This window comes from Bacillus sp. RC252, assembly GCF_044909215.1.
GTDB lineage: Bacteria > Bacillota > Bacilli > Bacillales > Bacillaceae_G > Bacillus_A > Bacillus_A mycoides.
Genome location: NZ_JBIYDV010000006.1, coordinates 1 through 55,857 on the forward strand (window position 1 = coordinate 1; position 55,857 = coordinate 55,857).

Below are 55,857 nucleotides of genomic sequence, written 5' to 3' on the forward strand. Positions count from 1 at the left end.
ATTCAAGAAAAATTAAACCACCTATCCCCTAAAGAATTTAGGGAACAGATGGTTTAGGTGTTTTGATATGTGTCCCGTTTTCGGGGTTCACTTCATTTCCTCGGTGTTTTTTTCTTAGCCAATAGCGTGTAATACGAACATGGCTAAGAATAAGCATGTAATAATATACATGGACGGTGCGACTTCTTTACGCTTTCCAAGTGCAACTTTCAAGATAGGATAAGCAATAAATCCGAACGCAATGCCATCAGCGATACTATATGTGAGCGGGATCATAACGATAATTAAAAACGCTGGAAATCCTTCTGAAAAGTCGTTCAGAGGAATTTGTTGAATGCTTGTAATCATCAGACCGCCAATAATAATTAAGATTGGTGCAATGGCGCTGTCAGGAATTATTTTGACAAACGGAAGCGCAAACAGTGATGCGAAGAATAACAACCCTGTAACGATAGACGTCAGACCTGTCTTTCCGCCTGCAGTAATACCTGCGGCACTCTCTACTGTTGAAACGGTAGGGCTTGTGCCAAATAGACCACATGTCATTGCTGAAATTGCATTTGCTTGGTAAGCACGTGGGAATTTACGATCATCTTCTAATAAACCATGTAAAAGTCCCATGTTCTCAAAAATAAGCACCATGCTTAAGGAGAATGTTGCAATCCAAAATGGCAAGGAAGAAAGTTTCCCAAATGACATAGCTCCAAACACATCGCCATAATTAGCGAATGAAAACGAACTATTTCCCATTTGACTCGTATCAACAAGACCAAACAGCCATGCAATACCAGTTCCAATTGCAATCGTCCATAAAAAGCTTCCACGTACGTTACGCGCAAATAGTACAAGTGCGACAATAAGAGTAAGTAGTGTGGCAAGAACGACAGGACTACTTAATTTTCCCATTGCAACAGCAGTATTAGGATGCGAAACGACTAAACCACCTTTTTGCAAGCCGATGAAAGCTAAAAACAACCCGATACCGACAGTGATCGCTTCCTTTAATGACTTTGGAATCGATACCGAAAGCACGCGAGCAATCGGTGTAAAAGCAGCAATTGCAAAAATAATACCGGCGATAAAAACAGCTGCCAATGCTTCTTGCCAAGTTAAACCGAGCGTATGCACAGCAGTGTACGTGAAGAATGCATTTACACCCATACCAGGGACAAGAATAGCAGGTGCATTTGCCCAAAATGCCATGAGTAGACATCCGACAAATGAACTAAAAACAGTTGCCAAAATTCCTGCCTCAAGAGGAATGCCGGCATCTGATAAGATTGACGCATTTACAATCATAATATAAACAATTGTGAAAAATGACGTGACTCCAGCTAAAACTTCTTGTTTTGGTGATGTTTGGTGTAAGTCTAATTTAAATGTTCTTTCAAGTATTCCTTTCATGTTAAACCTTCTTTTTCATATCCCTCTCCCACCCGTGATATCTCTTATGTAAGAGCTCACCGTCCTTTATTATATCAGAACATCATGTTTTTACAACAACGAAAATGATAACGGTTACTTATAAATGAGTTTATTTATAAATACGTAAAAATTGCCCGGATAGATGAAATGATTTCTAGTTCTCCTGATTGAATGGGCGGAGCTGCTTGCGCATGCAAAGTAGCATATGATGCGATCTCCCGTGGTAATTGGGCAGATTCTTCAACGAGTGAGAGGGGAACAGGATTAATATTTAAATTATAGGTACTCGCAATTGTACGAGCTTTGTCTACTGCTTGTTGCAGAGCTTGAATGAGAGCTTGCTCATAATATTTATTTGGATGAGATATTCGAAAACGTAATCCTTTTGCTACGTTTGCCCCATTTGTAACGGCTATATCATATACTTCCCCTGCTTTTTGCACATTTAAAACGGTAATTTCATACAAATGCTCCACACGGTAGCCTTGTAGTAATGCTTTATCATTTACATATTCGTATTGAGGAGTAATTGTATAAGAAATGGTTTCTATATCTTTATCGGCAATACCTAGCTGTTTGAGTGCATCAAGCAATTGTTTCGATTGCACTGCATTTTCTTCTTGCGCCTGTTTTACATTTTTACTATCTGTTCGAATGCCCAGTGTTAATATGACAACATTTGGTTTTGCCTTTATAATGCCTTCTCCTTGTACAGTAATAGTAGCTTCTTTACCAGTATTTGTCGTACGGATATTATGTAAATACGGATTCATTCCACTTTGCATTTATGCTCACCATCCTTTTTTATATGTATATGTGTGAACAAAAAAGAAAATCTTATGAAAAAAGTTACATAAATGAGAATGTTGAGGGAAGAAAGCATATACAATATAGGTATTTATAGATTATAATATGTGTAAATATGATAAAAAAGGGACGAGGCTAGTGAACGAAAATAGAGAAACACTGATTTTAGATTTATCTGCATCATTTCGAAAGATGATACGTTTATTACAAAATGATATTAATACACGTTTTTCAGAGCATATGCCATATAATGAATTCTCTGTATTACGTGCGTTATTTTTAAAAAGTCCACAGATGGCTTCGCAAATTGCGAGTGAAGTAAACGTAACCTCCAGTCATATTACAGCTGTAACAGATCGTCTCGTGCGAAAAGGGTTTGTTGAAAGAAAACGTTCAAATTCGGACCGTCGTATCGTATACTTAGAAATTACTGAAAACGGACGAGAAGTAACTGAAAAGCTTGAAGCTGTGCGTAAAGAATATTATAAAGAGAAATTTAAAGGTTGGAGCGACCAAGAGATAGAAATGGTTTTAGAACTATTTGGCCGCGTATTATAATAAATGAGGATAGGAAGCGAGAGCTTTCCTATCCTTTTTCTTTTGAATAAAAATATTTTGAAACTCCGATACTTTAATTAAACAGATCGGAGGAAAGATTATGAAATATATTGCTGCACTTACCATTTTACTTGGAAGTTTTTTCTGCTTTCATACATTCATGTACGCTGATACCCCTATCCAAGTGGTGCAAAAAGAAGTGAAGTACATTGAAAACGATAATACTGTCCTGTATTCGAAATTATGGGTTCGTTCTATGCAAAACGCAGTATTATTTCATCATAGCGATAATGTTCGTAATCAGGACACTTTGCGTAATGTAACAAGTTCATCGCTCGTTAAAGCGAAGCAATTACCATTTAAGAAAGCATCAATGTACATTCCAAGATTATCGCAATACGTATCAAAAGCAGGGAAAGAAAATATTCAAGTGCACTACATTGCGGTGCACTATAATGTAAAAAAAGAAAATGCGTATCAATTAAATGGTATGAACTATTTTCTGCAAGTATTTGTGAAAGAGCGCGGGGAATGGAAAATTGCTGAAAGTGTAGTCGCACCGACAGAGCAAATTGTACAAAATGGTGATGGGTTTGGGATGAAAGAAGAGAGGGGGTATGGAGATAGGAGAGAGAATGTGAAATAACCTCCTTTTGAAGGAGGTTATTTATTAAAAAATTACATTTTGTTATTTTAATCCCCAAGAAATCTTTTTCTTTAATAAGCGTGATAACACGATATAGCAAATTAGACCAATTACAACGAACCCAATATAATACCCAATAATGGATTGTATACCTCCTATTATGCGACCTCCAAATAGGGCGAAACAAGATGCAGTACATGCTATAAAAGGCTTGTAGAGCTTTGAGAATAAAAGCAACTTACCGTTTTGTTCATTAGGCGATTGTGTATATAAATAGGTACCTAAAGGTAATAAGATAAGTATATACACAATTGGAGTTAATAATTTCCAAGCAGAAGGTATTTTCGAAAAATTAGGTTCGTTTATGCGTTTTCCGTTTTTATCTGTATAAGCTGATTGTGGATCGTAATCAAATCTAATCTCTAAGTCCTCAATAGGTGAAAGTATACTTATATGTGATGAAATTGATACGTATTGATTTTCAATTTTATAAGTTTTCTCATGAGTTTCGTACAAGTGAACTGAAATAAAACCAGCCAAAAGTAAGGCCAATCCGTATGGTAAAATAAGCATAATACCAGTGAATATACTTTGAGAAAGTATATTAGCAGTTATTGTTCCCATGAATAATGTCAAAGTATAAATAGCAATTAATACAATGACTGTATAAAGAAAATAGGAATGAAATGGTGAGAATAACTGGTATTTATTATGAAAGGTCGTCTTTTTTAAAATTGCGAAAAGTCCCCAATTTATTGCATAGACAGCAATAATATTGAATACCCCTAATAACCATTTTGTAAGATATATATATCTTCGTTTAAAAGGCATTGACCATAAAGCATCCATGGTTTGGTTATGGCGCTCCCAACCAATTTGAACACATGCTAATGCAATAATTACAATTCCCTGTATAAATAAATGGTCTTCAGGACTAAGGAAATATTGATAATGATAATTAACTTTTTTCGTGATAGTTTGTGAAAAATGAAAGGATTTTGCAGCATCTAAATAATATTTATAAGATAGTGTATAGAAGCTAGTAATCCAAAAAAGCCAAATGAAATATTTTCCCTGTTTATAGCTTTGTAACCATAATGCTTTTTGAAACATAGGATCTCTCCTTTATAAAACTTTATAATTTGTAAGGCGTGATAGTGCAAAATAGCTGAGGGTTCCAAATAAAATTAGCCCAAAATAATAGCTAAATATCAAATCAAAATAGTGTAACATGCTCCCACCGATTAAAGCAAAATAGAAAGTTGTCCCGACAATCCATAGTTTTTGTTTCTTTTGAAATGAAAATACTTTCTTATTATTTTCATTAGGTGAATGCTTATATAAAATAACCCCCAGTAATAAGAAACATATTGTATATAGAATGGGTACTAGTAATATTTTAGGAGAACTATAGTCATAGAATACAGGTCCTTCCTTTTTAGTTGGTTGGTTCCTCATATCATAATTATATCGAATATGAAAATTTTTTATGGGAGCAAGAATTTCGGTTTGCTGGTTTAAATGATAGATTGCTTCATATTTATTTGAAGAATGTTCTGTATCCATATTTAAATGTGCATTATAAAAAGAGAAGAGCAAAGAAAAAATTCCAAACCCTTTAATTAAATATAGAACACAGAAGGTACCTTGAGAAATGATACTTCCTGTAAAAGTTCCGATACACAAAGCTGTAGTATAGAGAGCGATATAAGTAATTATTGCATAGGAAAAATATCTATGGAAAAAGTTGAATGATTGAAATTCAAAGTGAATTGTCGTTCTATATACAAGGTACATTAGAGCCCAGCATAGTAAAAGACATGTAACAATGTGAATAATGCCAAATAACCATTTTGAAAAAAAGATGGTGCTACGTTTAAAAGGCATTACCATTAAAGAATCACTCAACTTCAAATTGCTACGTTCCCATCCAATCATTAAGCAAGCTAGTGCAATGATAGAGAGAATAATGATGGAATTGTAATCTGAGAAGTAATAGTCGTAATAAAACTCTCCTGTTGGGTTATATTTATAGAAAAAATCCATCTGGGTTTGGGATGCCTTATAGTATTTATAAGGGAAAACATACATAGATACTAAAAACATTATTAGTACAGCATATTTCCCGCGCTTCCAATTCCACATCCACAACGCCTTATGAAACATACCCATCCTCCTCAAGTGTCGTAACGAAGACATCTTCAAGTGACATTGTTAATTCTTCAATGAGTATTGGTTGCTCTTTATAAAACTTTTCAAGCGTTGTAGCAACATTTCCTTCGATTAAAATCGTATATACTTTTCCTGTTTGGTTTAATATTTTAATATTGCTTAAGTTTTCTAGTTTTTGAGGTAGTGATCGTTCGTAAGCAACTTGGACTTTAGCAAATTGTGATTTTGCATCATCTAGTGATGTAATAGAATCTACTGTATGTCCTTTTAAAATAATGATTGTATCGGCAATTTTTTCAACTTCATCTAAATGGTGAGTGGAGATGAAAATTGTAATTTCTTTTTCTGCTACTTCTTCAACGAGAAATTGTAGAATCTGTCTTTTAACGATAGGATCAAGTCCGTTTGTCGGTTCATCTAAAATGACATATTCTGCTTTTGCAGCGAAAGCTAAAATGATCGCAAGCAGTGCTTTCATTCCTTTTGAGTAACTACGAATGCGTTTGTTTGGTAAATTAAAACGTTCTAATATTTCATAAAAATATTGTTCATCAAATGCTGTATAAACTGCTTTATAAAACTTTACGATTTCTTTTACAGTATATCCGTTCAGTGTGTTGGTAGAATCTGGAACGTATACAACTTTTTGTTTAATTTCAGGATGCTTATGAACATCTGTATCCTCATATGTAACAGTTCCTTCATCGGGGTCTAAAATGCCGACCATCGTTCGTAATAAAGTTGTTTTCCCCGCACCGTTTCTTCCGAGTAATCCGACGATACTACCCTTTTGTAATGTGAAAGAAACATCGTCTAAAATCGTTTGGTTATCAATTGTTTTCTTCAAGTTTGTCACTTTCAACATCTGTATTTCCTCCAATCTCTTTATAGTATGAATCTATCCAATCGTGAATTTTATCTTTCGTAATCCCAAGATAAGAGGCTTCTAGTAATAATTGATGAAATTGCTTTTCAACCATAGCGATTTTCCTTTCGTCTAATGTTGGGGTAATCGATTGGGCTACAAATGTTCCTTTTCCTCGTAATGTTTCAATAATCCCTTGTCGCTCTAATTCTTGATAGGCTTTACTTACTGTATTTGGATTTATAACGAGCAAAGAAGCAAGCTCACGTACAGAAGGAAGCTTATCACTTGGAGCTAACATATTTTTTAGTACGAGCTCTTTTATATTTTGAACAATTTGTTCCCATATCGGAGTGTTGCTTCTTGGATCAAGTTGAATATGCAAGAGCAATGTCTCCTTCCTGATGAGTATTAAGTGTACTACTACGTGTAATACACTTAATACAATATAGGCAATGAATTTATTTGTCAACTGAAAATAATAGAAAAATATGGTATTAAAAATGTATAAATTGGAAAAAATAAGTTTGATATAGAATGGAGGGTTAGTCATGAAGCGAGTTTTTGGAATACTTGTTTGTTTCATGTTATTGCTTTCTGGTACTTCAGTTAGTTTCGCACAATCTGAGAAAACGAAGCAGGAAAAAACAGAAGAAACCACGCCGAAGTTAGCGGAACAAGCGTCGTCAGCGATCGTAATTGAACAAGATACAGGTAAAGTTTTGTTTGATAAAAATCCGAATGAAAAGTTACCACCTGCTAGTATGACAAAGATTATGACAATGCTATTAATTATGGAACAAGTTGAAAAAGGAAAACTAAAACTAAACGATAAAGTTAGAGCGAGTGAACACGCAGCTTCAATGGGCGGATCACAAATTTTTCTAGAACCTGGGGAAGAGATGACTGTAAATGAAATGTTAAAGGGCATTGCAATTGCATCTGGAAATGATGCATCTGTTGCAGTAGCTGAGCATATCGCTGGTTCAGAAGAAGGTTTCGTAAATATGATGAACAAAAAAGCGAAAGATCTAGGATTGAAAAATACACATTTTCAAAATCCGACAGGTCTCCCGGCGAAAGATCATTATTCTACAGCGAATGATATGGCTATTATGGCGAAAGAGTTGATGAAGTATCCACTTATTCGAAAATACACAGGTAAATATGAAGACTATTTACGTGAAAATACGGATAAGAAGTTTTGGCTTGTTAATACGAATAAGCTAGTACGTTTTTATCCTGGAGTAGATGGAGTGAAAACAGGCTTTACGACAGAAGCGAAATATTGTTTAACGGCATCGGCTGAGAAAAATGGTATGCGTGTTATTTCAGTTGTAATGGGAGCACCTACATCAAAAGAGCGGAACAATCAAGTAACGAAGCTTCTTGATTATGCATTTGGACAATACATGACAAAGAAATTATATACACGTGGTGAGAAAATTAAGACTGTACAAGTAGGAAAAGGTAAGGAAGAAAAAGTAGATTTAGTTGCGTCAGACAATGTGTCTCTTCTTATGAAGAAGGGCGAAAATATGGACAAAGTTAAACAAGAAGTGATTGCTGAAAAGAAAGTGAAGGCACCGATTAAAAAAGGTGATGCACTTGGCACACTTGTTATTAAAAGAGATAAAGATGTTTTATTAAAACAAACAATTGTAGCGAAAGAAGATGTTGAGGCAGCGAGCTGGTGGGAGTTATTTAAAAGAAGTTTTGGGATGTTTTCAACATCAAAATAGCGGCGGGAATTTTGATGTTTTTCTGTTCGTATTTACTGAAATAATTGCTGAAAGGTTTCACTTTATGACGAAATAGTTCTTCTTTTGTCAGTAGGAAGGATTCTGATTTTATATCACGAAAATCTTATGTTAATGAGTAAAGTTTGAGCATAAGGAGGAAATCGTGTGAGTCTTTCCATGCATTTAGAAGTAAAACGTGACGTCTTATGTGTGAGGCTAGAGGGCGAGTTAGATCATCATACTGCTGAAGAGTTGCGAACGAAAGTTACAGATATGATTGAGACACATGGTGTTCATCATATTGTTTTGAGCCTAGAGAACTTAACGTTTATGGATAGTTCTGGTTTAGGCGTTATATTAGGCCGATATAAACATGTAAAGGGATTAGGTGGAGAGATGGTTGTCTGTGCAATTTCACCGCCCGTTAAACGTTTATTTGAAATGTCAGGTCTATTCAAAATTGTTCGTTTAGAAGAAAGTGAAGCGCATGCGCTCGCGACGTTGGGGGTGGCGTAGATGAGAAATGAAATGAACCTTCAATTTTCAGCGTTAAGTCAGAATGAATCATTCGCTCGTGTTACGGTAGCTGCTTTTATTGCGCAATTAGACCCGACGATGGAAGAACTAACAGAGATTAAAACAGTTGTGTCAGAAGCGGTTACAAATGCAATTATTCATGGGTATGAAGGAAATGCAGAAGGTGTTGTTTATATTTCAGTGATTTTGGAAGAAGCGATGGTGAAACTCACGATTCGAGATGAAGGGATTGGTATCTTTAACTTAGATGAAGCAAGACAACCCCTTTTTACAACTAAACCTGAATTAGAGCGTTCCGGAATGGGATTTACTATCATGGAAAATTTTATGGATGAAGTAGAAGTTATTTCAAACGAATCTTTCGGGACAACAATCCATTTGACAAAATACTTATCAAATAGTAACGCTCTATGCAATTAAGGAGAATAGCCAATGGACATAGAGGTCAGAAATGAGAAGAAGAAACCTCAGTTAAAGGACCACGAGCTAAAAGCGTTAATTCAAAAAAGTCAAGATGGAGATCAACAAGCGAGAGATACAATCGTTCAAAGTAATATGCGTCTCGTATGGTCGGTTGTACAGCGATTTCTTAATCGAGGATACGAACCAGACGATTTATTTCAAATTGGATGTATTGGGCTCTTAAAATCGGTAGATAAATTTGATTTATCTTTCGACGTGAAATTTTCAACATATGCAGTTCCAATGATTATCGGTGAAATACAACGATTTTTACGTGACGATGGATCAGTGAAAGTAAGTAGATCTTTAAAAGAAACAGGAAACAAAGTCCGAAAGATGAGAGACGAGCTTTCGAAAGAATTTGGAAGGGCTCCAACGATTAATGAGGTAGCACAGGCTCTTGAACTAACGCCGGAAGAAGTTGTTCTGGCGCAAGAAGCGAGTCGTGCTCCTTCGTCGATACATGAAACTGTGTATGAAAACGATGGAGATCCAATTACTATTTTAGATCAAATTGCAGATCAATCGGAAACGAAATGGTTTGATAAAATTGCTTTAAAAGAAGCAATTAGAGAATTGGATGAACGAGAAAGGCTAATTGTGTATTTGCGCTATTATAAAGACCAAACCCAATCAGAAGTAGCGGAGCGCATAGGCATTTCGCAAGTACAAGTTTCAAGACTTGAAAAGAAAATATTAAAACAGATGAAAGATCGAATAGATGAATAGCTATCTATTCGATTTTTTTTATTGTCACGAAAAGGAGAAGATTCCAACTACCGCTTAAATTTACAGAATTTATTGATAATTTAGTTAATTTAAACTATAATCCAAGTATGAACTTGTCACAAAGGGGGAAGGAAACATGGAAACGAGGCAACAATGGGGAACGAGGGCTGGATTTATTTTTGCAGCAATCGGTTCCGCTGTTGGACTAGGGAATATATGGCGTTTTCCTTATACAGCGTATGAAAACGGGGGAGGCGCATTCTTTTTACCGTACTTATTTGCATTATTAACGACTGGTATTTCATTGTTAGCTTTCGAGTTTACTCTTGGGCATCGTCATCGTGGTTCGGCGCCACTTACATTCTTCCGTATTCATCGACGTGCTGAATTTATTGGATGGTGGCAAATGTGTGTGACATTTATTGTTTCAACATATTACGCTGTAATCATTGCTTGGTCTATTTCATATACGTACTTTGCAATTACTGGAGCATGGGGGAAAGACACGCAATCATTTTTATTTAAAGAATATTTACATGTTGCAGATAAGCCAGGACAATTCGGGGGGCTCGTACCAGAAGTATTAATTCCGTTAGCTCTCGTTTGGATTATTGTGCTTGGTGTTGCGTTTAAAGGAGTTAAAAAAGGAATCGAAGTTGTTAACCGCATTTTTATTCCTTTACTAGTTGTTATGTTCCTTATTATCGTTGTTCGTGCAGTGACGATGGAAGGTGCGATGCAGGGGCTAGATGCATTCTTTAAACCAGATTGGAGTCGTATTTTTGATGGGAAAGTATGGCTTGCTGCTTACGGTCAAATTTTCTTTAGTTTATCTTTAGCATTCGGAATTATGATTACGTATTCTAGTTATTTACCGAAAAACTCAGATACAACAAATAATGCTTTTATTACAGGATTTGCAAATTCAGGATTTGAATTATTGGCAGGTATTGGTGTCTTTGCAGCTCTTGGATTTATGGCGAATAACATGGGGGTACCGGTTGATAAAGTAGCTAGTGCTGGTGTAGGACTTGCATTTGTAGTATTCCCGCAAATTATTAATGAGTTACCGATGTCGCCGTTATTTGGTGTATTATTCTTCTTATCTCTAACTGTTGCTGGAATTACATCACTCATTTCACTTGCAGAAGTATGCTTTGCCGCTGTATCTGAAAAATTCAGCTTGAGTCGTCAAAAGACGATTGGAATTATGGGAACGCTATTAGTATTAGTTTCTCTTGTTTTTGCAACACGTGGTGGACTTATGTTCCTAGATGTTGTTGATTACTTCGCTAACAATTTTGGATTGATTACAATTGCACTCGTTGAAGTAGTTACAATAGGACTAATCTTGCGCCGTTTACCAGTTTATCAAAATCATGCAAACTTTGTATCTGATATAAAGTTAGGAACGTTTTGGAGAGTGAGTTTACTCGTTATTACTCCACTTATGTTAGGGTATATGTTAATTGATGGTACAATCCAAAACATTAAAAAGAACTACGGAGGTTATCCAACAGAGTTTGTTGTAACGTATGGCTGGTCGATAGCGGCAGCGTTTCTTATAGTTGCACTAGTCATTAGTCTGAAGAAATGGAATGCACAAATACATTCAGACTCTGTCCAGCTTGAAAAAGAATGGAAGGACCGAGGTGTTTCATGATGAGTGGATCAGCGATTATGATGATGGTTATAGGTATGGTAGTCATTTGGGGAGGACTTGCATTAAGTATTGCAAATTTATTTAAGAAAAAGGCATAAGCTAAAAACATCTGTACCGAAATGGTACAGATGTTTTTTTTATGAAAAAATTGTATTAGAAAAAATTCCAATAACCATACTACAACTACGAGGAAGAGTGAAGGGGTGAATGAAAATTGGAACAAACGATTTATATTAAAATGCGCAATCGCTTAAAAGTGTCTCCTACGTATGAAGTAAAGCTGAGCGATGTTGCTCAACTTGCCGGAGATTCTTTTGTAGTTGAGTTGTTACAAAATGAAATAGTCTACAAAATAACAGCGCATGATAAAACACATGTTGTAATTGATGTTATGAAAGTGATTGAGATTATTCAACAAAAAGCGGCTCACATACAAATTAATTTACTTGGTTCTGGACAAACTCTTGTTGAAATTATATATGAAAAAAAGAAAGTGCATCCGGTTTTCTTCGGACTTGTATGGTTGTTACTTTTCATTGGAGCGGCCCTTGCGATCATTTATTTCCATGAAGATGTAAGTATGCAACAAGTACACCAACGGTTATATTACATGATTACTGGAGAATTTAAGGCGCAACCACTTTTATTTCAAATTCCTTATTCATTAGGTCTTGGATTAGGTATGGTCTTATTTTTTAATCATGTATTTCAAAAGAGAATTAATGAAGAGCCGAGCCCGTTAGAAGTTGAGATGTTTCAATATCAGCAGTCGCTTGATCAATATGTAATTGTTCATGAAAACAAGGATAATATGAAACAGATTGCTGATGATTGAGTGTGCATTTGTTGTATTAATTGGCTTAGCTGGAGGGATTGCAGTAGGTAGCGGATATGTCGCGTTTTTAGCTGTACTTGGTATAATCCCTCGTTTAGCTCAATTAACGAGAAGTGGAAAGCATATTCAATACTTTGAGTGGGCGGTCATTGCAGGTACTTTAACAGGGGCTTGGTGTAGTTTGAAAAATATTACATTTCAAACGTCACAATATTGGCTTGTTATATTAGGGATATTTTGTGGCACATTCATTGGAATGCTCGCTGCGGCGTTAACGGAAGTGTTAAACGTTTTACCTATTTTAGCGAAACGAGTAAGGGTAGAGGAGAAAATTATTGTTTTACTCGTTGCTCTTGTACTTGGGAAAGTAATAGGCTCGTTGTTTCACTGGATTTATTTCGTAAAGTAGGAGGCAATATATATGGCAGGGCGAAAATTGAAGGATGATTACATAAATAAAGTGAAGGAGTACCATCCAAAACCGAACTATTTCATAAATTGTGTGAAGGCATTTCTTGTTGGTGGACTCATTTGTACAGTCGGAGAAATATTGATGAAATTTTATATACATTATTTTCACTTTAGTGAACAAGAGGCAGGAAATCCGACAGTTGCAACGCTTGTTTTATTGTCGGCGATTTTAACAGGGTGTGGTGTATATGATAAAATCGGGCAGTTTTCTGGAGCGGGATCAGCAGTACCAGTTACTGGATTTGCGAATTCTATGGCGAGTGCCGCACTAGAGCATAGGAGTGAAGGGATTGTTCTAGGAATCGCTACTAACATGTTTAAGCTTGCAGGAAGTGTCATTGTATTTGGAGTCGTCGGTGCATACATTATCGGGTTAATAAGATATACATTTCAAATTTTAATGTCTTAAAGGAGGGGTGGGTATGAGATTGACAGGAAAACAAACGTGGGTATTTCAAAATGATATCTTCGTGAATGCAACTGGTACTGCTGTCGGTCCGAAAGAAGCTGAAGGCCCTCTTGGAAAGGATTTTGATATTTCATATTCTGACTTACATTGCGGAGAGGAAAACTGGGAACTTGCTGAACGAAGGTTAATGTCAGACTCAATTCAACAAGCGATGCAAAAAGGGAATATAAAAAAATCGCAAATTGATTTCTTTTTAGCGGGAGATTTATTAAACCAAACAGTGACAGCAAATTATGTTGCTCGTGAGTATGGTATTCCTTTTTTAGGGATGTTCAGCGCTTGTGCGACGTCAATGGAAACGTTGGCGATTGGATCAGCTTTTATAGATGGTGGATTTGCGAATCGTATTTTAGCTACAGTAAGTAGTCATAATGCGACGGCTGAAAGACAATTTCGTTCCCCAACAGAATACGGAGGACAAAAGCCAGGGACAGCAAACTCAACTGTTACCGGAGCAGGGTCAATATTAATTAGCAATGAGGAGAGTGCAATTAAAATAACAGCAGCAACAATTGGTAAAGTGCAAGATTTAGGAATTGCTAATCCTTTAGATATGGGATCAGCGATGGCACCAGCTGCTGCTCATACAATTCAACAACATTTTGAAGATTTGAGAAGAAGTGCAGCTGATTATGATCTTATTGTTACTGGTGATTTATCGGCTGTTGGGACACCAATTGCGAAACAACTTTTACTTGAGGAAGGGTATGATTTGGGGAATGTATACAATGATTGTGGATTAATGATTTACAATTCAAATCAAGAAGAAGTGTTTGCAGGGGGCAGTGGTTGTGCTTGTTCAGCTGTTGTAACATACGGCCATTTATTGCGTGAAATGCAAAAAGGGAATTTACAAAGAATTTTTGTCGTTGCAACTGGAGCTCTATTAAGCCCCATGATGATGCAACAGAAGGAAACGATTCCAACGATTGCGCATGGTGTTGTGTTTGAAAGCGTTAAAGGAGAGTGAATTGTGGATTTTATATATGCATTTCTTGTAGGAGGAGCTATTTGTGTAATTGGACAAGTGTTGCTAGATTTCGCAAAGTTAACACCGGCACATTTAATGGCAACTTTTGTAGTCGCCGGAGCTATTTTAGACGGATTCGGATTGTACGATAAGCTTATAAAATTTGCAGGTGCTGGGGCAACAGTCCCTATTACAAGTTTTGGACACTCACTATTGCACGGGGCAATGCATGCGGCAGAAAAACATGGATATTTAGGAATTGGAATCGGTATGTTTAGCTTAACGTCTGCGGGGATTTCAGCAGCGATATTATTTTCATTTTTTGTTGCACTTATATGTAAACCGAAAGGATAAATCAAATGAGACGAAGGGTTGTTTTGGTCACAGATGGAGATGAATATGCAAAGCGGACAATTGAGCTGTTAACAAAGGAATTTGGGGGAAGGTGTATTTCAGCATCGCAAAGTAATCCGACCAAATTGACAGGGAAGAAAGTTGTTGAGCTTATTATGCAAACGCCATATGACCCTGTATTTGTCATGTTTGATGACAGCGGATTTATAGGAGAAGGATCTGGTGAAAAGGCGTTAAAGTATGTCGCAACACATAAACAAGTCGATGTACTGGGTATTTTAGCAGTAGCATCTAATACACATCATTGGGAATGGGCACGTGTAGATGTAAGTGTAGATCGGAATGGGAATTTGACAGAATATGGCGTTGATAAATTTGGACTCCCAGATGGTGAAATTGGCAGGATTAGTGGGGATACGATTTATTGTTTAGATGGTCTGAATGTTCCTGTCATAGTGGGGGTAGGTGATATTGGCAAGATGTGCGGAAATGATGAATGGGAGAGAGGATCACCTATTACTAGAAAAGCGATTCAATTAATTTTGGAAAGGAGTGGGTTTTATGACGAAGCCTAAAAAAGTGAATATCCCGATTTCATCTTTTTTAAGTGATAATGAAAATTATTTAAAGCAAACAGTCGGACTCGGTGTTACATACGATGTTGGTATTCGTAAATTTCAAATTTTAAATAAAGAAATTGGTGTGTTATTTGTAAATGGACTTTGTGATACGAATTATATTATCCCTATTTTAGAAGAAGCGGTGGATACAAATGAAATAAGGGATGTAGAAGAAGATACAGTGAAGCTTTTAGAGAATCGTTTAATTCATCAACAAGTAAGTAAAGTGAAAACGATGGATGAGGTAATGCTCCAAGTATTATCAGGACTCATTATTATATTTGTGGAAGGCGAAACGGAAGCGTTTGCAATAGATGTTCGTAGTTATCCGGGCAGGACACCGACAGAACCAGATACAGAAAAGGTAGTGCGCGGTGCAAGGGATGGTTTTGTTGAAAATATCGTTGTAAATACAGCATTAATTCGTAGAAGGATACGCGATCCACGTCTTCGAAATGAAATGATTCGAGTCGGGGATAGATCGCAAACGGATATTTGTATTACATACGTTCAAGATGTTGCAAATCCAGATTTAGTAAAGATTATAAAACAAGAATTAAATAACATTGATGTAGACGGGATTACGATGGCGGATAAAACAGTAGAAGAATTTGTAGTAAAACAAGGTTATAATCCATTCCCGCTTATTCGATACACAGAAAGACCAGATGTAGCAGCAAATCATCTATTAGAAGGACATGTGTTAGTACTTGTTGACACATCACCAAGTGTTATGATCACTCCAACAACATATTTCCACCATTTACAGCATGCAGAAGAGTTTAGACAAAATCCAGCTGTAGGTACATTTTTACGTTGGGTACGTTTTTTAGGTGTTATATTTTCGCTGTTCTTACTGCCATTTTGGTTAGTTTTTGTTTTTAATCCAACTCTTTTACCAGATAGTCTTGCTTTCATTGGACCAAACAAAATGACGCACTTACCAATTTTATTACAAATTTTGATGGCGGAAGTCGGACTCGAATTTTTAAGAATGGCTGCCATCCATACACCGACATCATTGTCGTCTGCAGCAGGATTAATTTCTGCCATATTAATTGGTCAAATTGCAATTGATGTAGGTTTATTTGTACCAGAAGTTATTTTGTATGTAGCGGTTTCTATGATTGGATCATTTGCAACGCCGAGTTATGAACTTGGACTTGGAAATAAGGTCGGAAAATTGTTTGTCATTATTTTAACAGGCATATTTCATGAAATGGGATTTGTCATTGGAATGACGATGTTGATTCTGTTTTTAACATCTATAAGAAGTTTGCAAACACCGTATTTATGGCCGTTTTTACCGTTTGATTGGGGCGCGTTAACGAAAATTTTACTTCGTCCAACTATGTCTAGTTTAAAGGTTCGTCCAAGTATTGTAAGACCTCAAAATGTGCGAAGACAAAAATAAGCGGGATTATGCTCCGCTTATTTTTTATTGAAAATTTATTGTTTTTTTAACAAAAATCAAACATTTTTTTTGTACAATTAGAGTAGATATTGTGTATGGAAGGGGAAGAGGACATGATTAAACTATTTGTAAGTGATTTAGATGATACACTCGTTTACAATATGAATGATATGCAAAAGGAAGATGAACGAGCGCTTTGTTGGCTAGCTGAAAACGGGACAAATATTTGTTTTGCCTCTGGCCGTTTTACTCACCGAATTGATGAGGCGGTAAAAAGGTTTTCGTTCCCGTATTACACAACTAGTTTAAATGGAGCGACAATGATACTACCGGATGGAAAAGTATTTCATGAATCGAGTTTTGAAGATGGGGTTGCCCAGGAAATATATCGATATATACATAAAAAGGGACTAGCAGATATTGTTTGTGCAAATGAGCAGCGATATACAAAAAGGAAGAATGAACATCACCATACTTTTGAAGAGTATATGGGAGTGCATATTGCTGAAATCGAAGAGTTAGAAGAGGAATTTGGGAAGACTGTACACCCTGCGAAATTATTTGTTTTTGGCGAAGAAGAAAAAATTGTAGCATTAGATCAAGAGTTGAGAGATACATTTCATAGCGAAGCGGAAGTCTTTATATCGGGTAAGCGATATGTTGACATTATGCCAAGAGGTGTAAGTAAAGGAAGCGCTCTGAAGCGATTAATGGAACATTTACAAATTGAAGCAAATGAAGTTGCATGTATTGGAGATTCTTTCAATGATATTTCTATGTTTGAAGTAACCCCGCACTCCTTCACCCTCCATCATGCTCATCCGTATGTGAAGGAGAAAGCAAATCATGTTGTCCGTTCGGTTGAAGAAGCTATTATGAAATTACCGTTACTTGTATAAAAAAGAAGCTCGTCACTGGCGAGCTTCTTTTTTACTTGAATAAAGATTTAACGAAATCAATGATACTAGAGAAGAAATCTTTTACTTTATCTAGGAAACTTTGCCCTTCTTCAGATCCTAAGAAGGCAGACACATGGTCTTTTGCTTTCTCTAATTGGCTACCAACTTGGTTCCAATCGATATTAAGATTTTTCATTTTATCAAATAACGATACTAAGTTATCCAACTGTTCATCTGTTAATGTAATGCCAAGTTGATCAGCAATTTTTTTAATTAATGTACGTAAATCTTCAGTTGTTTTTGGCTGTTCTTTTGCAATTTCTTCTTTAATTTTTGCAACAAGTTGAACTGCTTTTTCTTCGCCGATTTTATCACCAAGCTGGGCTGTTTGTACCATTTCTTCATTGGCTACTTTTTTTACTTCTTCAGGAATGGCTTTGTTTGATGTTGTTTCATAGGCCTTCATTAAACCTGTTAAAGCAGCAGTTCCTGAAACTTTAAATGGTGCAGTAATTTGAATCTCTGCATCTTTCACACCTGCTGTAATAAGTGCATTTGTGTACATTGCATCTGTTATCGAATTAATGTTTTTTGAGCGTACAATGAGACCTGACCCTGGTTTTGTGTATGTAATCATAGAAGAGGAAATAGCTCTCGTACCAATTTGCGCTTTTGGAACGATGCCCTCTAGAAATTTATGTTCTTCCGCATTAGATACAGTAATAATTTGTGCATCTTTTGGTGCTTTCATTTCTTTCAAAAGATCTTGTTTCTGTTGTTCAGATAAGTTTTCTCCTAGTGTAACAATTGATTCTCCCTCAATGATGTCTGCAAATGAAGCTGTTGGCATAATAAATACGGCTACAGCTAATAGCAGAGCTAGTAATTTCGTTTTCACGAAAAATCGCTCCCTTTCTCTTTCTTAAATTTTCGGGCAACACAGTTATTATAGTATATTTTTCTTATTTGTCACCTAGCTTCTTCCACATTTCAAAAAAGAAGTATGCAGATTGTCGGATTCTTTTTGTTTCTCGTCATGAATATGGTAATATAGTGCTGAGATAGTTGAAAGGAGACATATACATATGAAAACTTTAGGATACATATTAATGGAAAATGGCGAAAAAATCGATTTAGAATTTTTCCCAGAAGAGGCACCAAAAACAGTAGAAAACTTTAAAAAATTAGCAGAGCAAGGATTTTATGATGGTGTGACATTCCACCGCGTTATTCCTGGCTTTGTAAGCCAAGGTGGAGACCCAGCAGGCACAGGAGCAGGTGGCCCAGGTTACTCTATCCCATGTGAAACTGATGGAAATCCTCATAGACATCTTGTTGGCTCACTTTCTATGGCACATGCTGGCCGTAACACAGGTGGTAGCCAATTCTTTGTTGTTCATGAGCCACAACCGCATTTAGATGGCGTACATACTGTATTCGGTAAAGCAACAAGCGGTATTGAAACAGTATTAAACATGCGTCAAGGCGATGTAATGAAAGAAGTTAAAGTTTGGGAAGAATAAGTTACGAGAAAAGGAGAGCGATTTTGCTCTCTTTTTTTATTTCTTATAAACAGGGATTGGTATATATTTTAAAGTATATGACACAAATAGGACGGCTACTAACGTTAAATTATATTGTTCATGAGAACACACTTTTAACAAAATACATAGAATGGAGTACGAATTATATGCTTCAATAAATGTATTTCTCTTAACATATTACTTTTAGTAGAACTACTTTGTTCAAAAGTGGTTAATAAGTGAAATGTGATGAGAAAGGGATTTTCCTTATAGTTCCTATATAGTATTGTCTCTTTTTTGAGCGGTGTAATAGAAAGAAATAGCGTGGAAACATATATTTGACTTTCTTCTTAACGCTTTGTATGATTATCAAGTTGTTTCAGCCTCTTCTCACTCTGGTAAAAATATTGTAGAATGAATGTGATATGAAAAGAGTGATTGAGGGGATAAATAGTTTGTAACTTTTGTAAGAAGGGATAAGGGTTATGTTAATTCGTTTTAAAAAAAGTTATGAAAAAATTGCAATGGGGCTTCTTTCATTTATGCCAACTGAAAAAGATGTAAAAACATTACAATTGACAATGAAAGAATATGAAGCGAAAGAGGATTGGCAATTGTATTTGTGGAAACAAAATGAAGATTTTGTTGGGATAATGGGGATTATAAAAAAAGAAGATCAGGTATTGGAAATTCAGCATTTGAGCGTGAATCCGTCTCACCGTCATATGGGGATTGGGACGAAGATGGTTCAAGAGCTTAAGAGTAAATTTCTTGAGTTTACAATTTGCGGAAATGAGCAAACAGCAAGTTTTTGTAAAAAGTGTAAAGAGCTTGAACAAAATATACATTCATGAAAGCAGGGATAAGTGTTTATTATCTCTGCTTTCTTTTTTGTAGTTGCTCGTGTCGATCAGAAATGACTTCTGTTCGATCACGCAATGTGTGCTTATTTATGATGTATTCATCAGGAATGACGTTCACATCTTTCCAAGAGAGGTTTTGTTTCTTACATAACTGTATGCATTGTTTTTCTAACGATACGTCTAACAAGGGTAAAAATAACGGCGTGAAAATTTCCTTTTTGTGGATAGAGTGTAATCTTTCATTTAATAAGAAGATAAGTTGTTTATGATCTATTCCTAATTGATGTAAAGATGTACTGTTCTTTTCTAAAAGTGCTATTGCGCTTTTTATCATCTTCTCTGCACCATTCCAGTTGGATCGCCTGTGATGGTATAAGGAAACAGCAATTTGAATGAGACCGACTAAGTAATTGTCGCGTTCTCCTCTAGGTTTTAATTTCCAATACTCTTCTAATATTTCATGACATTCAAAATAATCATAGTCTCCGTGAAAATGAATTAAAAATTGTATGTACTCGGTAGGATACATTTTTTTCGCTCCTGTCTAACGGTTATATGTACAGTTTATCATAGAAATATTAACAATAAGCGACTAGGGAAATATCCCTAGTCGCTTTATTGCGTCCTATTAGCAGAAGCAAGCTGCTCCTACAATGATTAGTAAAATGAACAGTACAACAAGTAATGCGAACCCACCGCTAAAACCGCAATCAACGTGACCCATAGTTTTTTGACCTCCTACATTGTTCTTACTACATTGTTATCATATGAAGCGGTGGGCATTATGACATGGGCATAGGTCTATTTTTAATTAAATTTCTTAAAAAGGTTGGATAGAACATGAGTATGCTCTATACTTATGTTGTTATAGAAAAAATGTGGTGGGATGCTTTGTGCAGTATAATTTTAAAGTAGAGGCTTTTGAAGGGCCTTTAGATCTATTGTTACACTTAATACATCGTTACGAAATTGATATATATAATATTCCTGTAGCGGAAATTACAGAGCAATATCTATCTTATGTCCATACGATGAAAGAATTACAATTAGATGTTGCCAGTGAGTATTTAGTAATGGCTGCAACGTTATTGCAAATTAAAAGTAAAATGTTGTTACCGAAACAAGAAGAAGATGTACCTGATAACGGTGAAGACTTTATAGATGACCCTCGTCAAGAATTGATGGAGAGGTTAATTGAATATAAGAAATATAAGCAAGTTGCTACTGAGTTAAAAGAAAGAGAACAAGAAAGAGCACAGCTATATACACGTCCGCCAATTGATTTTACATCATTTCAACAAGAAGAGGAGACAAGCTTACCTCTTGATGTTACGTTATATGATATGTTAGCGGCATTTCAAAAGCTAATGCGTCGTAAAAAAGCAAAGACCCCCGTAACAACGCGAATTACTCGCCAAGAAATACCAATTGCACAGCGAATGACTGATATTCTACAACAGTTAGAAGTAAAAGGCGGTCGTCAAAGCTTTTATGATTTGTTTGCTGATGAAGAACGCGAAATAATGGTTGTAACATTTTTAGCGGTTCTTGAGCTAATGAAAAATCAACAAATCATAATTGAGCAAGAACATAATTTTGATGAAATTTTCGTGTTAAGCTCTAATAAATCCGTATAGAGTTGGTATGTGAAAATGGGATAGAAATATTTTATCTTATGTTAGGTTTTAATGTATCGTTTGGAACGAGAGAAGAAATATTGAACCGAACGCATTTACTGTGATTCGGTTTTTTTATGTGTATTTTTATGGAAAATAGGAGGAAGGAGTTCGTAAAATGGATAGAAAAGAACAAAAAGCGATTATTGAAGGACTTTTATTTGTTGCAGGTGACGAAGGGATTTATCCGGAACAGATAGCTAAAGTTCTGGAAGTTGAAGTGGAAGAAGTAATAAACAGTATAGAGGAAATGCAAAAAGAATGTGAAGGATCGAATCGAGGGCTGCAAATTGTACAATATGCAAAAGTGTATCGTTTTGCAACAAAGAAAGAACATGCTGCATACTATCAAAAATTAATAAATACCCCAACAACGGCTTCACTGTCTCAAGCAGCTCTTGAAACGTTGGCAATCGTTGCGTACCGTCAACCGATTACAAGAACAGAAATGGAAGAGATTCGAGGAGTGAAAACAGATAAGGCATTACAAACGTTAGTTTCACACTTACTTATAAAAGAAACGGGAAGAGCGGAAGGACCAGGGCGCCCTATTTTATACGGAACGACGAAAGAATTTTTAGATACGTTTGGATTGAAAACATTAGATGATTTACCACCTCTTTCGGAAGAAAATGAACAAATGAATGAAGCAGATTTATTCTTTGGTTCTTTACAGGAATTATCAAAATAAAAGCTTAGCATTTTGCTAAGCTTTTTTTGTATATCAATTACAGAGCGTGCCATACTAAATGAAAAAAGGAGACGAGTTATGAAAGGTGTACGGAGTATTCTATTGTTGGTTTCTGTTTTATTATGTTTTTCGTTAAACAGCGCATCGGCTAAAAGATATATGATGTCTATTCATACTGCGTCTTCTATACATATGCATCGGCAACATTTTGGTAAAATGAAAGTAAGTTTTTTAAAAGTTGGACAAGGTGATGCGACACTTATTACATTGCCAAATGGTCAAACGATGTTAATAGATGGGGGCCCTTATGAAGCGGGAGAGGTTATTATTCAAAAACTAATTGAAAAAGGAATTAATCATTTAGATGTGATTGTAAGTACTCATCCTGATATGGACCATATAGGGGGGCTTATTCCAATTGTAGAACAAATGCCGGTTTCACTCGTATTAGATAGTGGAAAAACATATAGTTCATTTACTTATCATACGTATCGGAATAATATTAAAAAAAGGGGCATACCTTTCATTTCAGTGAAGGAAGGACAATATATACCGTTAGATCCACATGTTTCTATACAAGTATTAAACAATGGTAAATCGAAAGACGAGAATAACGAGTCCTCAATTGTGTTAAAGATTCGATATGGTAAAGCGGACTTTTTATTAATGGGTGATGCTGATATACGGACGGAAAATGAAATATTAAAGCAGTTTGATGTACATGCAGATGTATTAAAAGTTGGGCATCATGGCTCGTATACTTCAACGAGTGAAACATTCTTAAAAAAAGTAGACCCACAATTCGCTATTCTTTCGTACGGGAGTAGAAATCCATATGGACATCCTCATCAAAGTGTTGTAAGACGATTAAAACAGCGTGGTATAATGATATACGGAACAAACAAGCGTACAGTAGAAATAGAAACAGACGGTGAACATATTACTATGGGGTCGAGTGGTCTTATGCCACTACTTAAGTAATTAATTATATAAGAGGGTATTTTCCATTTTGGAAAAAATGAATAACATATATTATAATGAAAAAGAAATAAATTTCCTTTTTTCTGCTGAATGAAGAGGAAATTTCATTGGAATGTATAGACAACTACTCGTGTGTATATTAAGATGGAATTAGGCGAATAAGGTAATAATAACAAGTAGGTATTTCATGGGAAAGGATCGATGAAAATGAAAACGCAAGTTGTCATCAATGCCAAAATTTATACAGGTAAAGAAGTAGTGGAAAACGGATTTATTCGTTACACAGAAACAGTTAAAGAAATTGGTTTGATGGCTCAATATGTATCACAAGAAAATGAAACTGTGTTAGATGTGGCAGGAAAGATTGTGATTCCAGGTATGATTGATGTTCATATTCATGGTGGATACGATATTGATGCGATGGATGCAAATAGCGATGGATTAGTAACTCTTGGTAAAGAAATGTTAAAAGAAGGAGTTACAACTTACTTCCCAACAACAATGACACAAGCTCCAGAAGCGATTGAAGCGGCGCTAAGTGCTGCGAAGGAAGCGAAAGACAAAGGAGCACATTTCGAATATATTCACTTAGAAGGACCATATGTTTCAAAAAAACGTGCGGGTGCACAACCACTTGAACATATTGTTCCTGCGAGTATCGAGCAATTTAAACAATGGCAGGAAGCAAGCGGTAATCTAATTAAATTAGTAACATATGCACCGGAAGAAGAAGGTGCGTTAGAGTTTGAACAGTATCTTGCTGAAACAGGTGTTGTTGGCACAATGGGGCATACAGATGCAATTGATGCACAACTGAAAAATAGAAAAATTACACATGCAACACATTTATACAATCAAATGCGTGGATTACATCATCGTGAACCAGGAGTTGTTGGTCATGTGTTATTAAATCCAGATGTAATGGTTGAAGTAATTACAGATGGTATTCACATTCACCCTGATATGGTGAAATTAGCATATAAATTAAAAGGACCGAAAAAAGTAAGTGTCATTACAGATGCAATGCGTGCAAAAGGTCTTGAAGAAGGATTATATGAGCTTGGCGGACAGCCAGTACATGTAAAAGATGGCAGTGCCCGATTAGAAGATGGAACGTTAGCTGGTAGTATTTTAAAAATGGATCAAGCTTTCCGAAATGTAATTGAATTTACAGGATGTTCAATCGAGGAGGCAGTGTTAATGACATCAGTTAACCAAGCAGAAGAATTTGGATTAAATAATAAAGGCGCGTTAGCGGTAGGTAAAGATGCAGACTTTGTTGTTATGACTGAAGAATTACATGTATATGATACGGTTCGTTTAGGAATTCATATGAAGGAAGGGAAGTAATTAGATGAATATTCTTGTTGTAAAAACTCCAGAAGAATTAGCAGAAGCAGGTTATAAGTTAATTAAAGAGGTTGTAAAATCAAAAGAAAATCCAACTTTAGGAATGGCTACAGGAAGCTCTCCATTAGGTATTTATGCAGAAATGCGAAAAAATAAACTTGATACAAGTCATGCAACCACTGTAAACTTAGATGAGTACGTAAATTTACCACACGAAGATAAAAACAGCTATCATTATTTCATGCAAGAACAGTTGTTTGATCATCTTCCATTTAAACAAACTTATGTACCGAATGGGATGGCAAGTGATTTAGAGGAAGAGTGCAAGCGTTATGAAGGCATTCTAGTAGCTAACCCAGTTGACTTACAGATTCTTGGAATCGGTGAAAACGGTCACATCGGATTTAATGAGCCAGGAACACCATTTAATTCTCCAACTAACATTGTAGAATTAACAGAATCTACACGCCAAGCAAACCTTCGCTTCTTTGAAAGAGAAGAAGATGTACCGACTCATGCGATTACAATGGGAATTGGAAGCATTATGAAAGCGAAACAAATTCTACTTGTTGCTATGGGATCTAAAAAGGCAGAAGCTGTTAAGGAATTATTGCAAGGAGAATATAGTGAGGCGTGTCCTGCTACAGTTTTACAACGTCATCCGAATGTAACCGTAATCGCAGATCCAGAAGCTCTATCTTTATGCAGTGAGGCGATTGCTGATGAACATCGACAAGTATTCACCATTTCCGATTTATTATCAGATTCAAGAGTGGGTGAAACAGCTAATTGAGGACGGCGAATGGAAGCCGGGAGATAAAATTCCATCTGAGAATGAACTTTGTGATAAGTTCGAAGTGAGTCGTATGACAATCAGACAGGCGATTAATAACTTAGTGGAACAAGGTTATTTATACCGGAAACGTGGGATTGGAACGTTCGTCCAACTTCCGAAAGTGGAGCAAAAGTTGCAAGGAATGACGGGATTCACAGAAGATATGATTTCTCGTGGTATGAAACCGAGCAGCCAGTTATTAAGTTTCCGCCTAGTTCCAGCTACTGCTAAAATAGCAGACCGGCTGAGAATACAAGAGGGAGAATCGGTTTATGAAGTGAGGCGTACGCGCTTAGCTGATGACGAACCGATTGCATTTGAGACGACATATTTGTCGCCAACTCTTGTGAAAGATATTAACGAAGAAATATTGCAACAATCTTTATATGAACATTTAGAGAAAAAACTGGGCTTTAAGCTTGTTCGCGCTACTCAATCAATTGAAGCTTCAATTGCAACGGATGATGAAGCTGAACATCTGCATATTCCTAAAAAGGCGCCTGTACTTGTAATGCGTCAATGGTCATATTCAGAAGGTGAGTTACCGTTAGAGTATGTGAAATGTATTTATCGTGGGGATCGTTACAAGTTTATTACGAACATCGCACGTAACAAGTAATATATTTCAGTTTGTGAAGTACAGTGAACTTTGATGTTTTCAACATGTAAAGAAATAAAAATACGACTCATCCTTATAAGGATCGAGTCGTATTTTTATTTGCTTCTTCATTATAAACAAGTACTTGGTTAACGGCATCTTTGACAGCATCTACTACATAGTGAGCGTGCTCTTTTACCGCATCATCAGCTTGAGACATAGCAAAACTATGAGGAGTTAAGGAAAACATTGGAATATCATTGTAAGAATCCCCTATGCATGCAACCTCCTCTGGTTGTATTTGAAACTCTTGTAATAAAACAGAAATAGCAGAACCTTTACTAATATTTGGTGGCATTACATCTAAACATTGTTCAGCTGAAATGAAAGTACTAACTTTTCCATGGAATTTTTCATCGATCTTTTTTTGAAGGAGTTGTAAGTTTTCTTTTGTTCCACCGATAGAAATTTTATTTGGAAAAATTGTATCATCGATTTTCTGTAATAAATTTGGTTCTTCAACAGAAGTCATTGCTACTTGTTTTTCGAGTTCATGAATAAAAGGTGTCTTTTCTTCAATATAGTAATTATGCTCATCACTTACATAACGGAAATAAGGGTCTTGATTTGTCATAGCTAGTAAATCAGGAAGAATGCTGGAATCAAAATTTGCGGATAATAGTTGCTTATTTTCATTAGTGTATACAAACACACCATTTACACTAATACGATGGAAATTTGTATTTACAGCTTTCATTAAGTCTGCGATTTCATTATCAAGTCGTCCAGAAGCGAAGCAAAGAATAACATTTTGCTGAGCAAGACTGCGAAGTGCCGCAACATCCTGTTCATCAATCAGACCTCCATGCTGCATCATTGTACCGTCAATATCACTTACAAACATTTTAATCATGTTGCTATCTCCTTTCTATGTACAGTTGCTCTTACATTATACGCATCATATACAAACATGTCTAAAAAATGAATTTTTATCAAATGGTAGATGTTTTACATTGACGACAAAGAAGAATGTTCTGTAACATAAAAGTAGGCTATTTAAGTACGAGGGTGGTGTTATATGAGTAATTATCTAGAAATTAAAAAAGTTTTAAATAATAATGTCATCATTGCTAGCCATCCTGAACACGAGGAAGTAGTAGTGATCGGTAAAGGAATTGGATTTGGAAAAAAGGCTGAAGATGTGTTGGAGCAAGAACAAATTGAGAAAATGTTTGTTTTAAAAAATGAACGTGATCGAGAACAATACAAACTTTTAGTGCCGCATGTGAGTGAAAAGCTAATTGAATTGATGAATGATATTATGTTATACATTCAAGAAAAAGCGGAGTCTCCATTAAATGAACATATTCATATCGCTTTAACAGATCATATTTCTTTTGCAATTAAAAGGCTGAAACAAGGACTTACAATAGATAATCCTTTTTTAGTTGAAACGAAAATGCTATATCCAGAGGAATATGAAATTGCTGAAGGAGTTGTGAAACTTTTAAATTCTCGTTTGCAAATTACATTGCCAGAAGGAGAAGTTGGCTTTATCGCACTCCATATTTATAGCTCGCTTACAAACTCTGATTTATCTTCTGTTAATCAAAATTCTCGTCTTATTGCACAACTTGTGTCTTTAATTGAGACAAACCTACAAATTACATTAGACCAAGAAAGCATTCATTATTTACGCCTTATTCGCCATTTGCAATATGCTATTGAACGGGTGAAAAAAGGAGAAAAAGTAGAAGAAGCACAAAGTTTTGCTGATTTATTAAAATTAGAATATCCAGTTTGTTATAATTTGGCATGGAAGCTAGTCAAAGTAATGCAGAACGAATTACAACTTCCGGTTTATGAAGCGGAGAGTATTTATTTAACGATGCATTTACAACGATTAGTGAAAGCAGAACATGTGTAAAAAGACATATATTTTTGTCTAAAATGAAAACGTTAAAAAAAATGATTGAATCGCTTACAATAGTTATGTATAATAACTATTGCAAAGTTATACAAAATTCGACAAACACATTAAGGTAAATAACGAAAACGTTTGCTTTAATTATAGTGAACTTATACGTAATCCTATTTTTGACACGTGTTACTGATTCGATCAGGCATGAGTGGAGAAAAGTTGGGAATGTAAGCTAAAGAAAGGGACATACTACCCTTTGTATAGCTATCGTTCTATCTTTTTTTTCCTCATGCCTTTTTGGCGTTTGTCGAAAAGTATCAATATAGATAAGAGAGGAAGGGTTTCCATGTTTAAGAAGATCTTTGGTGTTCTTCAAAAAGTCGGAAAAGCGCTTATGCTTCCAGTAGCGATTTTACCGGCAGCAGGTATTTTACTTGGATTTGGTAATGCATTTCAAAATCCACAACTAACAAATGTTATCCCTGCTTTAAAAGCAGATTGGTTCGTAATGGTTGCAAAAATTATGGAACAATCTGGCGATATTATTTTCGCTAACCTTGCGCTATTATTCGCAGTTGGGGTAGCGATCGGTTTAGCTGGTGGAGACGGAGTAGCTGGTTTAGCAGCGTTCGTCGGATACTTAATTATGAACAAAACGATGAGTGTGTTCTTAGAAGTAGATAAACTAGTGAAAGTAACAAGCACTGGAACAGATCCAGTAAAAATTGGATTTTCAGATCCAGCATATGCAAACGTATTAGGAATTCCAACGCTGCAAACAGGAGTGTTTGGTGGTATTATCGTCGGGATAGTAGCGGCATATTGTTATAATAAATACTTCAACATTGAATTACCATCATACTTAGGTTTCTTTGCAGGTAAGCGTTTCGTACCAATCGCAACTGCAACATTCTCTTTAGTGGTAGGTATTATCATGTGCTTCATTTGGCCATACATTCAGGGTGGCTTAAATACGTTCTCACATCAAATGATTGATGCAAATAGAACGATAGCAGCATTTATATTCGGTTTAATCGAACGTTCATTAATTCCATTTGGATTACATCATATTTTCTATTCACCATTCTGGTTCGAATTCGGTCAGTATACAAATGCAGCTGGCGAATTAATCCGTGGTGACCAAAAAATCTTTATGGCACAGTTAAAAGACGGCGTAGAATTAACAGCAGGTACATTTACAACTGGTAAGTATCCGTTCATGATGTTCGGTCTTCCAGCAGCAGCTTTAGCAATGTACCATGAAGCACGTCCGGAAAATAAAAAATTAGCAGCTGGTATTTTAGGATCTGCTGCATTAACATCTTTCTTAACAGGTATTACAGAACCGCTTGAATTTTCATTCTTATTCGTAGCACCAGTATTATTCGGAATTCATGCAGTATTCGCTGGTCTATCATTTATGACAATGCAAATTTTAGGTGTTAAAATTGGTATGACATTCTCTGGTGGTTTAATTGACTTCATATTATTCGGTGTACTACCAGGTCGTACGGCATGGTGGTGGGTAATTATTGTTGGTCTTGTACTAGCAGTTATTTACTACTTCGGATTCCGTTTCGCAATCCGTAAATGGAACTTAAAAACACCTGGTCGTGAAGTAGCGAATGCTAATGAAGGCGCAGGGAAAACAGAAGCAGGAGAACTTCCACGTGAAGTATTAGTAGCACTTGGTGGTAAAGAAAACATTACTTCGTTAGATGCTTGTATTACTCGTTTACGCGTTCAAGTTAACGAACAAAAAAATGTAAATAAAGACCGCTTAAAAGAGCTTGGAGCAGCCGGTGTACTTGAAGTTGGAAATAACATTCAAGCTATTTTCGGACCGAAATCTGACACATTAAAATCACAAATTCATGATATTATGTCAGGTCGTACACCTCATGTTGAAAAAGAAGCGCCTGTAAAAGTGGAAGAAGCTCCTCAACAGGTTGATGAAAATGAAACAATCGTTTCACCAATTGAAGGGAAAATCTTACCGATTACAGAAGTACCTGACCAAGTATTCTCAGGGAAAATGATGGGAGATGGATTTGCGATTGAGCCAACAGAAGGAACAGTAGTTTCTCCGGTTAATGGTGAGATTGTAAATGTATTCCCTACAAAACATGCGATTGGTATTCAGTCTGAAGGCGGAAAAGAAATTTTAATCCACTTCGGTATTGATACTGTAAAATTAAATGGTGAAGGCTTTGAAGCGCTTGTAGCACAAGGTGATAAAGTGAAGCAAGGACAACCATTATTAAAAGTAGATCTTGCATTTGTAAAAGAAAATGCACCATCTATTATTACACCAATCGTCTTTACGAATTTACAACAAGGACAACAAGTCGAATTGAAAAAAGATGGAAATGTTAAGAAGGGCGAAAACGCTATTATTGACATCCAGTAGGAATTTGACGCAAAATGTTTATAATTATAATAGGCGATGTGGTTGACCGAACATCGCCTATTATATACAATAGATGATGTAGTACTCACGTCTATACAACTAAAAAAATACTGTATTTGAAGGAGATAAATTATCATGGAAAAAATCTTTAAAGTAACTAGCGACTCAGGAATTCATGCTCGTCCAGCAACTCTACTTGTAAACACTGCAAGCAAATTTGGTTCTGACATTAACTTAGAGTATAACGGAAAAAACGTTAACTTAAAATCAATCATGGGTGTTATGTCTTTAGGAATTCAACAAGGCGCGGAAATTAAGGTCACTGCAAATGGTGATGATGCAGCTCAAGCACTAGCAGCTATCGAAGAAACTATGAAAAACGAAGGATTAGGAGAATAATGACTCTTAACATTCAAGGGATCGCTGCATCAAGTGGGATTGCTATTGCAAAGGCTTTCAGACTTGAGAATCCTGAATTTAACATTGAAAAGAAATCAATTACAGACGAAGCTGCTGAAATTGCACGCTTAGACGCTGCGCTTGAGAAAGCAAAATCTGAACTAGAAGCTATTAAGGACCATGCTTTTGCTGAGCTAGGTGCTGATAAAGCTGCTATCTTTGAAGCACATTTATTAGTATTAAATGATCCAGAATTAGTAAATCCAGTAAAAGATAAAGTAAATGGCGAAAAAGTAAATGCTGAATTTGCAATGGATGAAGTTGCATCAATGTTTATTTCTATGTTTGAAAACATGGATAACGAATATATGAAAGAACGTGCTGCGGATATTCGCGATGTAACAAAACGTGTTCTTGCACATTTACTAGGAATTAACTTCTCAAACCCTGGTACAATTTCTGAAGAAGTAATCATCATTGCTGAAGATTTAACACCATCTGATACAGCTCAGTTAAACCGTAAGTATGCAAAAGGTTTCACAACTGATATCGGTGGACGTACATCTCACTCTGCAATTATGGCTCGTTCTATGGAAATTCCAGCTGTTGTTGGTACGAAAGTTGTTATGGAGAAAATCCAAAACGGCGATATCGTAATCATTGACGGTTTAGATGGAGAAGTAATTGTAAACCCATCTGAAGAAACTCTTCGTTCTTTTGAAGAAAAGAAAGCGAAATTTGAAGAGCAAAAAGTTGTATGGGCAAAATTAAAAGACCAAGCAACTGTAACAAGTGATGGACATCACGTTGAGCTTGTTGCTAATATTGGAACACCAAATGATGTACAAGGTATTATCGATAATGGCGGAGAAGGCGTTGGTTTATACCGTACAGAATTCTTATACATGGGCCGTGACAATCTTCCAACAGAAGAAGAGCAGTTCGAAGCGTATAAAGCAGTTCTTGAAGGTGTAAAAGAAGATCAACCAGTCGTTGTTCGTACACTTGACATCGGTGGAGATAAAGAACTTCCATACTTACATTTACCAAAAGAAATGAACCCATTCTTAGGATACCGTGCAATTCGCTTATGTCTTGATGAGCAAGATGTGTTCCGTACACAACTTCGTGCATTACTTCGTGCTAGCGTATACGGTAACTTAAAAATTATGTTCCCAATGATTGCAACTCTTGATGAGTTCCGTCAAGCGAAAGCAATCTTATTAGAAGAGAAAGAAAGACTTGTTCAAGCGGGCACAACTGTTTCTGATTCTATTGAAGTTGGTATGATGGTTGAAATTCCAGCTTCAGCGGTATTAGCAGATCAGTTCGCAAAAGAAGTTGATTTCTTCTCTATCGGAACAAATGACTTAATCCAATACACAATGGCTGCAGACCGTATGAACGAACGTGTAGCTTACTTATACCAACCATATAACCCATCTATTTTACGTCTTGTAAAAATGGTTATCGATGCTGCTCATAAAGAAGGCAAATGGGCTGGTATGTGTGGTGAGATGGCGGGAGATTCACTTGCTATCCCATTATTATTAGGCTTAGGTTTAGATGAGTTCAGTATGAGTGCAACATCTATTCTTCCTGCAAGAACACAACTAAGCAAGTTGTCAAAAGCAGAAATGGAAACATTAGCAGAGAAAGCATTAACAATGTCAACTGCTGAAGAAGTTGTTGAATTAGTTAAAAGCATATAATAGTAAAAAAACCTGAGATCGATTCGAAATCGATCTCAGGTTTTTTTGTTACATATACCTTAGGTGATTTTATTAATTAAACTTCTCTTAAAGAGCAATTGCGATAACATCTTCTGGGCAAACACGTAAAATCCCTTCAAATCTATCGTCATTACGATTGTTTCCATTCTTATCATCTTTGTTGTTGTCTTTGTCGTCGTTATCTCTTCTTAATGCAGAGAATAGAGCAATACCGTTACAGAACCCCTCAAAAACTAAATTGCGGAATGTTCCATTTCCTTTTAGTTTAAGAAGTGAAATTTCAGTGCCTATAGAAAGATTTGCAAGTACGTTACATACAGCATGTCGTTGTGGTCTAATTTCTTCTCTCTCTTTCTCACGATGGTTGTGCTCTCTTTCATGATGATGACAGTCTCTAAAGTTATCACAGCATCCAAATGATCCAAACATAATCCTCATCACCCCCTTCACACTTATAATCTATGTAAGTTCGGTAGTTCGTGACTGGACAGATAATGGAAATTTTTCTAGGGGATTTTCTCATTTTAAATGACTAGATGGGTATTTAGTATGGAATGATGTTTAAAATAGGGGAAATGTCACAAAAAAATGTAAAGACCACCGAAATGAATGAAATAGGTAGCCTTTACACTTTTTTACTTTTATATAAAACGATGATATATACAGGAAGAGCTAGGAGTAGTGGTACAATGGATCGTGCAGTGTGTTTTTCTGCTTCTAATTGTAACGCTTCTTCTTTAGGGAATTGTAACACTGATATGTTTGCAGCATCGCCAATAAAATATAGCAGTAGTACAGTTACTATGTAACTCAAAAGTGCGATAAAGCTTCCGTATGAACTCAATGAAAATCCCTCTCTTGTTATCTATTTGTTATCATTGTATCACAATTGTAACAAAAATACACGGTTATATTTCAATGCTTTAACAAATTTCGACACAAAACGCCATATTTGTTTATGGTGATAGCGTAAAAATTACAATTTCTCTATGTGTAGATGTCGAATAATACATTGTAATATTACGGATGTGTGACAGAATATAAAAAAACGAAGGTAATGAAATTACCTTCGTTTTTATTATTTCGCCCATTCACTTACTTGTTCTACGCTCATGCGCGGTGCAGGGTGACCTTTTAAAGTTGACTCACCAATTGTAATAAGCATAATTGGTACGTAACGAGATGAAACATTAAATTCTTCCATTAGTGCTTGTGGGTTGAAACCACCAATTGCGCAAGTATCCCAGCCAGTTGCTTTAGCAGCAAGCATAAGTTGCATTGCTGCTAAAGCAGCATTTGAAAAGGCAGCATCTCGTGGGTATTGCTCACGAGTATATGCAGATTCAATATTTTTAGCTAAGCGCTCTTTTGCGTCTGCTTTCATAAATCCTTGTTCTACAATTGGACCGTAAACAGGTTCAACATTTTTATATGCTTCTAAATCACCTAAAATAGCGACTACGGCAGAAGCGTCAAGAATTTGTTGTTGGTTATAAGCAATTGGGTGTAATCGTTTTTGTACATCTTCGCCTTGGAAAACAAGGAATTTCCAGTGTTGCAAGTTCCAAGCAGAAGGTGCTTGCGCAGCTGCTTTTAAAATTTCATGTAACTCTGTAGATGAAATTTCTTTTTCAGGGTTGAATGCACGTGTAGATGTGCGTTCATATAAAACGTTAAAAAAGTCATTGTTTGTCATTATATATCCTCCAAATTACATATCAACTTAATATAAAATAAATGTAATATACTCTACTTACATTTTGTAAGTTATTGAATTTAAGAATATAATACCTTTATTTTAATTGTCAAGTTTTAAATAGTAAGGCAGGGCATTCATACAAACGATACAATTCATATAATCATACACTAAAAAAGGAATTTCCAGAGCAGATAAGCGAAGATAACATTCTCAATTAGCTTGTTAATATGAGTTCCTCACAATTCTTTATAAAATGATTGTGAGGAATTCAGTAAAACAAGATATATGAAGTGAGTGAAGACCAGTGATGAACATACTACATTTTTTATTAGAGAATACTGTTTTCCAAAATGTATTACAAGATCTTCAGTTGAATGTCCTTTATATAGAAGATGGATGTACACATCAACAAACGATAGAAAACGTCCATCCAAAATGTATGTTTATAGCAAATAGTTTTGAAGAAGGAGAAATATTGTTTCATAGAACTAGACCACATATTGTAATTATGTATGTAACAGATTTTGCTCAAATAAAATATATAAAGAATATATATGATTCACGGAGTACATTCATTATCATTTGGGATCAACAGATAAACAATGAGTTTGCAGATTTACTACTGTTAGGAATACGTAATATTGTTATAGCACCAGTAACTCCACAAGTGGTACTAGAGGAAGTGAATAAGAGTTTATATCAACTTACTTTAGTGCGGCAAGTAGGTTTACAACAAGAATTGCTTCAAACGATGTTTGATTTTCAAAATGATTTATTATTTATAGTAGAAGATGATGAGATTGTTGATTGTAATACGAATTTTTTACAATTCTTCGGACATGATAATTTATTTACGTATCGTGAACAACATTTAGTGTTTGCAGAACATCTTATTAGAGAGAACGGATATTATTCGACGACTCACGATATAACATGGCTGGATGATACTTTATCAAATGGAAGAAGAATTAAAATGTACAATTATGAAGGAGAAGCATTTACTTTTCTATTACGTGCGACACCATTACCAGAAGATTTATCGCGATTTATAGTAAAATGCACAGAGATTACAGAATTAGACGAAATCTATCAAGAGCAAGAAAGACTTGCTATGATAGATTCATTGACAGAGGTTTATAATCGTTTGAAGTTCCAACAAATACTAGAGGTAGAGTGGGACAATGCAATACGTAACGATGAAAAATTAGCACTTATTTTGTTTGATATAGATAATTTTAAATCAGTAAATGACACATATGGTCATGATTTTGGCGATTTAGCATTAGTACAACTTGCAGATCTTATGAAATCTAAAGTTGAAGATCAACATGTATTTGCAAGATGGGGAGGAGAGGAATTTATAATATTAGTGACAAATACGGTAGAAAAAGAAGCGTTTCAAGTTGCGGAATCATTGCGATTTTTCATTGAAACAAAGCATTTCTCTGGAATTTCGAAATTAACAGCGAGTTTTGGAGTTGCGTTATATGAGCAAGGGATTACAAGAGAAGAGTTAATGCAAAGAGCGGATATTGCGTTATATGAAGCGAAAAAAAATGGGAAAAATCAAGTATGTATATATAGAAAAGAAAAAATGTGATTTTTCGCAACAAATTGTTGCGATTTTTTTTTATTACTTGATAATAGAATATGGGGGACCATCTTAACCGATAAGCTCCCACTTCAAGTAAGCTCGCAAGAGAGACTAAGTGGTGGGTAGTTCACATGAAGTAATTACGGAGGAACAATATGATAAAAAAAATAATGGTTATGGCTTCACTGTCTGCTGTAGTTTGCGGCGGAGTATACTATTTTCTCTATAGTCCCGATTCAAAGGAACAAGCAGTATTAACAACAAAGGTAACTCCTGCTATTGAGTCAGAGGTACAGGATAATATAGAAGAAGTACAAAAAATTGATTATGCTAGTATATCTCAAAAGTTAGATCAGTATTTAGTAGGAAAGCAATTTAATGGGACAGTTTTGGTGACAGATAAAGAGCATGTTATATTGAATAAAGGATATGGATATGCTGATGTTCAAAATAAAATAGAAAATACGCCTCAAACAAAATATCGTATCGGTTCTATTACGAAAACAGTTGTTGCTACATCCATTCTACAGTTACAAGAACAAGGTAAGTTAAATATCCAAGATAATGTAAATAAATACATTCCTTCATTTCCAGCAGATAAACACATCACGTTATATCACTTATTAACGCATACATCTGGTTTACCGGAAAATGGGAAAGGGAAGGTTAATGTAGCTTCACGTATAAATTTAGTAACTTGGATTGGAAGTCAAAAATTAGAGTTTCCACCAGGAACAGGTTGGAAGTATACGGATTATAATTATATGGTGCTCGCTTATATTATAGAAAATATAACGAAAAAGCCTTTAGGAGACTATGTAAAAGAAAATATATTTACAAAGGCCGAGATGCATGAATCAGGTATGGGAAATATGGTGCCTGGAGATAAAAACTTCACGAAGGGTTATGTGAAGAAAGACCAAGATCTTGTACCAGCACAAAAATTAGGAATGGACTGGTTATATGGATCGGGTGAGATGTATACGACAGTAGGGGATATGAAAAAATTAGATGAAGCGATTATAAATGGAAAGCTTCTTTCTGAACAAAGTATACAAGCGATGTTTACACCTTCACAAGAAAGAAAATATGCATTTAGCTTTTACATATATCCAGATTATTTCCATAACCATGGTGTACTATCTGGTTGGAACACTTTCAATAATTTTAATAAAGAAAAAGGAACTTTTGTTATTTTATTTTCAAATGTGAAAAATAGTATGGATGATGATTTTAATAAAGAGTTCCGAAAGATGGTAAATGATTTATTAGAACAAAGGGGATGAGAAGATGGAAAATAAAAATTTATCAATAGGTTTCATTGGTATTGGTGTAATGGGAAAAAGTATGGTTAACCATTTAATGCAAAGTGGTTATAAAGTATATGTATATAATAGAACGAAAGAAAAAGCGGATTCTTTAGTGCAAGAGGGTGCGACTTGGTGTGATACACCGAAAGCGTTAGTAAAGCAAGTTGATGTTGTTATGACGATGGTTGGTTATCCTCATGATGTAGAAGAAGTGTACTTTGGGGTAGATGGAATTTTAGAACATGCAAATGAAGGTACGATAGCAATTGACTTTACAACATCTACACCAACATTGGCAAAACGTATTAATGAAGTTGCGAAAAGCAAGAATATATATACATTAGATGCACCAGTATCTGGCGGGGACATTGGGGCTAAAGAAGCAAGACTAGCAATTATGGTCGGTGGAGAGAACAGAATATATGATATTTGCTTACCTCTATTTGAAAAACTAGGAACAAATATTCAGTTGCAAGGCCCTGCTGGGAGTGGACAACATACAAAAATGTGCAATCAAATAGCAATTGCTTCTAACATGATAGGAGTATGTGAAGCGGTAGCATATGCGAAAAAGGCTGGACTTAATGCAGATAAAGTATTAGAGAGTATTTCGACAGGAGCAGCAGGTAGCTGGTCATTAAGTAATTTAGCTCCTCGAATGTTAAAAGGAGATTTTGAACCTGGCTTTTATGTAAAGCATTTTATGAAAGATATGAAGATTGCTTTAGATGAAGCTGAAAAATTACAATTACCAGTACCGGGTTTAACCCTAGCGAAGGAATTGTATGAAGAGCTAATCGCAGATGGAAAAGAGAATAGCGGAACACAAGTATTATACAAAAAGTATATAAGGGGGTAAATGGAATGGATCTCCAAAAGTTTGACGAGATGATTGATGCTGTGCAGCGAGCAACTTGTGTACAGATTAATGATAAGCAAAAAGAAGCTTTTAAACAAAAATACGATTTTGGACCAGATTTTGAATATGGAAGAGATGAGAAAGGGCATTATGTTATCCGAAGCTCGAAAAAGATGTTAGAGGAAATGGAGTTTTATTTGGCATTGAAATATGATCGGGATGGAATTGTCCTTTATATGCATGCTGAGATTGAAGGGACATGTCATGTATCCGTTAGCTACAGTGAAGATGCACTTCATTTGCAAGAATTGTTTCAATTTCTAGAAGAAAATAAATAAAAAGTCCTCATTTGAGGACTTTTTATTTATTTAGGCAGGCATAATATTTAAGTTGGATAATTTATAGGCTGGAAGCTCGGCGGCATCGTTCAATTGGGAATGGAATAACTTGTGCAATGTGATTAGGACCAAACTGTTTCGCACGAGCATGGCGTACTATATAAAATGCGCACAGGATAGAAATAGGAATAGCACCGTACAAACCGAAAAATAAAGCGCTTACACAAGATGCGACAAAACCTAAAACACCAACTTCTAATTCTTCCATAATAGCTCCTAAAATGACAGGAATAGCTCCGCATGAAACCCCTAGTATAAGTGCGATAAGTAAACTCATGATTATCCCCCTCTGCTTGCAATATTCTTTTCCTTCTTATTAGTTGTAGTATATCATACACAAAACAGAATTTTCAGAAAAAATTCAAAAAAAGTTCAATAAATGTTCAAAAAGTGTTCCGAAATATACTTGATAAAATGGAAGCGTGATTTGAGATATTTGATTTGAATAAACGAAAGGGACAAATTATTTTAATAAATAAAAAATCAGGCTTACTTCAATGTTATGAAATAAGCCTGTTCCATAGGAGGATGTATATATGTAGAGTGAATAAAAGATTGGAAAAGGGGTTCCAATCTTTTATTCAACTAGCTACCTTAATAAATTGGAACCCAACCTTCTGTTGTAACAAAAATACGAATAGCTACAACTTGGCGATCATCTTGTAAGGTAAAATAATGTCTTGCATTTTCAGGTACAGATATAAGATCACCAGGCTCAAGTTCAACGTCAAAGAATCGACCATCTTTTCCTTCAATAGCGAAGATGCCATGACCGCTGACAATAAAGCGAACTTCATCGTCAGTATGATGGTGTTCTTTTTGGAAATTAATTAATAATTCGTCAAGGTTAGGTGTGCCATTTGAAAGTGAAATTACATCATGAGCTTTATAACCTCGGCGCGCTGAAACATCAGCGATTTCTTTTGAAAACACAGCTAATATTTCAGCCTTGTTTTCATCTGCTAACGAATAATTTTCATTTAAATGAGTAGGAAGCTTAGAGATGTTCCATTTCTCATATAAAACGCCTTCCTCTTGTAGAAATTTAGATACTTCCACTTCATTTTCGATACGAGTATTTACTTCATGAATACGAATTTGCGCCATTAGAAACGCCTCCTTGAATTGATAATAGTTTTATATGAAATTGGAATAAAAACTCATAAGCTTCTAATCTTTTCTTTGCATCAAAGCTATCTCGGCCCCATACGGTAATACCATGGTTACGGATTAATACTGCTCCCGAATCTCCTTGTATATGCTTTCGGAAGTTTTCTCCAAGCGTTGGGATATGGGCATCATTTTCGATAATAGGAATGTTAATCGTTGCACCTTCTTCCCAAATATCGAGAGCTTTAATAATTTCTTGATTTTGAAGGGTGACTGCATCACTATATAAATTTGTGATGACATTATTATCAGTTGTATGAACATGAAGTACGCACCCGGCATTCGTATTGTTATAAATATGTGTATGCAATATTGTTTCTGCTGAAGGGCGTAATTCAGTCTCTAATACGGGAACCCCTAGATGATCTACTAATAGAAAATCATCTGGAGTAGTTTTTGTTTTATCTTTACCACTTGCTGTAATAAGAAAAGTAAGTGGATCATGACTGACTTTTATAGAAATATTTCCACTCGTTGCTGGAAACCAATTCCGAGTTGTTAATTCTTTTTTTATTTCACTTAAGTCATACCATTGACGAAAAAGTTGTTTCATGATTTCACCTCCAACAAATGTTGTAATTCGACTTGAATATCGTGAAATGTGTTAAAGGATGTATAAGCAATATGATTTTCTTCACATTTTGTAATAAGGAAGTCACGGGCGAATACTTTATCTGCTTGTTTTGCTGCTTGTAAATCAGTAATGGAATCTCCTATCACAATATGAAAATCATCTTTAGAGCTTAGTTTACGAATTAATGACGATTTACAGAGACCGCAACTATGCTGACATTGCTCGTCACAAGGGTGCGGCCATTTAACTTCAACAAATTCTCCTGAAAAGTTAGTTGCATTACAGTAAATTTGCTCTTTTGGAATGATTCCTTGTAAGAGTGGATAGACGAAGAAATCCATTCCACCTGATATAACATAAAAAGAAATGTTATTTTCATTAATAAATTGTATGAATTCATGAAAACCTGTACGGATTTCAGCAGTTTCTTGTAAATACTGAATAATATCATCGTGTAGATTAATAGGTATTAATCGGAATAATTGAGAAACACCTTCTTGAATAGAAAGTTCTTGAGATAAAATTTTTTGCTTTATTTCCTCTGCTTCTGGTGGTGCGAACTTTTCCATAATGGACATAATGTTATCATTATTCGTAATCGTGCCATCGAAATCACAAAACACTTGAATACTCATAATTTCACCTCATGTGAGGGATTTCCCCATATTTGTAATGCGCTATGTAAATTCACTTCATCTACCTCATGGAGTGGTTTATTTTGTAAAGTAGCATCAATTGCAGTACGGAAAGCTTTACCACCGCCCTGCGCCCCATTCGGATGTCCGTGTATCCCACCGCCAGCATTAATAACAACACCTTTGCCAAAATCTCGTAGAATAAAGGGAACGAAACCAGGGTGAATACCAGCAGATGGAACAGCAAAACTTTTCTTGAAAAATGCATCGTCTTCAGTTAAATGTTTTGAAATGTTGAGAGCTTCTTCTTTTTCTAACGCAACACTTCCGTATGGAGATGGGAATAATGAAAAGTCAGCCCCAGCATAGCGAAGTAGCTTTCCAAGTAATAATGGAGACGAGATTCCATATAACTTCGATGCGGAATAAGCACCACTTACAGCAGGGTGTGCCATAATGGGAACTGGGATTTCATCATCTTCTGCAAGTGATTGTAGTACATCTAGTCCGTAAGCAAATACGTTAAATAATAGAATATCAGCCCCAGCTTGCACTGCGCGTTTCGCATTTTCTTTTAAATCAAAAGTTCGTCCTGTTAAATTTACGGCATATAACGTTTTATGTCCGTATGTTTCATATACTGATTGTAAAACTTCTTTTCCAGATACAATGCGTTTCGTAAGTGGTGTTAATGTATTCTCAAATAATATTTCATCATCTTTTACTATATCTACACCACCACTTGCTTGATCGCGTAATTGCGTTTTCAAATACCCAATATTTCGTCCAATCATGCCTTTAAAAATACTCATTAAAAGGGGACGATCATGCACTTGTAAAAGATTTCGAATACCATCTATCCCGAATTTTGGACCAGGGAAATACTGTTTTAAGTAGTCTGAAAATGTTAAGTCAATTAATTTCACTTCGCCATCAAGTGATAGCTTTCCGAATGTAGTTGTTAAAATCGCTGGTAAATCTGGACTGAAGTTTAATAACGGATATTCGATTTTAATAATCCCGCGCTTTACTTTTTTACGTAAATACAAATTGGTATGTTCTTGTTCAGCTAATTCCTCAACATGGATGACGTTACCTTTATGCTGTTTTAGTTGCTCTTGCAATAAGTGTGGCAAATGAGTCCAAGAGCCAATTGTTAAACCGAGTGCAATTTGCTCGGCCCTTTTTTCTAAGTTATGTGAATCATCATGGATTAAATACGTCGCTATAATTCCGCTCATTGTTATACCCTCCTAGTTAAATAAAAAAACCTCTCAGCTAAGGAGAGGTTTTTTTACAACCAGCTCCTTATCTGTCAGCGTAACGCTGCGAGAATTAGCACCGTGTCTACAATTGTAGATCGGTTGCCGGGTTTCGTCGGGCTCGTCCCTCCACCTGCTCTTGATAAGAAGTATTTAGAAATGTTTAAATTTTTAAGATAACTGAATTTTGTCAGATTTTTTTTATGTTGTCAATGACTTTTTGAAAAAATTTAATTTATCAATTCGATTAATTGCTTCTCGTAATCGATCTTCTGTATGTAAGAGACCAACACGAACATACCCTTCGCCGTGCTCACCAAATCCAATACCAGGGGCAACAGCGACATGTGCTTTTTCTAGCAAAATATCAGAAAATTGCTCAGATGTATAGCCTTCTGGTACAGGAAGCCATGCAAAGAATGATCCGGTTGGAATATTTACATTCCAACCAATCGAGTGACAAGCTTTAATAAGAGCATTTCTTCGAGATTCATAACTATTAACAAGTTCTACCACACAAGACTGCGAGCCTAATAGTGCTTCGCGGGCAGCATCTTGAACTGCACCAAAAATACTAACATACATATGATCTTGCAATAAGTTAATTGTTTCGATGACACTTTCATTCCCTACTGCAAAAGCAATACGCCATCCAGCCATATTGAAAGTTTTTGATAATGTATAAATTTCAATTCCTGCATCTTTGGCGCCATCTGCTTGCAAGAAACTAACGGGCTTTTGACCATCAAATCCGATAGCACCGTAAGCAAAATCATGAACAACTAATATATTATGTTTATTAGCAAAATGAATTGTTGCATCAAAGAAATCTTTTGATGCTGTAGCACCGGTAGGATTATTAGGATAGTTTAAAAACATTAACTTTGCTTTCTTGGCAATAGAGTCATCAATTTTTGTATAATCTGGTAAAAAATTATTTTCTGCAATAAGCGGCATTGTTTCAAAGTGCGCTTTTGCTAAAGCAACTCCGGATAAATAATCTGGATAACCTGGATCTGGAACGAGAATGGTATCGCCAGGGTTTGTAAAACAAAGTGGTAATTCTACTAATCCAGCTTTTCCGCCAAACAAAATAGCAACTTCAGTTTTTGGATTTAATTCTACGCCGTATTCACGTTTATAGAATGTTGCCACGGCTTCTTTTAAGCTTTCATGTCCGCGAAATGGCGGATATTTATGATGAATGGTCTTTTCGGCAGCATCTTGTAAAGCTTTTACGATATGCTGCGGTGTTGGTTGATCTGGATTACCTTGTCCTAGATTAATAACATCGTGACCAGCTGCAACGACTTTGTTAACTTTTGCAACAAGTGAAGCGAAAAATTGTGTTGGCAATGATGTTACTATCTCAGAAGGTTGAAATAATTTCATACTTTCCACCTCTTTTGAAAGTTGTTACAATTCTAGTGACAAATGATATAATCTTTCCAGTATTTTGTAAAGAAAAAAATAAGAATGGGGATGACAAAATGAAAGTCGCATGTATTCAAATGGATATTGCTTTTGGAGATGTAGAAAAAAATATTGAGAGCGCTAAAAATAAAATAAGCGAAGCGATGAAGGAGAAACCAGACGTTGTCGTCTTACCAGAACTATGGACAACGGGATATGATTTAACAAGGCTTTCTGAAATTGCAGATACGGATGGATTAGAAACGAAAGAAATGCTAAAAGAATGGTCGAAGCGATACGGTGTACATATTGTTGGTGGTTCCATAGCAAAGCAAACAGAGCAAGGTGTCACAAATACAATGTATGTTGTAACTAATAAAGGTCAGCTAGTCAATGAATATAGTAAAGTACATTTATTTCAGCTTATGGATGAACATAAATATTTAGTTGCTGGTAATGAGACAGGTGAATTTACGCTAGATGATGTAGAGTGCGCTGGAACAATTTGTTATGATATTCGTTTTCCGGAGTGGATGCGTGTTCATACAGCTAAAGGTGCAAAAGTTTTATTCGTTGTAGCAGAATGGCCATTAGTTCGTTTAGCACATTGGCGCTTGCTATTACAAGCAAGAGCAGTTGAAAATCAGTGTTATGTTGTAGCATGTAATAGGGCGGGAAAGGATCCGAATAATGAGTTCGCAGGTCATTCTTTAATTGTCGATCCGTGGGGTGAAGTTGTGGTAGAGGCAAATGAAGAGGAATCTATTTTATTTGGAGAGCTTAAATTCGAGAAGATTAAAGAGGTACGTAAAGGAATCCCAGTTTTTGCAGATCGCCGTCCAGAATTATATAAATAAAATGTTGACAAGTGATTTTTATTCTTGGTATAGTCTTCATCATAAAGTTAAAAATTCAAAAAAATATGCAACTCTTATCAAGAGCAGGTGGAGGGATTTGGCCCGATGAAGCCCAGCAACCGACCGTAATACCATTGTGAAATGGGGCGTTTATGACGCCAAAAGGCACGGTGCTAATTCCAGCAGAAAGTAAACTTTCTGGCAGATAAGAGGGGAGAAGATAAACTTCAAACCTCTTTCTTTGTGGAAAGGGGTTTTTCTATTTTAGAAAAACCTCTGAATGAAAAGGAGGAGAAGACGATGGGATATTATTCATTAACTGAAACAACAGCTATACAATATGCGAAAGAACACGGTTATTTTGAAAAGAAAGCAAATGTAGTTTGTCATGAAATTGGAGATGGAAATTTAAATTATGTGTTCAAATTAGATGATGGAGAGAAGTCTATTATAATAAAACAAGCACTGCCATATGCGAAAGTAGTTGGTAAGAGCTGGCCACTGTCTATAAAAAGAGCGACGATTGAAAGTAAAGCATTACAAATTTTTGCGAAGTATGTGCCAGATTATGTTCCGGTAGTGTACAGTCATGATGAAGAGTTAGCAGTTACAGTAATAGAAGACTTATCAAGACTAACAATTACAAGAAAAGGATTAATAGATGGAGAAGGATATCCACTTTTATCCCAGCATATCGGTCGTTTTCTAGCACATGTTTTGTTTTATACTTCAGATTTCGGTTTACAGTCAGAAGAGAAAAGGGTACTAGAAGGTACATTTGTAAATCCAGACCTTAGTAAAATTACAGAAGATTTAGTTTTTACGGATCCGTTTGGACATTACGATACGAATGATTATGAGTCAGATTTACAGTCAGTGATTGATGAACTTTGGAGTGACAAAACTTTAAAGCTAAAAGTAGCACAATATAAATATAAGTTTTTAACGAGAAAAGAAGCGCTTATTCATGGTGATTTACATACTGGTAGTATTTTTTCATCACCTTCTGAAACGAAAGTGATTGATCCAGAATTTGCAACGTACGGTCCATTTGGATTTGATATCGGTCAATTTATTGCAAATCTATTATTAAATGCTTTATCTAGAGAAGAAGAAAAGAGAAGTGTACTATTTTTCCATATAGAAAAGACATGGAGTTATTTTGTAGAAAACTTTACGAAGTTATGGATTGGAGAAGGTGTAGAAGCATATACGAAAGAAAAACAATGGTTACCAATTATTTTGCAAAATATCTTTACTGATGCCGTCGGATTTGCGGGATGTGAACTGATTCGTAGAACAATTGGTTTAGCTCATGTAGCGGATTTAGATGGGATAGCAAATAAAGAAAAAAGAATTCAAGCTAAAAAACAAGCGTTATCCTTAGGTAGAGAACTAATAAAATATGAAGCCAAGTGTGCTGATATTCAACTGTTTCGAACATTATTTCAACAGACAGTTGGAGGCGTAAAAGCATGAGTACAATTATTACTATTCCGAGATCTGTAAGTTGGAAAGGCGATGCAATTGCAGTATTAAATCAAACAAAGTTGCCGCATGTCACTGAATACAAAACATTAACGAATATTGAAGATGTATGGAAAAGTATCATTATGTTAGAAGTACGAGGAGCGCCTGCAATTGGAATTGTAGCTGCGTTTGGTTTGGCGCTTGCGGCAAAGAAATACGATGCTATAAATATCGATGAGTTTCAAAAGAAGTTTAATAGAGATTGTAACTATTTAGGAACATCACGCCCGACAGCAGTCAATTTATTTTGGGCAATCGATCGTATGAGAGAATCTATTCGAGAGATTACTACAATAAAAGAAGCTCAAAAAATATTAGAAGAAGAAGCGCTTCATATTCAGCAAGAGGATGAAATGGTGTGCCGAAGTATTGGAGAACATGCTTTAACATGTTTTAAAGACGGTGATAAAATTTTAACAATTTGTAACGCTGGAAGTATTGCAACTGCTAGATATGGAACAGCGTTAGCCCCATTTTATATTGGGAAAGAGAAGGGTGTGCGTTTACATGCGTATGCGTGTGAAACGAGGCCGGTTTTACAAGGTGGTCGTTTAACGACATGGGAATTGAAACAAGCAGACATTGATGTAACGCTTATTACGGATAATACTGCAGCACATGCAATTCGAACGAAAGAAATTAATGCGATTATCGTAGGGGCAGATCGAATCGTTGAAAACGGTGATACTGCTAATAAAATAGGAACATTAAATTTAGCTATATTAGCAAAGTATTTCGGTATCCCATTTTACGTTGCAGCACCGTTATCTACATTTGATACTACGAAACAAACAGGTGCTGAAATTGTCATTGAAGAAAGAGATGAAACAGAAGTTACGAAAATTTTTGGGAAACAAGTGGCGCCACTTGGAACGCCTGTATTTAACCCTGCATTTGATGTAACACCGCATGAATTAATTACGGGGATTATTACTGAGAAAGGTATTTTACGTGGAGATTATAAGCAAGAAATTACATCATTATTTGAAAAAATAAGCTAACTGCTCAGTCGCTATATAAAAAAATGGTGGAAAAGCATGTTTTTAAATGGTCGAGAGGGACTGGCTATGTATAGGAGCGGTCAGCGCCTGTTCCTACCACGCGCAACGTTTTAAAACAAAGAAAGGTAGCAAGGTGTAGGACCATTTGTATCTTCATGGTAGCAATCTATATGCTGAAAAATGAAATGTATGGCCGAGTAGTTAAAAAACAAGTTAATAAAAAATAGCTTGTTTTTATGCCTTAAGTCTTCCTTTCCTCTTATTTATGTAATGAAGGGAGGAGAGAAAGATGGAAGAGTGGATCAGGATGATAGGTAATGTGGGGTTTCCAATTGTTGTAACGCTATATTTACTACATCGCATTGAAAGTAAATTAGACGGAGTGATTGTTGCAATTGAGAAACTCCCTAAACAATTACTAAAGTAGAAAGATCCTCGCGATAAAAAGTAAAATAAAGTTTGCTCGCGAAGAGCAAACTTTATTTTTTTATTGAGCAGTATATCCACCATCGATAACAACAGCTTGACCAGTTATGCCTTTTGCTTTTTCACTTGCTAAAAACATAGCATAATCAGCAATTTCTTGTACTTGTAGCAAACGTTTCTGTGGTACAAGAGGATAAATGACATCTTCTAAAACATTTTCAAGTGGTACATTTCTTGTAGTGGCTAAATCTTGTAATTGATTACGTACAAGGGGAGTATCGACATAACCAGGACAAAGCGCATTAACAGTAATTCCGTGAGTAGCGCCTTCTAAAGCAGCAACTTTTGTTAATCCAATTACGCCATGTTTCGCGCTATTATAGGCAGCTTTTCCAGCGAATCCAACAAGTCCGTTAATCGAAGCAACATTAATAATACGACCATATTTTTGCTTTTTCATAACCGGAAAAGCATGTTTGATGGCGATAAATGGAGCGATTTGCATAATTTTAATAAGAAGCTCGAATTTATCAGTTGGAAAATCTTCAATCGGTGAAACATGTTGCATTCCTGCGTTGTTAATTAATACATCTAATGAGCCGAAGTGAGTAACTGTTTGAGAAATTGCTGCTGTAATTTCTTCTTCAGATGTAACGTCACATTTTAAACCAATGGCTTGATAGCCTTCTTTTTGCAATTGTTCAGCAGCTTCTTTCGCACGTTCTTCAAGACGATCACTAATTACAACTTTAGCACCCTCTTTGGCAAAAGCACTTCCCATTTCATAACCAATACCGCTCGCAGCACCTGTTAAAAAGACAACTCGATTTGTAACCATGATGAAAAACACTCCTTCATAATAAAAGTTCTCTTATTGCTCTATTTAGAGAGGTGATAATAAAATCCCTGCAAACATTTGGAAAAATATTGCTAGCTATCTTGTTTTGCAAAGTAGTGTTTGCTATACTATTTTGTAAAGCAAGATACTTACGCTTATCTATCTTGTAAAACAAGATAGTGGGAGGATTTGAAATATGTCGACAAGTCAAATGCTGAAAGGGATTTTAGAAGGATGCTTACTTGCTATTATTTCTGAAGGTGAAATATACGGTTATGAAATGAGTGAAAGATTAGCGAAGTATGGTTTCACAATGGCGAGTGAGGGAAGTATTTATCCGTTATTAATACGAATGCAAAAGGAAGGATTAATAACAAGTGTAATGAAGGAATCTCCATCTGGCCCAAAGCGAAAATATTATACATTAACAGAAAAAGGCGAGGAAGCACTGGATGAATTTATGGATCGCTGGGAAGCGATGCAAAGTAGTGTAGAGCGTCTACTTGAAGGGAAGGGGAGAAAAAAATAATGTTATCAAATGAAGCGCGAAATTTTTTATTAGATATGAGATTATTTTTAACTGCAAAGAGTGTGAAAGAAAGCGATATTGAAAGCTTTTTAGAAGATGCAGAGTTGCATTTAATAGAAGGTGAGGGTGAAGGAAAAAGTGTAGAAGATATTTTCGGAAGCTCACCGAAAGAATATGCAAATGAACTTGTAAAAGTAATGGAAAGGGATAGACAGGAAACGTGGAAGCAAATTGGTTTTACGGTAATGAATGTCGTATCGTTTTGGATTATTGCTTCTATCTTAATAGTGAATAACGGAATTCTACAGATTTCACTTATTCAGTGTATTGGCTATAGTTTTACATTGATTTTAGCTGTAATGGGTCCTAATTTTCTGCTTCGTAAAATGACCTTTGTAACAAGCTTTACAAAAACATGGTTTTTAGTCATGATTGCGCCAATGTTTTTATTAGGAGCAGTTACGATATTAGATGTGATATATCCTACAACGATGTTTACGTTGACTCTAGTCCAAAGCTATATATTAGCTGGAGGGATCTTTATCCTCACGGTAGCTATAAATATATATTTTGAAGGATGGTTTAAAAATTTATATTTAATTATTCCTCTTTCTATTATGTTAGTGTTTCAAACATTTACATCAGAAGATCTCATACCGATGTTATTTCAGATTATATGTTTATACGGAAGTTTATTTATTTTAATTTTCGTTGAAATTATGATGAAGACGAATAGAAGAGAAACGGTTAAATAAGGGAGGGATTCTAATGCAAGTTTCTAAAGAAGGGGAAAAGTTTTTAATCGATACGAAAGTGTATTTAATTACGAAGGGAATTAAAGAAGAAGATGTAGATGCTTTTCTAGAGGATGCAGAGCTACATTTAATAGAAGGTGAGAAAAAAGGAAAGACGGTAAGTGATATATTTGGTGATTCGCCAAAAGAATATGCAGAAGAATTAGCGAAAGAGATGGAGAAGGATAAAGGCGGGAGTATAAAGAGTATTCTTGCGATGATAATTGGTATTGGCGGGTATTGGATATTAACTCATATTTTATTTAATAATCCAAATCAGCAATTTACACTAACGAATATACAGTTAATTGGCTATCCTATCGTCTTAATCATTACGATTATTGGAACCATTGTTGCGTTTAGAATGTCTTCTTTTAAAAATAAATTTGTAGAGTTCGGGATTATTTACATAATAGTAATGGTTCCCATTTTATTATTAGTATTATTGATGTTTGTTGATAAATGGTACGGTACACCTATTTTGCAATTGTCGACAATGCAAACATATATATTAGCAGCAAGTATCTTTTTATTACTTTTCGTTGGAGAAGTGTATGTCCTTGGTTGGATGGGTGTTTTGGTGCTAATTGTTCCTTTAGCGATTATGTTTATATTTAAAGGATTAGAAGAAAAAAATGTATTTTGGGGAATTGCAAAGATATTACTTATGTATGGAAGTATATATGGGTTAATGAGATGGTCTTTAAAAATTGAAGAGAGAAAAAGTGTAAACTAGTAGTTTGGAAGGAGGGAATGCGATGCTTTCTCATGAGTCACGAACTTTTTTGGAAAACACAGGAGCCTATTTAAGAGTAAAAGGAATAAGTGAGAAGGATATTAAATTCTTTTTAGAAGATGCAGAACTACATTTAATAGAAGGTGAGAAGAAGGGAAAGACGGTAAGTGATATATTTGGTCATGCTCCAAAAGAATATGCTAATCAACTTGCGGAAGAGATGGATATAGATAGAAAAGGTAATTATAAATTATTACTTTACTTTATTGTAAATTTATTGGATTTCACGATGATGAAGAGCGTATTCTTTAGTGCAGCCGACCGTCGTTTGTCTTATTCTTTAATTGAGTTAATTGGCTATCCGATTATGATTTTTGTAGGAATTATTGTATTAATATGGGGGATGAGAACGGCATCATTTAAGCGTAAAAGAACTGAATTTTTAATTATGTATATAAGTGGTGCGATATGGTTTTTATTAATTTTTAGTATTGCATTATTAAATAAGTTTTATGGTACAACATTTATTAAGTTTACTAGTACAGAAAGCTTCATTCTTGTTGGTATAGTAGTTCTTTTAGCGGCTGTTACAAATATTAAATTTGGTGGTTGGTTTACTTTGTCGTATTTACTAGTTCCAATTGTATTAGAATATGTATTTGTAATGATAGATGTATCGAGTATTATTGGAATGTATGTACAACAAATAATCCTTTTCATTGTTATTTATATGCTTTTAAAAATTCATATAAAATTAGAAAAAAAAGAAGTATACGAATAAACAAGAGGGACAGTTATTTATATGTATATGAGGGATTTGATTTCTAGGATCAACTATACTGTTTTCATGAAAAAAATACATGATGACTATTTTAATATTTTATTAGGGGATAAGTCTGAATGTATCTTTTTAAATTAATAGAAAAGTGGCTGCTCTGGATATACAAAAAATTATTTCCAAAGAAATACTATATTTTGATTTTTAGAGGGATTCGTTTTAGGTGTATAGTGTATCCTTTGCAGCCGGTATTTGGTTTGTTGATTGGAATATGTTGTTTTAAACAGTAACAAGATCGTTACTGTTTTTTTCTTTGTAATAAAGAACTTTGTAAGGAGAGTTCCTTTTGTTCGTTTGTTAATAAGGAATGAATATGGACGTTTTCAGGACGAGGTACGATAGGATACATAAGATTTGTTGGAGAAGGGTGGTGCTCCGATCCAGTTGGAGAATGAGGATCTGCATGAGTAAGTTTTCCATGAATTCGTCTTGTAAATAAAATATGACCAATTTCGTGAGCGAGGGTGTATATATTTTTCATTGGAGCAGCTGAGTTTGTTAAAACGATGTAACCAGTAAGTTGTTGTTGTTTCGCTAGAGAGTAAGCGCAAGCGATTACTGCGGTTTCTTTGAAATAATCACTACCAATATAACAAATATAAAGGTCGCATTCAGGAGCTTCGTTAACACAAGTTTGAAAAAAAGATGATAATTTTTCCTGACTTTGAATGGAGTTTTTATAACTAATTTCCCGATTAGAAAAACGGAAAAGCTCGTTTAGTACAATTACTTCTTTAATTTTAAATGTAATGGGATGCCAAATTGATTCTGCAACTGCTAAATCTTTTGCAATACGGTCGTCAGAAATATCGGCGCCTGGAGTAATGCAAACACATATATTAACGTATGAATCCATAAGGAACACCTCAAATGAACAAATTCTTCCTATAATATATGTGGGAAAAGATTCTATGTATGGATAAACGCCTTGTTTATCGCACGAATATATATAATACAAGTCGAAAAAATTTCATAGTTCTATAACGTAGTATGGTCTGCTTTTTGATATAGTAAAGAAAAGGGGGAGAATATATGTATACATTAAAAATCGTTTCAGACAGAGAAGCTCTTTATCAATTTGCGAGCTATGTAAGAGTTGTGCAAGGGGTTGAAGATGTATATGTAGAGGTGGGAGAACCTTTATATGAACATCCATTAATGAAGTTTTATGTACATATTACAATTGAAGAAACATATGATCAGCATAAAGCATTGCAAGAAATAGCTAGGTTAGTAGAATTAGGGCGTTTTACATATGTCCATTATCATAATGAGGAAATTGAAGAAGCTTTTGAAGTTGTAAAATACGAAAGCTTTAAGAAATAAAGTGAAACTTTAATCAGTGGGGGTTTTGTTCATCGCCCACTGATTATCAGCCCTCACCAATCGGGCTTTTATGGGCAGCCCGATCCCCACCTAACTTCTTTACTTTCGCTGAATTTTGAGGTAGGGGTCTTACCGCCCGCAAATAGCAGGATAACGGTAAAAAAAGGAAGTGGAAGCTTCCTTTTTTATTGAAAATTACAGCAACAAAAGAAAGAGAATTTTGTTATGATAAGGAAGGGTGAGGAAAGGGGAGTTTACATATTGGGGTATATTGAAGAGTTACGCAAAGTAGTTGGTACGAGACCACTTATTTTAGTAGGATCAGCAATTATTATATTAAATGATAATCAAGAAGTATTGCTTCAATATCGTTCAGATACATATGATTGGGGCGTACCTGGTGGGGCAATGGAACTGGGAGAAACGACAGAAGAAACTGCTCGTAGAGAATTATTCGAGGAGACGGGACTAAACGCGAAAATTATGCAATTTCTTGGCGTTCTTTCAGGAAAGGAAGTTTATTTCCGTTATCCAAATGGAGATGAAATTTTTAATGTGATTCATCTGTATCAGGCACATCATGTAAGCGGAGAATTAAAGCTCGATCATGAAGGGTTACAACTTCAATATTTTCCAGTAGATAAGTTACCAAAATTGAATGAAACGACAGAGAAGATATTACAAAAATTCTTATACGCATTGACAGAATAGAAGGTTAATTCCTTCTATTTTTATTATATTAAATATTTTGATTTTTTGGTATGTTTATAGTATGATAATTTTAGACATACAACTTATGGGATTTCACCTAAAAACTTACTAGGGTACATAAGAGAGGGGCAAGTACAAAATGCATAATGTTGTCATTACAGCTGCAGTTCGTTCACCTATTGGAACTTTCGGAGGAGCACTAAAAAATATAACACCAGTAGAATTAGCTGTTCCTGTACTTCAGGAAGCTGTAAAAAGAGGCGGAGTAGAGCCACATGAAGTTGATGAAGTAATTTTAGGTCATTGTATTCAAAGAACTGATGAAGCAAATACAGCAAGAACAGCTGCATTAGCGGCAGGATTTCCTGACACAGTTACTGGTTATACAATTCAACGTCAATGTTCTTCAGGTATGCAAGCAATTATGTCTGCTGCAATGCAAATCCAATTAGGTGTAAGTGATATTGTTGTTGCAGGTGGAGTAGAAGCAATGAGCTCGAGCCCTTATGCATTAAAACAACACCGCTGGGGACAACGTCTACAGCACGGAGAAATTCGTGATACGGTGTGGGAAGTTTTAGAAGATCCGATTCACCATATTATGATGGGTGAAACAGCGGAAAATTTAGTTGAACAATATGAAATTACAAGAGAGGAACAAGATGAAGTTGCGCTTCGTAGTCATACATTAGCGCTGCAAGCGATGGAGTCTGGATACTTTGACGACCAAATTGTTCCTATTACAATAAAAGAACGTAGAAAAGAAGTTGTATTTGCAAAGGATGAACATCCACGTGCAGATATTACAGCTGAAAAATTAGCAGGATTAAAACCAGCTTTCCGTAAAGATGGATCAGTAACTGCAGGGAATTCATCTGGTCTTAATGACGGAAGTGCCGTTTTAGTATTAATGAGTGAAGAAAAGGCGAAAGAAAAAGGCTTACAACCGTTAGCTCGAATTGTTGGATATTCAGTAGCAGGTGTAGATCCGAAAATTATGGGTATTGGACCAGCACCAGCAATTCGCAAAGGGTTAGAAAAAGTAGATTGGTCATTAGAAGATGCAGATTTACTTGAAATTAATGAAGCTTTCGCTGCACAATACCTAGCTGTAGAGAAAGAGTTAGGGTTAGACCGTGAGAAAGTGAATGTAAACGGTAGTGGTGTAGGACTTGGACATCCAATCGGTTGTACAGGAGCTCGTATTACGGTAAGTTTAATTCACGAATTAAAACGACGTGGATTAGAAAAAGGTATTGCCTCTCTATGCGTTGGAGGCGGTATTGGAGTAGCTTTATTTATAGAAGCATTATAAAAAAGAGGCAGCGATTGCTGCCTCTTTTTTTATGACTCAAATAAGTGATGAAATAATCGATCGCGATTTTCAAAGAAAAGTTTCGTCGTTTGGTAATGCTCCGTTTCTTCTAATGTCGATTCGTGAATCCCTTCTTGAGTTAAAGAGTATATAGTAGATTCAGGATAAGCCATTAAAATGGGAGAATGCGTTGCGATAACAAATTGTGAACCTTGTTCAGCTAGTTCGTGCATGCGAATGAGCATTGAAAGTTGTCTCATTGGGGATAAAGCTGCCTCAGGCTCATCTAAAATGTATAAACCTTGTCCTGAAAAACGATTCATAAATAATGAGAAGAAGGATTCGCCGTGTGATTGTTCGTGAAGTGAAACGCCGCCATAAGATTTTATAGCATCTATTTCATCGATATAAGAAGCAACGTTATAAAATGATTCAGCGCGAAGAAAGAAACCGTCTTTTGGTGTATTGAAACTTTTTGAAATTCGAATGTATTCATGTAAAGACGAATGTGAATCGTACGTGTTAAAACGGAAGTTCTTCGTTCCACCTTCTGCATTAAAACCTAAAGCAACTGCAATCGCTTCGAGTAATGTTGATTTACCCGTTCCGTTTTCTCCAATAATGAATGTTACATTTGGATGGAAAAGGAGTGATTGTAATGTTCGTATAGCCGGTAAGCAGTATGGATATGCGGAAAAGCTAGGGATATTTTCTTTTTGTAATGAGACGCTTTTTAAAAAGGGTGTTTCAATCAATATATAAACCTCAATTCATAACGGATTTTGTTTCTAAAAAAGCAGCGAATACAAGTGTAATACAACTTGCTAGTAATATTGTATATTGAAGTGCGCCAAAACCGAGACCTTCCCAGCTGAAAGCCATCCTCTTTCCTATAAAAATGATAAGAACGCTCATAAAACCAAAGAGGGCAGGCATATATTTTATAATTTTCAAGTGCTTCCATAGAAAGAAGCCAATGTATGTACTTAAAAACAAGGTAGACAGAACAAGAAAAAATACAAGTGTTAACGACACGTGATCCCCTTTATTTTCTGAATATTTTATGTGAATTATAACATTTAAACTATCATATTCCAATGTGAAAATAAATATTGCATGGAGATTATTCATGTCGTTATGATAATATGTATTCTATTGGAAATATGAAAAGGAGTTAAAATATGCCGTTTACATTTGCACATCCAGCAGCTGTTCTCCCTTTTGCTAAGAAACATTCTAGTTATATTTCGGTGACGGCTCTTATATTGGGTAGTATGGCACCTGATTTTGAATATTTTTTATATTTTAGGCCATACGGTATTATTGGCCATACATGGGCTGGTTTCTTCTATTTGAATTTACCACTCGTTTTTTTATTAGCATATGGATATCATCGTATTTTAAAAGGACCGTTTATAACACAT

General features: G+C 35.5%; 67 protein-coding genes, 1 pseudogene and 2 riboswitches (1 of these 70 only partly in view). Of the genes and pseudogenes, 45 read left to right on the top strand and 23 right to left on the bottom strand.

The genetic code is table 11. The features are described from left to right. Positions 1-114: 114 nt before the first annotated feature. Together ABH960_RS09850 and ABH960_RS09855 are read right to left on the bottom strand one after the other, a co-directional pair. On the bottom strand, positions 115-1,404 hold the full coding sequence (locus ABH960_RS09850) for an NCS2 family permease (RefSeq protein ID WP_002033892.1): 1,290 nt from the start codon (positions 1,402-1,404) through the stop codon (positions 115-117). Positions 1,405-1,538: 134 nt separating this feature from the next. Beyond that, positions 1,539-2,210, bottom strand: coding sequence for an SIMPL domain-containing protein (locus ABH960_RS09855; protein WP_002138209.1), 672 nt, complete (start codon positions 2,208-2,210; stop codon positions 1,539-1,541). 160 nt (positions 2,211-2,370) lie between these two features. On the opposite strand from ABH960_RS09855, the gene ABH960_RS09860 reads away from it, so the two are divergent. Continuing rightward, the gene (locus ABH960_RS09860) at positions 2,371-2,790 is read left to right on the top strand and encodes a MarR family winged helix-turn-helix transcriptional regulator (protein ID WP_002088468.1); all 420 of its coding nucleotides are present in this window, start codon (positions 2,371-2,373) and stop codon (positions 2,788-2,790) included. 100 nt (positions 2,791-2,890) lie between these two features. Then, entirely contained in the window at positions 2,891-3,436 is a 546-nt protein-coding gene (locus ABH960_RS09865) for a hypothetical protein (protein ID WP_113937134.1), read from the top strand. A gap of 42 nt (positions 3,437-3,478) precedes the next feature. Here the strand turns inward: ABH960_RS09865 and ABH960_RS09870 are convergent, their stop codons facing one another. Genes ABH960_RS09870 through ABH960_RS09885 form a run of 4 tightly spaced genes read right to left on the bottom strand, consistent with a single transcriptional unit; the run spans position 3,479 to position 6,858 of the window. After that, positions 3,479-4,549 (bottom strand): ABC transporter permease subunit, encoded by a 1,071-nt coding sequence (locus ABH960_RS09870; protein WP_078180690.1) that lies wholly within the window; start codon positions 4,547-4,549, stop codon positions 3,479-3,481. Between the two features lie 12 nt (positions 4,550-4,561). Beyond that, on the bottom strand, positions 4,562-5,602 hold the full coding sequence (locus ABH960_RS09875) for an ABC transporter permease (protein WP_404444782.1): 1,041 nt from the start codon (positions 5,600-5,602) through the stop codon (positions 4,562-4,564). Beyond that, entirely contained in the window at positions 5,592-6,473 is an 882-nt protein-coding gene (locus tag ABH960_RS09880; protein ID WP_404444785.1) for an ABC transporter ATP-binding protein, read from the bottom strand. Before ABH960_RS09880 ends, ABH960_RS09875 begins: the two co-directional genes overlap by 11 nt. After that, positions 6,439-6,858 carry a GntR family transcriptional regulator gene (locus tag ABH960_RS09885; RefSeq protein ID WP_002033900.1) on the bottom strand — a complete coding sequence of 140 codons (420 nt, stop codon included), beginning with the start codon at positions 6,856-6,858 and terminating at the stop codon, positions 6,439-6,441. The genes ABH960_RS09880 and ABH960_RS09885 overlap by 35 nt, the downstream gene beginning before the upstream one ends. Positions 6,859-7,024: 166 nt before the next feature. On the opposite strand from ABH960_RS09885, the gene dacF reads away from it, so the two are divergent. From dacF to ABH960_RS09955, 14 genes are all read left to right on the top strand, one after another. Next, positions 7,025-8,215, top strand: a complete 1,191-nt coding sequence (gene dacF, locus ABH960_RS09890; protein ID WP_002088461.1) for a serine-type D-Ala-D-Ala carboxypeptidase DacF — start codon at positions 7,025-7,027, stop codon at positions 8,213-8,215. Between the two features lie 165 nt (positions 8,216-8,380). Then, positions 8,381-8,731: an anti-sigma F factor antagonist gene (gene spoIIAA / locus ABH960_RS09895; RefSeq protein ID WP_002088460.1), complete on the top strand. Its 351-nt coding sequence runs from the start codon at positions 8,381-8,383 to the stop codon at positions 8,729-8,731. Further along, the gene (gene spoIIAB, locus ABH960_RS09900; RefSeq protein WP_001243400.1) at positions 8,732-9,172 is read left to right on the top strand and encodes an anti-sigma F factor; all 441 of its coding nucleotides are present in this window, start codon (positions 8,732-8,734) and stop codon (positions 9,170-9,172) included. A gap of 12 nt (positions 9,173-9,184) precedes the next feature. Further along, positions 9,185-9,943 (top strand): RNA polymerase sporulation sigma factor SigF, encoded by a 759-nt coding sequence (gene sigF / locus ABH960_RS09905; protein ID WP_002014922.1) that lies wholly within the window; start codon positions 9,185-9,187, stop codon positions 9,941-9,943. A gap of 136 nt (positions 9,944-10,079) precedes the next feature. Then, on the top strand, positions 10,080-11,606 hold the full coding sequence (locus ABH960_RS09910) for a sodium-dependent transporter (protein ID WP_404444791.1): 1,527 nt from the start codon (positions 10,080-10,082) through the stop codon (positions 11,604-11,606). Next, entirely contained in the window at positions 11,603-11,704 is a 102-nt protein-coding gene (locus ABH960_RS09915; RefSeq protein WP_002094424.1) for a methionine/alanine import family NSS transporter small subunit, read from the top strand. The genes ABH960_RS09910 and ABH960_RS09915 overlap by 4 nt, the downstream gene beginning before the upstream one ends. Before the next feature lie 116 nt (positions 11,705-11,820). Next, positions 11,821-12,441, top strand: a complete 621-nt coding sequence (locus ABH960_RS09920) for a stage V sporulation protein AA (RefSeq protein ID WP_002067040.1) — start codon at positions 11,821-11,823, stop codon at positions 12,439-12,441. Then, positions 12,434-12,850: a stage V sporulation protein SpoVAB gene (spoVAB, locus tag ABH960_RS09925; protein ID WP_016092269.1), complete on the top strand. Its 417-nt coding sequence runs from the start codon at positions 12,434-12,436 to the stop codon at positions 12,848-12,850. The genes ABH960_RS09920 and spoVAB overlap by 8 nt, the downstream gene beginning before the upstream one ends. A 12-nt stretch (positions 12,851-12,862) precedes the next feature. Further along, on the top strand, positions 12,863-13,321 hold the full coding sequence (gene spoVAC, locus ABH960_RS09930) for a stage V sporulation protein AC (protein ID WP_002088449.1): 459 nt from the start codon (positions 12,863-12,865) through the stop codon (positions 13,319-13,321). Between the two features lie 13 nt (positions 13,322-13,334). Continuing rightward, entirely contained in the window at positions 13,335-14,351 is a 1,017-nt protein-coding gene (gene spoVAD, locus ABH960_RS09935; RefSeq protein ID WP_002088448.1) for a stage V sporulation protein AD, read from the top strand. Positions 14,352-14,354: 3 nt separating this feature from the next. Next, positions 14,355-14,705: a stage V sporulation protein AE gene (spoVAE, locus tag ABH960_RS09940; RefSeq protein WP_002014916.1), complete on the top strand. Its 351-nt coding sequence runs from the start codon at positions 14,355-14,357 to the stop codon at positions 14,703-14,705. A 5-nt stretch (positions 14,706-14,710) separates the two neighbouring features. Continuing rightward, on the top strand, positions 14,711-15,280 hold the full coding sequence (gene spoVAEA / locus ABH960_RS09945; RefSeq protein WP_002088445.1) for a stage V sporulation protein SpoVABEA: 570 nt from the start codon (positions 14,711-14,713) through the stop codon (positions 15,278-15,280). Continuing rightward, positions 15,267-16,739 (top strand): spore germination protein SpoVAF, encoded by a 1,473-nt coding sequence (spoVAF, locus tag ABH960_RS09950; protein ID WP_264539105.1) that lies wholly within the window; start codon positions 15,267-15,269, stop codon positions 16,737-16,739. Before spoVAEA ends, spoVAF begins: the two co-directional genes overlap by 14 nt. 95 nt (positions 16,740-16,834) lie before the next feature. Beyond that, positions 16,835-17,638, top strand: coding sequence for a Cof-type HAD-IIB family hydrolase (locus ABH960_RS09955; protein WP_002067045.1), 804 nt, complete (start codon positions 16,835-16,837; stop codon positions 17,636-17,638). A gap of 31 nt (positions 17,639-17,669) precedes the next feature. Here the strand turns inward: ABH960_RS09955 and ABH960_RS09960 are convergent, their stop codons facing one another. Beyond that, positions 17,670-18,536: a DUF1002 domain-containing protein gene (locus tag ABH960_RS09960; RefSeq protein ID WP_242247007.1), complete on the bottom strand. Its 867-nt coding sequence runs from the start codon at positions 18,534-18,536 to the stop codon at positions 17,670-17,672. 187 nt (positions 18,537-18,723) lie between these two features. Between ABH960_RS09960 and ABH960_RS09965 the strand changes: the two genes are divergently transcribed. Continuing rightward, positions 18,724-19,161: a peptidylprolyl isomerase gene (locus tag ABH960_RS09965; RefSeq protein ID WP_404444801.1), complete on the top strand. Its 438-nt coding sequence runs from the start codon at positions 18,724-18,726 to the stop codon at positions 19,159-19,161. Between the two features lie 485 nt (positions 19,162-19,646). Further along, positions 19,647-20,015, top strand: coding sequence for a GNAT family N-acetyltransferase RibT (gene ribT, locus ABH960_RS09970; protein WP_000908403.1), 369 nt, complete (start codon positions 19,647-19,649; stop codon positions 20,013-20,015). 19 nt (positions 20,016-20,034) lie between these two features. Here ribT and ABH960_RS09975 read toward each other — a convergent pair whose 3' ends face one another. Together ABH960_RS09975 and ABH960_RS09980 are read right to left on the bottom strand one after the other, a co-directional pair. Continuing rightward, positions 20,035-20,553: a DUF309 domain-containing protein gene (locus ABH960_RS09975; protein ID WP_404444804.1), complete on the bottom strand. Its 519-nt coding sequence runs from the start codon at positions 20,551-20,553 to the stop codon at positions 20,035-20,037. A gap of 99 nt (positions 20,554-20,652) precedes the next feature. Then, positions 20,653-20,748 (bottom strand): YjcZ family sporulation protein, encoded by a 96-nt coding sequence (locus ABH960_RS09980; RefSeq protein WP_000510194.1) that lies wholly within the window; start codon positions 20,746-20,748, stop codon positions 20,653-20,655. 169 nt (positions 20,749-20,917) lie between these two features. Here ABH960_RS09980 and ABH960_RS09985 point away from each other — a divergent pair, with 169 nt between their 5' ends. The 6 genes from ABH960_RS09985 to phnF all read left to right on the top strand — a co-directional run bounded on the left by ABH960_RS09985 (position 20,918) and on the right by phnF (position 26,176). After that, on the top strand, positions 20,918-21,661 hold the full coding sequence (locus ABH960_RS09985) for a segregation/condensation protein A (RefSeq protein WP_002088436.1): 744 nt from the start codon (positions 20,918-20,920) through the stop codon (positions 21,659-21,661). 157 nt (positions 21,662-21,818) lie between these two features. Then, positions 21,819-22,391 (top strand): SMC-Scp complex subunit ScpB, encoded by a 573-nt coding sequence (gene scpB, locus ABH960_RS09990; RefSeq protein ID WP_002088435.1) that lies wholly within the window; start codon positions 21,819-21,821, stop codon positions 22,389-22,391. A 78-nt stretch (positions 22,392-22,469) separates the two neighbouring features. Further along, on the top strand, positions 22,470-23,372 hold the full coding sequence (locus ABH960_RS09995; protein WP_367960899.1) for a ComEC/Rec2 family competence protein: 903 nt from the start codon (positions 22,470-22,472) through the stop codon (positions 23,370-23,372). 207 nt (positions 23,373-23,579) lie between these two features. Beyond that, the gene (gene nagA / locus ABH960_RS10000; protein WP_002138178.1) at positions 23,580-24,722 is read left to right on the top strand and encodes an N-acetylglucosamine-6-phosphate deacetylase; all 1,143 of its coding nucleotides are present in this window, start codon (positions 23,580-23,582) and stop codon (positions 24,720-24,722) included. A 4-nt stretch (positions 24,723-24,726) separates the two neighbouring features. Continuing rightward, complete coding sequence (gene nagB / locus ABH960_RS10005; RefSeq protein WP_002066973.1) at positions 24,727-25,515, top strand: glucosamine-6-phosphate deaminase; 789 nt, start codon at positions 24,727-24,729, stop codon at positions 25,513-25,515. Then, positions 25,445-26,176 (top strand): phosphonate metabolism transcriptional regulator PhnF, encoded by a 732-nt coding sequence (phnF, locus tag ABH960_RS10010; RefSeq protein WP_215551754.1) that lies wholly within the window; start codon positions 25,445-25,447, stop codon positions 26,174-26,176. Before nagB ends, phnF begins: the two co-directional genes overlap by 71 nt. A gap of 73 nt (positions 26,177-26,249) precedes the next feature. Here phnF and ABH960_RS10015 read toward each other — a convergent pair whose 3' ends face one another. Continuing rightward, positions 26,250-27,068, bottom strand: coding sequence for an HAD family hydrolase (locus tag ABH960_RS10015; protein WP_215551755.1), 819 nt, complete (start codon positions 27,066-27,068; stop codon positions 26,250-26,252). A 165-nt stretch (positions 27,069-27,233) separates the two neighbouring features. Between ABH960_RS10015 and glcT the strand changes: the two genes are divergently transcribed. From glcT to ptsP, 4 genes are all read left to right on the top strand, one after another. Further along, positions 27,234-28,082, top strand: coding sequence for a glucose PTS transporter transcription antiterminator GlcT (gene glcT, locus ABH960_RS10020; RefSeq protein WP_002033914.1), 849 nt, complete (start codon positions 27,234-27,236; stop codon positions 28,080-28,082). 340 nt (positions 28,083-28,422) lie between these two features. Continuing rightward, complete coding sequence (gene ptsG, locus ABH960_RS10025) at positions 28,423-30,486, top strand: PTS glucose transporter subunit IIABC (RefSeq protein WP_404444813.1); 2,064 nt, start codon at positions 28,423-28,425, stop codon at positions 30,484-30,486. A 135-nt stretch (positions 30,487-30,621) separates the two neighbouring features. Then, entirely contained in the window at positions 30,622-30,885 is a 264-nt protein-coding gene (gene ptsH / locus ABH960_RS10030) for a phosphocarrier protein HPr (protein ID WP_002033915.1), read from the top strand. Next, on the top strand, positions 30,885-32,597 hold the full coding sequence (gene ptsP / locus ABH960_RS10035; RefSeq protein WP_002066976.1) for a phosphoenolpyruvate--protein phosphotransferase: 1,713 nt from the start codon (positions 30,885-30,887) through the stop codon (positions 32,595-32,597). Before ptsH ends, ptsP begins: the two co-directional genes overlap by 1 nt. A gap of 87 nt (positions 32,598-32,684) precedes the next feature. On the opposite strand, the gene ABH960_RS10040 is transcribed toward ptsP, so the two are convergent. From ABH960_RS10040 to ABH960_RS10050, 3 genes are all read right to left on the bottom strand, one after another. Continuing rightward, positions 32,685-33,047 carry a DUF3915 family protein gene (locus tag ABH960_RS10040; RefSeq protein ID WP_002190565.1) on the bottom strand — a complete coding sequence of 121 codons (363 nt, stop codon included), beginning with the start codon at positions 33,045-33,047 and terminating at the stop codon, positions 32,685-32,687. Between the two features lie 196 nt (positions 33,048-33,243). Continuing rightward, positions 33,244-33,462 (bottom strand): hypothetical protein, encoded by a 219-nt coding sequence (locus ABH960_RS10045; RefSeq protein WP_404444818.1) that lies wholly within the window; start codon positions 33,460-33,462, stop codon positions 33,244-33,246. 234 nt (positions 33,463-33,696) lie between these two features. Continuing rightward, positions 33,697-34,314 carry a nitroreductase family protein gene (locus ABH960_RS10050; RefSeq protein ID WP_002033918.1) on the bottom strand — a complete coding sequence of 206 codons (618 nt, stop codon included), beginning with the start codon at positions 34,312-34,314 and terminating at the stop codon, positions 33,697-33,699. A gap of 310 nt (positions 34,315-34,624) precedes the next feature. Between ABH960_RS10050 and ABH960_RS10055 the strand changes: the two genes are divergently transcribed. The 4 genes from ABH960_RS10055 (at position 34,625) to ABH960_RS10070 (ending at position 38,418) form a co-directional block, all read left to right on the top strand. Continuing rightward, positions 34,625-35,917, top strand: coding sequence for a GGDEF domain-containing protein (locus tag ABH960_RS10055; protein WP_404444821.1), 1,293 nt, complete (start codon positions 34,625-34,627; stop codon positions 35,915-35,917). A 149-nt stretch (positions 35,918-36,066) separates the two neighbouring features. Next, complete coding sequence (locus ABH960_RS10060; protein WP_219303469.1) at positions 36,067-37,197, top strand: serine hydrolase domain-containing protein; 1,131 nt, start codon at positions 36,067-36,069, stop codon at positions 37,195-37,197. A gap of 4 nt (positions 37,198-37,201) precedes the next feature. Then, entirely contained in the window at positions 37,202-38,080 is an 879-nt protein-coding gene (locus ABH960_RS10065) for an NAD(P)-dependent oxidoreductase (protein ID WP_078184384.1), read from the top strand. A gap of 5 nt (positions 38,081-38,085) precedes the next feature. After that, positions 38,086-38,418, top strand: a complete 333-nt coding sequence (locus ABH960_RS10070) for a DUF3909 family protein (protein WP_002014892.1) — start codon at positions 38,086-38,088, stop codon at positions 38,416-38,418. Between the two features lie 61 nt (positions 38,419-38,479). On the opposite strand, the gene ABH960_RS10075 is transcribed toward ABH960_RS10070, so the two are convergent. From ABH960_RS10075 to ABH960_RS10100, 6 genes are all read right to left on the bottom strand, one after another. Then, entirely contained in the window at positions 38,480-38,755 is a 276-nt protein-coding gene (locus ABH960_RS10075; protein ID WP_002165122.1) for a hypothetical protein, read from the bottom strand. Positions 38,756-39,072: 317 nt separating this feature from the next. Then, positions 39,073-39,585, bottom strand: coding sequence for a 1,2-dihydroxy-3-keto-5-methylthiopentene dioxygenase (locus ABH960_RS10080; RefSeq protein WP_002165123.1), 513 nt, complete (start codon positions 39,583-39,585; stop codon positions 39,073-39,075). After that, positions 39,563-40,201 carry a methylthioribulose 1-phosphate dehydratase gene (locus tag ABH960_RS10085; protein WP_242246991.1) on the bottom strand — a complete coding sequence of 213 codons (639 nt, stop codon included), beginning with the start codon at positions 40,199-40,201 and terminating at the stop codon, positions 39,563-39,565. The genes ABH960_RS10080 and ABH960_RS10085 overlap by 23 nt, the downstream gene beginning before the upstream one ends. Next, the gene (locus tag ABH960_RS10090) at positions 40,198-40,857 is read right to left on the bottom strand and encodes a 2-hydroxy-3-keto-5-methylthiopentenyl-1-phosphate phosphatase (protein ID WP_404444827.1); all 660 of its coding nucleotides are present in this window, start codon (positions 40,855-40,857) and stop codon (positions 40,198-40,200) included. Before ABH960_RS10090 ends, ABH960_RS10085 begins: the two co-directional genes overlap by 4 nt. Further along, positions 40,854-42,098, bottom strand: a complete 1,245-nt coding sequence (gene mtnW, locus ABH960_RS10095; protein WP_404444829.1) for a 2,3-diketo-5-methylthiopentyl-1-phosphate enolase — start codon at positions 42,096-42,098, stop codon at positions 40,854-40,856. Before mtnW ends, ABH960_RS10090 begins: the two co-directional genes overlap by 4 nt. Positions 42,099-42,162: 64 nt before the next feature. Further along, positions 42,163-42,268, bottom strand: a riboswitch (SAM riboswitch). Positions 42,269-42,320: 52 nt separating this feature from the next. After that, the gene (locus ABH960_RS10100; RefSeq protein ID WP_404444832.1) at positions 42,321-43,511 is read right to left on the bottom strand and encodes a pyridoxal phosphate-dependent aminotransferase; all 1,191 of its coding nucleotides are present in this window, start codon (positions 43,509-43,511) and stop codon (positions 42,321-42,323) included. A gap of 14 nt (positions 43,512-43,525) precedes the next feature. On the opposite strand from ABH960_RS10100, the gene ABH960_RS10105 reads away from it, so the two are divergent. From ABH960_RS10105 to ABH960_RS10120, 4 genes are all read left to right on the top strand, one after another. Then, on the top strand, positions 43,526-44,389 hold the full coding sequence (locus ABH960_RS10105) for a carbon-nitrogen family hydrolase (RefSeq protein WP_404444835.1): 864 nt from the start codon (positions 43,526-43,528) through the stop codon (positions 44,387-44,389). A 71-nt stretch (positions 44,390-44,460) separates the two neighbouring features. After that, positions 44,461-44,601: riboswitch (SAM riboswitch) on the top strand. An 88-nt stretch (positions 44,602-44,689) separates the two neighbouring features. Continuing rightward, positions 44,690-45,868, top strand: a complete 1,179-nt coding sequence (gene mtnK, locus ABH960_RS10110) for an S-methyl-5-thioribose kinase (protein ID WP_404444838.1) — start codon at positions 44,690-44,692, stop codon at positions 45,866-45,868. Further along, on the top strand, positions 45,865-46,920 hold the full coding sequence (gene mtnA, locus ABH960_RS10115; RefSeq protein WP_404444841.1) for an S-methyl-5-thioribose-1-phosphate isomerase: 1,056 nt from the start codon (positions 45,865-45,867) through the stop codon (positions 46,918-46,920). The genes mtnK and mtnA overlap by 4 nt, the downstream gene beginning before the upstream one ends. 289 nt (positions 46,921-47,209) lie before the next feature. After that, complete coding sequence (locus tag ABH960_RS10120) at positions 47,210-47,347, top strand: YvrJ family protein (RefSeq protein ID WP_000393342.1); 138 nt, start codon at positions 47,210-47,212, stop codon at positions 47,345-47,347. Between the two features lie 60 nt (positions 47,348-47,407). Here the strand turns inward: ABH960_RS10120 and ABH960_RS10125 are convergent, their stop codons facing one another. Next, complete coding sequence (locus ABH960_RS10125; RefSeq protein ID WP_404444845.1) at positions 47,408-48,184, bottom strand: 3-hydroxybutyrate dehydrogenase; 777 nt, start codon at positions 48,182-48,184, stop codon at positions 47,408-47,410. A 196-nt stretch (positions 48,185-48,380) separates the two neighbouring features. On the opposite strand from ABH960_RS10125, the gene ABH960_RS10130 reads away from it, so the two are divergent. The 5 genes and pseudogenes from ABH960_RS10130 to ABH960_RS10150 all read left to right on the top strand — a co-directional run bounded on the left by ABH960_RS10130 (position 48,381) and on the right by ABH960_RS10150 (position 51,304). Further along, positions 48,381-48,713 (top strand): PadR family transcriptional regulator, encoded by a 333-nt coding sequence (locus ABH960_RS10130; RefSeq protein ID WP_002014879.1) that lies wholly within the window; start codon positions 48,381-48,383, stop codon positions 48,711-48,713. Then, positions 48,713-49,468 carry a DUF1129 domain-containing protein gene (locus tag ABH960_RS10135; protein WP_404444850.1) on the top strand — a complete coding sequence of 252 codons (756 nt, stop codon included), beginning with the start codon at positions 48,713-48,715 and terminating at the stop codon, positions 49,466-49,468. Before ABH960_RS10130 ends, ABH960_RS10135 begins: the two co-directional genes overlap by 1 nt. Before the next feature lie 13 nt (positions 49,469-49,481). Continuing rightward, positions 49,482-50,243 (top strand): DUF1129 domain-containing protein, encoded by a 762-nt coding sequence (locus tag ABH960_RS10140; RefSeq protein WP_219303461.1) that lies wholly within the window; start codon positions 49,482-49,484, stop codon positions 50,241-50,243. Between the two features lie 22 nt (positions 50,244-50,265). Beyond that, positions 50,266-51,024 carry a DUF1129 domain-containing protein gene (locus ABH960_RS10145; RefSeq protein ID WP_404444854.1) on the top strand — a complete coding sequence of 253 codons (759 nt, stop codon included), beginning with the start codon at positions 50,266-50,268 and terminating at the stop codon, positions 51,022-51,024. Between the two features lie 21 nt (positions 51,025-51,045). Continuing rightward, positions 51,046-51,304, top strand: a pseudogene (locus ABH960_RS10150) (DNA-binding protein). 15 nt (positions 51,305-51,319) lie between these two features. Here ABH960_RS10150 and ABH960_RS10155 read toward each other — a convergent pair. After that, complete coding sequence (locus ABH960_RS10155) at positions 51,320-51,937, bottom strand: ImmA/IrrE family metallo-endopeptidase (protein ID WP_404444857.1); 618 nt, start codon at positions 51,935-51,937, stop codon at positions 51,320-51,322. Positions 51,938-52,113: 176 nt separating this feature from the next. Between ABH960_RS10155 and ABH960_RS10160 the strand changes: the two genes are divergently transcribed. The 3 genes from ABH960_RS10160 (at position 52,114) to ABH960_RS10170 (ending at position 54,433) form a co-directional block, all read left to right on the top strand. Beyond that, positions 52,114-52,407: a DUF3928 family protein gene (locus ABH960_RS10160; protein WP_002088390.1), complete on the top strand. Its 294-nt coding sequence runs from the start codon at positions 52,114-52,116 to the stop codon at positions 52,405-52,407. Between the two features lie 261 nt (positions 52,408-52,668). After that, positions 52,669-53,118 carry an NUDIX hydrolase gene (locus tag ABH960_RS10165; RefSeq protein ID WP_033708394.1) on the top strand — a complete coding sequence of 150 codons (450 nt, stop codon included), beginning with the start codon at positions 52,669-52,671 and terminating at the stop codon, positions 53,116-53,118. Positions 53,119-53,257: 139 nt separating this feature from the next. Then, positions 53,258-54,433, top strand: coding sequence for an acetyl-CoA C-acetyltransferase (locus ABH960_RS10170; protein WP_002128911.1), 1,176 nt, complete (start codon positions 53,258-53,260; stop codon positions 54,431-54,433). A gap of 29 nt (positions 54,434-54,462) precedes the next feature. Here the strand turns inward: ABH960_RS10170 and ABH960_RS10175 are convergent, their stop codons facing one another. Then, complete coding sequence (locus ABH960_RS10175) at positions 54,463-55,188, bottom strand: AAA family ATPase (protein ID WP_002190550.1); 726 nt, start codon at positions 55,186-55,188, stop codon at positions 54,463-54,465. A gap of 10 nt (positions 55,189-55,198) precedes the next feature. Continuing rightward, on the bottom strand, positions 55,199-55,468 hold the full coding sequence (locus ABH960_RS10180) for a hypothetical protein (protein ID WP_404444862.1): 270 nt from the start codon (positions 55,466-55,468) through the stop codon (positions 55,199-55,201). A gap of 146 nt (positions 55,469-55,614) precedes the next feature. Between ABH960_RS10180 and ABH960_RS10185 the strand changes: the two genes are divergently transcribed. Beyond that, on the top strand, positions 55,615-55,857 hold the beginning of the coding sequence (locus tag ABH960_RS10185; protein ID WP_404444865.1) for a DUF4184 family protein. The gene runs 486 nt beyond the window's last position; only the first 243 of its 729 coding nucleotides appear in the window; its start codon is at positions 55,615-55,617; its stop codon lies off the right edge, out of view.

What these genes read in the sequence shown, in the direction of transcription:
- phnF (WP_215551754.1), top strand. Translation starts at nt 25,445, where the DNA reads ATGAACATCGACAAGTATTCACCATTTCCGATTTATTATCAGATTCAA.
- ABH960_RS10085 (WP_242246991.1), bottom strand. Translation starts at nt 40,201, where the DNA reads ATGAAACAACTTTTTCGTCAATGGTATGACTTAAGTGAAATAAAAAAA.
- ABH960_RS10050 (WP_002033918.1), bottom strand. Translation starts at nt 34,314, where the DNA reads ATGACAAACAATGACTTTTTTAACGTTTTATATGAACGCACATCTACA.
- ABH960_RS09880 (WP_404444785.1), bottom strand. Translation starts at nt 6,473, where the DNA reads ATGTTGAAAGTGACAAACTTGAAGAAAACAATTGATAACCAAACGATT.
- ABH960_RS10160 (WP_002088390.1), top strand. Translation starts at nt 52,114, where the DNA reads ATGTATACATTAAAAATCGTTTCAGACAGAGAAGCTCTTTATCAATTT.
- ABH960_RS10135 (WP_404444850.1), top strand. Translation starts at nt 48,713, where the DNA reads ATGTTATCAAATGAAGCGCGAAATTTTTTATTAGATATGAGATTATTT.
- ptsG (WP_404444813.1), top strand. Translation starts at nt 28,423, where the DNA reads ATGTTTAAGAAGATCTTTGGTGTTCTTCAAAAAGTCGGAAAAGCGCTT.
- ABH960_RS10065 (WP_078184384.1), top strand. Translation starts at nt 37,202, where the DNA reads ATGGAAAATAAAAATTTATCAATAGGTTTCATTGGTATTGGTGTAATG.
- glcT (WP_002033914.1), top strand. Translation starts at nt 27,234, where the DNA reads ATGAGTAATTATCTAGAAATTAAAAAAGTTTTAAATAATAATGTCATC.
- mtnW (WP_404444829.1), bottom strand. Translation starts at nt 42,098, where the DNA reads ATGAGCGGAATTATAGCGACGTATTTAATCCATGATGATTCACATAAC.
- spoVAC (WP_002088449.1), top strand. Translation starts at nt 12,863, where the DNA reads ATGGCAGGGCGAAAATTGAAGGATGATTACATAAATAAAGTGAAGGAG.
- spoVAEA (WP_002088445.1), top strand. Translation starts at nt 14,711, where the DNA reads ATGAGACGAAGGGTTGTTTTGGTCACAGATGGAGATGAATATGCAAAG.
- ABH960_RS09955 (WP_002067045.1), top strand. Translation starts at nt 16,835, where the DNA reads ATGGAAGGGGAAGAGGACATGATTAAACTATTTGTAAGTGATTTAGAT.
- sigF (WP_002014922.1), top strand. Translation starts at nt 9,185, where the DNA reads ATGGACATAGAGGTCAGAAATGAGAAGAAGAAACCTCAGTTAAAGGAC.
- ptsH (WP_002033915.1), top strand. Translation starts at nt 30,622, where the DNA reads ATGGAAAAAATCTTTAAAGTAACTAGCGACTCAGGAATTCATGCTCGT.
- ABH960_RS09910 (WP_404444791.1), top strand. Translation starts at nt 10,080, where the DNA reads ATGGAAACGAGGCAACAATGGGGAACGAGGGCTGGATTTATTTTTGCA.
- ABH960_RS09865 (WP_113937134.1), top strand. Translation starts at nt 2,891, where the DNA reads ATGAAATATATTGCTGCACTTACCATTTTACTTGGAAGTTTTTTCTGC.
- ABH960_RS10170 (WP_002128911.1), top strand. Translation starts at nt 53,258, where the DNA reads ATGCATAATGTTGTCATTACAGCTGCAGTTCGTTCACCTATTGGAACT.
- ABH960_RS10145 (WP_404444854.1), top strand. Translation starts at nt 50,266, where the DNA reads ATGCTTTCTCATGAGTCACGAACTTTTTTGGAAAACACAGGAGCCTAT.
- ABH960_RS09870 (WP_078180690.1), bottom strand. Translation starts at nt 4,549, where the DNA reads ATGTTTCAAAAAGCATTATGGTTACAAAGCTATAAACAGGGAAAATAT.
- mtnK (WP_404444838.1), top strand. Translation starts at nt 44,690, where the DNA reads ATGGGATATTATTCATTAACTGAAACAACAGCTATACAATATGCGAAA.
- nagB (WP_002066973.1), top strand. Translation starts at nt 24,727, where the DNA reads ATGAATATTCTTGTTGTAAAAACTCCAGAAGAATTAGCAGAAGCAGGT.
- ABH960_RS10015 (WP_215551755.1), bottom strand. Translation starts at nt 27,068, where the DNA reads ATGATTAAAATGTTTGTAAGTGATATTGACGGTACAATGATGCAGCAT.
- ABH960_RS10155 (WP_404444857.1), bottom strand. Translation starts at nt 51,937, where the DNA reads ATGGATTCATACGTTAATATATGTGTTTGCATTACTCCAGGCGCCGAT.
- ABH960_RS10120 (WP_000393342.1), top strand. Translation starts at nt 47,210, where the DNA reads ATGGAAGAGTGGATCAGGATGATAGGTAATGTGGGGTTTCCAATTGTT.
- mtnA (WP_404444841.1), top strand. Translation starts at nt 45,865, where the DNA reads ATGAGTACAATTATTACTATTCCGAGATCTGTAAGTTGGAAAGGCGAT.
- ABH960_RS10055 (WP_404444821.1), top strand. Translation starts at nt 34,625, where the DNA reads ATGAACATACTACATTTTTTATTAGAGAATACTGTTTTCCAAAATGTA.
- ABH960_RS09915 (WP_002094424.1), top strand. Translation starts at nt 11,603, where the DNA reads ATGATGAGTGGATCAGCGATTATGATGATGGTTATAGGTATGGTAGTC.
- ABH960_RS10125 (WP_404444845.1), bottom strand. Translation starts at nt 48,184, where the DNA reads ATGGTTACAAATCGAGTTGTCTTTTTAACAGGTGCTGCGAGCGGTATT.
- ABH960_RS10100 (WP_404444832.1), bottom strand. Translation starts at nt 43,511, where the DNA reads ATGAAATTATTTCAACCTTCTGAGATAGTAACATCATTGCCAACACAA.
- ABH960_RS09995 (WP_367960899.1), top strand. Translation starts at nt 22,470, where the DNA reads ATGAAAGGTGTACGGAGTATTCTATTGTTGGTTTCTGTTTTATTATGT.
- nagA (WP_002138178.1), top strand. Translation starts at nt 23,580, where the DNA reads ATGAAAACGCAAGTTGTCATCAATGCCAAAATTTATACAGGTAAAGAA.
- ABH960_RS10060 (WP_219303469.1), top strand. Translation starts at nt 36,067, where the DNA reads ATGATAAAAAAAATAATGGTTATGGCTTCACTGTCTGCTGTAGTTTGC.
- ABH960_RS10140 (WP_219303461.1), top strand. Translation starts at nt 49,482, where the DNA reads ATGCAAGTTTCTAAAGAAGGGGAAAAGTTTTTAATCGATACGAAAGTG.
- ABH960_RS10040 (WP_002190565.1), bottom strand. Translation starts at nt 33,047, where the DNA reads ATGTTTGGATCATTTGGATGCTGTGATAACTTTAGAGACTGTCATCAT.
- ABH960_RS10090 (WP_404444827.1), bottom strand. Translation starts at nt 40,857, where the DNA reads ATGAGTATTCAAGTGTTTTGTGATTTCGATGGCACGATTACGAATAAT.
- dacF (WP_002088461.1), top strand. Translation starts at nt 7,025, where the DNA reads ATGAAGCGAGTTTTTGGAATACTTGTTTGTTTCATGTTATTGCTTTCT.
- spoVAD (WP_002088448.1), top strand. Translation starts at nt 13,335, where the DNA reads ATGAGATTGACAGGAAAACAAACGTGGGTATTTCAAAATGATATCTTC.
- ABH960_RS10130 (WP_002014879.1), top strand. Translation starts at nt 48,381, where the DNA reads ATGTCGACAAGTCAAATGCTGAAAGGGATTTTAGAAGGATGCTTACTT.
- ABH960_RS10080 (WP_002165123.1), bottom strand. Translation starts at nt 39,585, where the DNA reads ATGGCGCAAATTCGTATTCATGAAGTAAATACTCGTATCGAAAATGAA.
- ptsP (WP_002066976.1), top strand. Translation starts at nt 30,885, where the DNA reads ATGACTCTTAACATTCAAGGGATCGCTGCATCAAGTGGGATTGCTATT.
- ABH960_RS09980 (WP_000510194.1), bottom strand. Translation starts at nt 20,748, where the DNA reads ATGGGTCACGTTGATTGCGGTTTTAGCGGTGGGTTCGCATTACTTGTT.
- ABH960_RS09875 (WP_404444782.1), bottom strand. Translation starts at nt 5,602, where the DNA reads ATGTTTCATAAGGCGTTGTGGATGTGGAATTGGAAGCGCGGGAAATAT.
- ribT (WP_000908403.1), top strand. Translation starts at nt 19,647, where the DNA reads ATGTTAATTCGTTTTAAAAAAAGTTATGAAAAAATTGCAATGGGGCTT.
- ABH960_RS09855 (WP_002138209.1), bottom strand. Translation starts at nt 2,210, where the DNA reads ATGCAAAGTGGAATGAATCCGTATTTACATAATATCCGTACGACAAAT.
- ABH960_RS09965 (WP_404444801.1), top strand. Translation starts at nt 18,724, where the DNA reads ATGAAAACTTTAGGATACATATTAATGGAAAATGGCGAAAAAATCGAT.
- ABH960_RS10075 (WP_002165122.1), bottom strand. Translation starts at nt 38,755, where the DNA reads ATGAGTTTACTTATCGCACTTATACTAGGGGTTTCATGCGGAGCTATT.
- ABH960_RS09850 (WP_002033892.1), bottom strand. Translation starts at nt 1,404, where the DNA reads ATGAAAGGAATACTTGAAAGAACATTTAAATTAGACTTACACCAAACA.
- spoVAB (WP_016092269.1), top strand. Translation starts at nt 12,434, where the DNA reads ATGATTGAGTGTGCATTTGTTGTATTAATTGGCTTAGCTGGAGGGATT.
- spoIIAB (WP_001243400.1), top strand. Translation starts at nt 8,732, where the DNA reads ATGAGAAATGAAATGAACCTTCAATTTTCAGCGTTAAGTCAGAATGAA.
- spoVAF (WP_264539105.1), top strand. Translation starts at nt 15,267, where the DNA reads ATGACGAAGCCTAAAAAAGTGAATATCCCGATTTCATCTTTTTTAAGT.
- ABH960_RS10070 (WP_002014892.1), top strand. Translation starts at nt 38,086, where the DNA reads ATGGATCTCCAAAAGTTTGACGAGATGATTGATGCTGTGCAGCGAGCA.
- scpB (WP_002088435.1), top strand. Translation starts at nt 21,819, where the DNA reads ATGGATAGAAAAGAACAAAAAGCGATTATTGAAGGACTTTTATTTGTT.
- ABH960_RS09975 (WP_404444804.1), bottom strand. Translation starts at nt 20,553, where the DNA reads ATGTATCCTACCGAGTACATACAATTTTTAATTCATTTTCACGGAGAC.